Origin of the sequence: Sphingomonas sp. CCH15-F11 (genome assembly GCF_001557005.1) — a bacterium.
Classification (GTDB): domain Bacteria; phylum Pseudomonadota; class Alphaproteobacteria; order Sphingomonadales; family Sphingomonadaceae; genus Sphingomonas.
The window spans coordinates 1-52609 of record NZ_LSKG01000033.1 but is presented as its reverse complement, the minus strand read 5'-3'; the positions used below and the strand labels follow the sequence as shown (position 1 = coordinate 52609).

The 52609-nt window shown below is 67.6% G+C and carries 70 protein-coding genes; 26 read left to right on the top strand and 44 right to left on the bottom strand.

Going from position 1 to position 52609, the window contains the following annotated elements; genetic code table 11:
• Positions 1-20: 20 nt before the first annotated feature.
• Positions 21-1211 (bottom strand): kynureninase, encoded by a 1191-nt coding sequence (kynU, locus tag AX709_RS03495; protein WP_066546838.1) that lies wholly within the window; start codon positions 1209-1211, stop codon positions 21-23.
• The gene (locus AX709_RS03490) at positions 1208-2122 is read right to left on the bottom strand and encodes an alpha/beta hydrolase family protein (RefSeq protein WP_231727405.1); all 915 of its coding nucleotides are present in this window, start codon (positions 2120-2122) and stop codon (positions 1208-1210) included. Before AX709_RS03490 ends, kynU begins: the two co-directional genes overlap by 4 nt.
• Before the next feature lie 48 nt (positions 2123-2170).
• On the opposite strand from AX709_RS03490, the gene parC reads away from it, so the two are divergent.
• Positions 2171-4417: a DNA topoisomerase IV subunit A gene (gene parC, locus AX709_RS03485; RefSeq protein ID WP_066546836.1), complete on the top strand. Its 2247-nt coding sequence runs from the start codon at positions 2171-2173 to the stop codon at positions 4415-4417.
• A 138-nt stretch (positions 4418-4555) separates the two neighbouring features.
• Positions 4556-6223 carry a putative bifunctional diguanylate cyclase/phosphodiesterase gene (locus AX709_RS03480; protein ID WP_197432013.1) on the top strand — a complete coding sequence of 556 codons (1668 nt, stop codon included), beginning with the start codon at positions 4556-4558 and terminating at the stop codon, positions 6221-6223.
• Here AX709_RS03480 and AX709_RS03475 read toward each other — a convergent pair.
• The 4 genes from AX709_RS03475 to AX709_RS03460 are packed head-to-tail and all read right to left on the bottom strand — an operon-like array spanning position 6196 to position 9156.
• The gene (locus AX709_RS03475) at positions 6196-7392 is read right to left on the bottom strand and encodes a CCA tRNA nucleotidyltransferase (RefSeq protein ID WP_066546834.1); all 1197 of its coding nucleotides are present in this window, start codon (positions 7390-7392) and stop codon (positions 6196-6198) included. The genes AX709_RS03480 and AX709_RS03475 overlap by 28 nt on opposite strands.
• Positions 7393-7418: 26 nt before the next feature.
• Entirely contained in the window at positions 7419-8018 is a 600-nt protein-coding gene (locus AX709_RS03470; protein WP_066546831.1) for a CoA pyrophosphatase, read from the bottom strand.
• Entirely contained in the window at positions 8015-8578 is a 564-nt protein-coding gene (locus tag AX709_RS03465; RefSeq protein ID WP_066546829.1) for a DUF1285 domain-containing protein, read from the bottom strand. Before AX709_RS03465 ends, AX709_RS03470 begins: the two co-directional genes overlap by 4 nt.
• Positions 8579-8619: 41 nt before the next feature.
• Positions 8620-9156, bottom strand: coding sequence for a GNAT family N-acetyltransferase (locus AX709_RS03460; RefSeq protein WP_066546828.1), 537 nt, complete (start codon positions 9154-9156; stop codon positions 8620-8622).
• A gap of 100 nt (positions 9157-9256) precedes the next feature.
• On the opposite strand from AX709_RS03460, the gene AX709_RS03455 reads away from it, so the two are divergent.
• From AX709_RS03455 to AX709_RS03445, 3 genes are all read left to right on the top strand, one after another.
• Positions 9257-9889, top strand: a complete 633-nt coding sequence (locus tag AX709_RS03455) for a glutathione S-transferase family protein (protein WP_066479662.1) — start codon at positions 9257-9259, stop codon at positions 9887-9889.
• A gap of 68 nt (positions 9890-9957) precedes the next feature.
• Positions 9958-10329: a dihydroneopterin aldolase gene (locus AX709_RS03450; RefSeq protein ID WP_066479659.1), complete on the top strand. Its 372-nt coding sequence runs from the start codon at positions 9958-9960 to the stop codon at positions 10327-10329.
• Complete coding sequence (locus tag AX709_RS03445) at positions 10326-11108, top strand: SDR family oxidoreductase (protein WP_066546826.1); 783 nt, start codon at positions 10326-10328, stop codon at positions 11106-11108. Before AX709_RS03450 ends, AX709_RS03445 begins: the two co-directional genes overlap by 4 nt.
• Positions 11109-11125: 17 nt before the next feature.
• Here AX709_RS03445 and AX709_RS03440 read toward each other — a convergent pair whose 3' ends face one another.
• Positions 11126-11974, bottom strand: a complete 849-nt coding sequence (locus AX709_RS03440) for a hypothetical protein (RefSeq protein WP_231727404.1) — start codon at positions 11972-11974, stop codon at positions 11126-11128.
• 266 nt (positions 11975-12240) lie between these two features.
• On the opposite strand from AX709_RS03440, the gene AX709_RS03435 reads away from it, so the two are divergent.
• From AX709_RS03435 to AX709_RS03415, 5 genes are all read left to right on the top strand, one after another.
• The gene (locus AX709_RS03435; protein WP_443026192.1) at positions 12241-12876 is read left to right on the top strand and encodes an energy transducer TonB; all 636 of its coding nucleotides are present in this window, start codon (positions 12241-12243) and stop codon (positions 12874-12876) included.
• A gap of 81 nt (positions 12877-12957) precedes the next feature.
• Positions 12958-13740, top strand: coding sequence for a MotA/TolQ/ExbB proton channel family protein (locus AX709_RS03430; RefSeq protein WP_066546822.1), 783 nt, complete (start codon positions 12958-12960; stop codon positions 13738-13740).
• Positions 13741-13862: 122 nt separating this feature from the next.
• On the top strand, positions 13863-14330 hold the full coding sequence (locus tag AX709_RS03425; protein WP_066546819.1) for an ExbD/TolR family protein: 468 nt from the start codon (positions 13863-13865) through the stop codon (positions 14328-14330).
• A gap of 27 nt (positions 14331-14357) precedes the next feature.
• A complete protein-coding gene (locus tag AX709_RS03420; protein ID WP_066479652.1) occupies positions 14358-14786 on the top strand; it encodes an ExbD/TolR family protein in 429 nt (142 codons plus the stop codon).
• Positions 14787-15155: 369 nt separating this feature from the next.
• The gene (locus AX709_RS03415; protein WP_066479650.1) at positions 15156-15533 is read left to right on the top strand and encodes a tetratricopeptide repeat protein; all 378 of its coding nucleotides are present in this window, start codon (positions 15156-15158) and stop codon (positions 15531-15533) included.
• A gap of 87 nt (positions 15534-15620) precedes the next feature.
• On the opposite strand, the gene dcd is transcribed toward AX709_RS03415, so the two are convergent.
• From dcd to AX709_RS18125, 30 genes are all read right to left on the bottom strand, one after another.
• The gene (dcd, locus tag AX709_RS03410) at positions 15621-16172 is read right to left on the bottom strand and encodes a dCTP deaminase (protein ID WP_066546817.1); all 552 of its coding nucleotides are present in this window, start codon (positions 16170-16172) and stop codon (positions 15621-15623) included.
• An 83-nt stretch (positions 16173-16255) separates the two neighbouring features.
• The gene (locus tag AX709_RS03405) at positions 16256-17077 is read right to left on the bottom strand and encodes a phosphatase PAP2 family protein (RefSeq protein ID WP_066546816.1); all 822 of its coding nucleotides are present in this window, start codon (positions 17075-17077) and stop codon (positions 16256-16258) included.
• A gap of 368 nt (positions 17078-17445) precedes the next feature.
• Entirely contained in the window at positions 17446-18306 is an 861-nt protein-coding gene (locus AX709_RS03400) for a DNA adenine methylase (RefSeq protein WP_082731607.1), read from the bottom strand.
• A 263-nt stretch (positions 18307-18569) separates the two neighbouring features.
• On the bottom strand, positions 18570-19805 hold the full coding sequence (locus tag AX709_RS03395) for a phage head morphogenesis protein (protein ID WP_066546814.1): 1236 nt from the start codon (positions 19803-19805) through the stop codon (positions 18570-18572).
• Positions 19798-20049, bottom strand: coding sequence for a hypothetical protein (locus AX709_RS03390; protein WP_066546810.1), 252 nt, complete (start codon positions 20047-20049; stop codon positions 19798-19800). Before AX709_RS03390 ends, AX709_RS03395 begins: the two co-directional genes overlap by 8 nt.
• Complete coding sequence (locus tag AX709_RS03385) at positions 20042-20311, bottom strand: hypothetical protein (RefSeq protein WP_066546807.1); 270 nt, start codon at positions 20309-20311, stop codon at positions 20042-20044. The genes AX709_RS03390 and AX709_RS03385 overlap by 8 nt, the downstream gene beginning before the upstream one ends.
• Positions 20308-20601 carry a hypothetical protein gene (locus tag AX709_RS03380; RefSeq protein ID WP_066546804.1) on the bottom strand — a complete coding sequence of 98 codons (294 nt, stop codon included), beginning with the start codon at positions 20599-20601 and terminating at the stop codon, positions 20308-20310. The genes AX709_RS03385 and AX709_RS03380 overlap by 4 nt, the downstream gene beginning before the upstream one ends.
• A complete protein-coding gene (locus AX709_RS18495) occupies positions 20598-20762 on the bottom strand; it encodes a hypothetical protein (RefSeq protein WP_156454137.1) in 165 nt (54 codons plus the stop codon). The genes AX709_RS03380 and AX709_RS18495 overlap by 4 nt, the downstream gene beginning before the upstream one ends.
• Positions 20762-21202, bottom strand: coding sequence for a hypothetical protein (locus AX709_RS03375; RefSeq protein ID WP_066546803.1), 441 nt, complete (start codon positions 21200-21202; stop codon positions 20762-20764). The genes AX709_RS18495 and AX709_RS03375 overlap by 1 nt, the downstream gene beginning before the upstream one ends.
• Before the next feature lie 11 nt (positions 21203-21213).
• Positions 21214-23376, bottom strand: a complete 2163-nt coding sequence (locus AX709_RS18490; RefSeq protein WP_066546801.1) for a phage portal protein family protein — start codon at positions 23374-23376, stop codon at positions 21214-21216.
• Positions 23376-24929 (bottom strand): terminase large subunit domain-containing protein, encoded by a 1554-nt coding sequence (locus tag AX709_RS03365; RefSeq protein ID WP_066546799.1) that lies wholly within the window; start codon positions 24927-24929, stop codon positions 23376-23378. The genes AX709_RS18490 and AX709_RS03365 overlap by 1 nt, the downstream gene beginning before the upstream one ends.
• Complete coding sequence (locus AX709_RS03360; RefSeq protein WP_066546792.1) at positions 24929-25288, bottom strand: hypothetical protein; 360 nt, start codon at positions 25286-25288, stop codon at positions 24929-24931. The genes AX709_RS03365 and AX709_RS03360 overlap by 1 nt, the downstream gene beginning before the upstream one ends.
• Positions 25285-25815 (bottom strand): phage protein Gp27 family protein, encoded by a 531-nt coding sequence (locus AX709_RS03355; RefSeq protein WP_066546790.1) that lies wholly within the window; start codon positions 25813-25815, stop codon positions 25285-25287. Before AX709_RS03355 ends, AX709_RS03360 begins: the two co-directional genes overlap by 4 nt.
• A 1-nt stretch (position 25816) precedes the next feature.
• Positions 25817-26125, bottom strand: a complete 309-nt coding sequence (locus tag AX709_RS03350; RefSeq protein WP_066546786.1) for a VpaChn25_0724 family phage protein — start codon at positions 26123-26125, stop codon at positions 25817-25819.
• Positions 26122-26520: a hypothetical protein gene (locus tag AX709_RS03345; protein WP_066546784.1), complete on the bottom strand. Its 399-nt coding sequence runs from the start codon at positions 26518-26520 to the stop codon at positions 26122-26124. The genes AX709_RS03350 and AX709_RS03345 overlap by 4 nt, the downstream gene beginning before the upstream one ends.
• Positions 26521-26617: 97 nt before the next feature.
• Positions 26618-27130, bottom strand: coding sequence for a hypothetical protein (locus AX709_RS03340; protein WP_066546781.1), 513 nt, complete (start codon positions 27128-27130; stop codon positions 26618-26620).
• On the bottom strand, positions 27127-27795 hold the full coding sequence (locus AX709_RS03335; protein WP_082731605.1) for a regulatory protein GemA: 669 nt from the start codon (positions 27793-27795) through the stop codon (positions 27127-27129). The genes AX709_RS03340 and AX709_RS03335 overlap by 4 nt, the downstream gene beginning before the upstream one ends.
• Positions 27788-28156 carry a MarR family transcriptional regulator gene (locus AX709_RS03330; protein ID WP_066546775.1) on the bottom strand — a complete coding sequence of 123 codons (369 nt, stop codon included), beginning with the start codon at positions 28154-28156 and terminating at the stop codon, positions 27788-27790. The genes AX709_RS03335 and AX709_RS03330 overlap by 8 nt, the downstream gene beginning before the upstream one ends.
• Positions 28153-28335 (bottom strand): hypothetical protein, encoded by a 183-nt coding sequence (locus tag AX709_RS18485; protein ID WP_156454135.1) that lies wholly within the window; start codon positions 28333-28335, stop codon positions 28153-28155. Before AX709_RS18485 ends, AX709_RS03330 begins: the two co-directional genes overlap by 4 nt.
• Positions 28332-28592, bottom strand: coding sequence for a hypothetical protein (locus tag AX709_RS03325; RefSeq protein WP_066546772.1), 261 nt, complete (start codon positions 28590-28592; stop codon positions 28332-28334). Before AX709_RS03325 ends, AX709_RS18485 begins: the two co-directional genes overlap by 4 nt.
• Positions 28593-28641: 49 nt before the next feature.
• Positions 28642-28905, bottom strand: coding sequence for a helix-turn-helix domain-containing protein (locus AX709_RS03320; RefSeq protein WP_066546767.1), 264 nt, complete (start codon positions 28903-28905; stop codon positions 28642-28644).
• Entirely contained in the window at positions 28902-29153 is a 252-nt protein-coding gene (locus AX709_RS03315) for a hypothetical protein (RefSeq protein ID WP_066546761.1), read from the bottom strand. Before AX709_RS03315 ends, AX709_RS03320 begins: the two co-directional genes overlap by 4 nt.
• Positions 29150-29728: a host-nuclease inhibitor Gam family protein gene (locus tag AX709_RS03310; protein WP_066546755.1), complete on the bottom strand. Its 579-nt coding sequence runs from the start codon at positions 29726-29728 to the stop codon at positions 29150-29152. The genes AX709_RS03315 and AX709_RS03310 overlap by 4 nt, the downstream gene beginning before the upstream one ends.
• A 14-nt stretch (positions 29729-29742) precedes the next feature.
• Positions 29743-29949: a hypothetical protein gene (locus AX709_RS03305; protein ID WP_066546753.1), complete on the bottom strand. Its 207-nt coding sequence runs from the start codon at positions 29947-29949 to the stop codon at positions 29743-29745.
• Complete coding sequence (locus tag AX709_RS03300; protein ID WP_066546750.1) at positions 29946-30284, bottom strand: helix-turn-helix domain-containing protein; 339 nt, start codon at positions 30282-30284, stop codon at positions 29946-29948. Before AX709_RS03300 ends, AX709_RS03305 begins: the two co-directional genes overlap by 4 nt.
• A gap of 62 nt (positions 30285-30346) precedes the next feature.
• Positions 30347-30958, bottom strand: coding sequence for a hypothetical protein (locus AX709_RS03295; RefSeq protein ID WP_156454134.1), 612 nt, complete (start codon positions 30956-30958; stop codon positions 30347-30349).
• A 14-nt stretch (positions 30959-30972) separates the two neighbouring features.
• The gene (locus AX709_RS03290; RefSeq protein WP_197432012.1) at positions 30973-31668 is read right to left on the bottom strand and encodes an AAA family ATPase; all 696 of its coding nucleotides are present in this window, start codon (positions 31666-31668) and stop codon (positions 30973-30975) included.
• A gap of 71 nt (positions 31669-31739) precedes the next feature.
• Positions 31740-33647 carry a DDE-type integrase/transposase/recombinase gene (locus tag AX709_RS03285; RefSeq protein ID WP_066546744.1) on the bottom strand — a complete coding sequence of 636 codons (1908 nt, stop codon included), beginning with the start codon at positions 33645-33647 and terminating at the stop codon, positions 31740-31742.
• 124 nt (positions 33648-33771) lie between these two features.
• The gene (locus AX709_RS18480; protein ID WP_156454133.1) at positions 33772-33942 is read right to left on the bottom strand and encodes a hypothetical protein; all 171 of its coding nucleotides are present in this window, start codon (positions 33940-33942) and stop codon (positions 33772-33774) included.
• Complete coding sequence (locus AX709_RS18125; RefSeq protein WP_082731602.1) at positions 33939-34205, bottom strand: helix-turn-helix domain-containing protein; 267 nt, start codon at positions 34203-34205, stop codon at positions 33939-33941. The genes AX709_RS18480 and AX709_RS18125 overlap by 4 nt, the downstream gene beginning before the upstream one ends.
• 102 nt (positions 34206-34307) lie before the next feature.
• Between AX709_RS18125 and AX709_RS03275 the strand changes: the two genes are divergently transcribed.
• Together AX709_RS03275 and AX709_RS03270 are read left to right on the top strand one after the other, a co-directional pair.
• Positions 34308-35000, top strand: a complete 693-nt coding sequence (locus AX709_RS03275) for an XRE family transcriptional regulator (protein ID WP_066546738.1) — start codon at positions 34308-34310, stop codon at positions 34998-35000.
• A 20-nt stretch (positions 35001-35020) separates the two neighbouring features.
• Positions 35021-35410, top strand: a complete 390-nt coding sequence (locus AX709_RS03270; protein ID WP_156454132.1) for a hypothetical protein — start codon at positions 35021-35023, stop codon at positions 35408-35410.
• Between the two features lie 260 nt (positions 35411-35670).
• On the opposite strand, the gene AX709_RS03260 is transcribed toward AX709_RS03270, so the two are convergent.
• Genes AX709_RS03260 through AX709_RS03245 form a run of 4 tightly spaced genes read right to left on the bottom strand, consistent with a single transcriptional unit; the run spans position 35671 to position 37233 of the window.
• On the bottom strand, positions 35671-35925 hold the full coding sequence (locus AX709_RS03260) for a hypothetical protein (RefSeq protein ID WP_066546732.1): 255 nt from the start codon (positions 35923-35925) through the stop codon (positions 35671-35673).
• A complete protein-coding gene (locus tag AX709_RS03255) occupies positions 35922-36596 on the bottom strand; it encodes a DUF7168 domain-containing protein (RefSeq protein ID WP_066546730.1) in 675 nt (224 codons plus the stop codon). Before AX709_RS03255 ends, AX709_RS03260 begins: the two co-directional genes overlap by 4 nt.
• Positions 36597-36608: 12 nt before the next feature.
• Entirely contained in the window at positions 36609-36797 is a 189-nt protein-coding gene (locus tag AX709_RS03250) for a hypothetical protein (protein WP_066546728.1), read from the bottom strand.
• Position 36798: 1 nt separating this feature from the next.
• Complete coding sequence (locus AX709_RS03245; protein WP_156454131.1) at positions 36799-37233, bottom strand: hypothetical protein; 435 nt, start codon at positions 37231-37233, stop codon at positions 36799-36801.
• Positions 37234-37558: 325 nt separating this feature from the next.
• Here AX709_RS03245 and AX709_RS03240 point away from each other — a divergent pair, with 325 nt between their 5' ends.
• A complete protein-coding gene (locus AX709_RS03240) occupies positions 37559-38002 on the top strand; it encodes a hypothetical protein (RefSeq protein ID WP_066546724.1) in 444 nt (147 codons plus the stop codon).
• Between the two features lie 9 nt (positions 38003-38011).
• Here AX709_RS03240 and AX709_RS03235 read toward each other — a convergent pair whose 3' ends face one another.
• The 3 genes from AX709_RS03235 to AX709_RS03225 are packed head-to-tail and all read right to left on the bottom strand — an operon-like array spanning position 38012 to position 40335.
• A complete protein-coding gene (locus AX709_RS03235) occupies positions 38012-38542 on the bottom strand; it encodes a hypothetical protein (protein ID WP_156454130.1) in 531 nt (176 codons plus the stop codon).
• Positions 38539-40014 carry a hypothetical protein gene (locus AX709_RS03230; RefSeq protein WP_156454129.1) on the bottom strand — a complete coding sequence of 492 codons (1476 nt, stop codon included), beginning with the start codon at positions 40012-40014 and terminating at the stop codon, positions 38539-38541. Before AX709_RS03230 ends, AX709_RS03235 begins: the two co-directional genes overlap by 4 nt.
• Positions 40015-40071: 57 nt before the next feature.
• Positions 40072-40335 carry a spike base protein, RCAP_Rcc01079 family gene (locus tag AX709_RS03225; protein ID WP_066546712.1) on the bottom strand — a complete coding sequence of 88 codons (264 nt, stop codon included), beginning with the start codon at positions 40333-40335 and terminating at the stop codon, positions 40072-40074.
• 150 nt (positions 40336-40485) lie between these two features.
• Between AX709_RS03225 and AX709_RS03220 the strand changes: the two genes are divergently transcribed.
• The 13 genes from AX709_RS03220 to AX709_RS03160 all read left to right on the top strand — a co-directional run.
• Positions 40486-41445 (top strand): hypothetical protein, encoded by a 960-nt coding sequence (locus AX709_RS03220; protein ID WP_066546710.1) that lies wholly within the window; start codon positions 40486-40488, stop codon positions 41443-41445.
• Between the two features lie 80 nt (positions 41446-41525).
• Positions 41526-41837 (top strand): capsid cement protein, encoded by a 312-nt coding sequence (locus AX709_RS03215; protein ID WP_231727403.1) that lies wholly within the window; start codon positions 41526-41528, stop codon positions 41835-41837.
• Between the two features lie 103 nt (positions 41838-41940).
• Positions 41941-42882 carry a major capsid protein gene (locus AX709_RS03210; protein WP_082731601.1) on the top strand — a complete coding sequence of 314 codons (942 nt, stop codon included), beginning with the start codon at positions 41941-41943 and terminating at the stop codon, positions 42880-42882.
• Between the two features lie 126 nt (positions 42883-43008).
• Complete coding sequence (locus tag AX709_RS18830) at positions 43009-43461, top strand: hypothetical protein (protein ID WP_197432011.1); 453 nt, start codon at positions 43009-43011, stop codon at positions 43459-43461.
• Positions 43462-43478: 17 nt separating this feature from the next.
• Positions 43479-44180: a DUF1320 domain-containing protein gene (locus tag AX709_RS03200; RefSeq protein ID WP_231727402.1), complete on the top strand. Its 702-nt coding sequence runs from the start codon at positions 43479-43481 to the stop codon at positions 44178-44180.
• Positions 44180-44701, top strand: a complete 522-nt coding sequence (locus AX709_RS03195) for a phage virion morphogenesis protein (protein ID WP_066546697.1) — start codon at positions 44180-44182, stop codon at positions 44699-44701. The genes AX709_RS03200 and AX709_RS03195 overlap by 1 nt, the downstream gene beginning before the upstream one ends.
• On the top strand, positions 44698-45108 hold the full coding sequence (locus tag AX709_RS03190) for a phage tail terminator protein (RefSeq protein WP_066546691.1): 411 nt from the start codon (positions 44698-44700) through the stop codon (positions 45106-45108). Before AX709_RS03195 ends, AX709_RS03190 begins: the two co-directional genes overlap by 4 nt.
• A 4-nt stretch (positions 45109-45112) precedes the next feature.
• Positions 45113-45370 carry a hypothetical protein gene (locus AX709_RS03185; protein WP_156454128.1) on the top strand — a complete coding sequence of 86 codons (258 nt, stop codon included), beginning with the start codon at positions 45113-45115 and terminating at the stop codon, positions 45368-45370.
• Complete coding sequence (locus tag AX709_RS03180; RefSeq protein ID WP_066546689.1) at positions 45363-46301, top strand: phage tail tube protein; 939 nt, start codon at positions 45363-45365, stop codon at positions 46299-46301. Before AX709_RS03185 ends, AX709_RS03180 begins: the two co-directional genes overlap by 8 nt.
• Before the next feature lie 59 nt (positions 46302-46360).
• Positions 46361-46783 (top strand): hypothetical protein, encoded by a 423-nt coding sequence (locus AX709_RS03175; protein WP_066546686.1) that lies wholly within the window; start codon positions 46361-46363, stop codon positions 46781-46783.
• A 59-nt stretch (positions 46784-46842) separates the two neighbouring features.
• Positions 46843-47130: a DUF1799 domain-containing protein gene (locus AX709_RS03170; RefSeq protein ID WP_231727401.1), complete on the top strand. Its 288-nt coding sequence runs from the start codon at positions 46843-46845 to the stop codon at positions 47128-47130.
• Complete coding sequence (locus AX709_RS03165; RefSeq protein ID WP_066546682.1) at positions 47127-50507, top strand: hypothetical protein; 3381 nt, start codon at positions 47127-47129, stop codon at positions 50505-50507. The genes AX709_RS03170 and AX709_RS03165 overlap by 4 nt, the downstream gene beginning before the upstream one ends.
• Positions 50504-52609, top strand: a 2106-nt coding sequence (locus tag AX709_RS03160) for a hypothetical protein (RefSeq protein WP_156454127.1), incomplete at its 3' end; no start/stop codon positions are given. The genes AX709_RS03165 and AX709_RS03160, both read left to right, overlap by 4 nt.

Here is a 52609-nt window from a genome sequence, read left to right as displayed (position 1 = left end):
AAGCCGCGGGCGTCGCGCAATCAGCGCGCATGCGCCGTTTCCGCCAGTTCGGCGACGGTTTCGACGATCAGTTCGCCCGCGCGCTGGACCTCGGCATGGCTGAGGAACAGCGGGGTCAAGCCAAAGCGCGCGATGTCGGGGGTCCTGAAGTCGCCGATGACGCCCCGCGCGATCAGCCGGTCGATCAGTGCACGCGCGTGCGGATGGCGAAAGGCGATGTGGCTGCCGCGCCGGGCCGGATCGCGCGGCGTCACGCATTCCAGGCCGGCGCGGTCACCCGCCGCTGCCAGCATGTCGAACAATCGCGCGCTCTTTGCCGCGACGTCGGTCATGTCGATGTTCGCGAACAGGTCGACGCCGCTTTCCAGCGCCTGCATCGCCAGCATCGCGGGGGTGCCGACCCGCCAGCGTTCCATGCCCGCGCCGGGGCGATAGGCGTCCTCGAACCCGAAGGGCGCGGCATGGCCCATCCAGCCGCTCAGCGGACTGGTCAGCTTCGCCTGATGCCGCCCTGCGACGAACAGGAACGCGGGTGCGCCGGGTCCGCCATTCAGGAACTTGTAGCCGCACCCGACGGCCAGGTCGGCGGCACCCAGATCGACCTGAACCGCGCCGGTCGAATGCGACAGGTCCCAGCACATCAGCGCGCCCGCCGCCTGCACCCGCGCGGTCCATGCCGCCATGTCGAAGCGTTCGGCGGTCTTGTAATGGACATGGGTGAGCAGCACGATCGCGGTCGTATCGTCGATCGCATCGTCCAACGCCTCGCGCGCCACTGCATGCACGCGCCCGCCGGGGACGCACGCCGCCGCCCCCTCGGCGATGTGCAGGTCGGTCGGGAAGTTGCCGGCTTCGGTGACGATCGTCCGGCGGGTGGGGTGAGGGCGCAGCGCCGCGACGAGCAGCTTGAACAAATTGACCGAGACCGAATCGGCGACGATCACTTCGTCGGGGGCCGCGCCGATCAGCGGTGCGATCTTCGCGCCGATCCGCGCCGGGCTGTCCATCCAGCCTTCGTCCCAGCTGCGGATCAGCCGCTCGCCCCATTGCCGCTCGATCATATCGCGGCCGGCGGCCATCGTTGCGCGCGGCAGCGGCCCGAGCGAGTTGCCGTCGAGATAGATGATGCCCTCGGGCAGCATGAAACGATCGCGCAGGGCGCGCAGCGTATCGTCGGCATCCAGCGCGCGGGCTTCGGCCGGCGTCGTCATCGGCCAAACGCCTTTGCGACCAACGCCCGGGTCCGCGTCCACGAGTCGGTGCCGGGGGCGATCAGCTCGACATGCCCGGTCCGGTCGATGCGATGCAGCGTCGCGCGGTCGCCCGCTGCCTGCGCCCTGGCGACGAAGTCGGTCTTCAGCTCGATCGGGATGATCCGGTCCTGCAGGCCCGCGACATGGTCCTGCGGCACCCCGATCGGCAGCAGCCGCGCGACCGATGTGTCGGCGAAGCGATCGGCCGGATTGGCACCCGCGACCAGCTTGCCGACCACTTCGGTGCCGCAGCCATTGGCGGGGGTCGCGGCGGTGCGCTCGAGGTCGGGCAGGCCACCCAGGCTGATGACATGCGCGATCGGCAAGGGGGCGGCGCTCCACAGCGGGCTGCCCGCCGGCAGCCTCGACCGCGCCGCCAGCCACAGCGCCAGGTGGCCACCCGCCGAATGGCCGATCGCGACGACGCGCCGGGTGTCGAGGCTATATTGCGCGGCATGGTCCCGCAGCGCATCCGCTGCCGCGGCCACATCGGCAAAGGTGCCGGGATAGCCGCCCCCCGCGCGGTCCTGTCCGCGATAGTCGATGTTCCACACCGCATAGCCCGCGCCGCGCAGGTCGGCGGCGGCCCAGTCCATCAGCGTGCGATCGGCGATGTCGGTGGTCCAGCAGCCGCCATGCACCATCAGCACCGTCGGGTGCGGCCCGGCCCCGGCCGGCAGCCACAGGTCGACGCGTTGATACGGGTCGCTGCCATAGGCGATTTCGATCTTTCCCGTCGGCCGCGGCCGTGCCGTCAGGTCGGCCCAGCGCATCAACGCTGCGGCGGGTGCCGCCATTTCGGCGGGCCGCTCGACAGTAGTGCAGGCGGCCGTGGCCAGCAGCGTGGCGGCAAGGATCAGGCGGGTCATGCGGGCTTCCTAGCGCGCGGCGCGCGCCGCTGCTATCCACCCTGCCATATGGCCACCGACTTGACCGATCCCTTCGACCAGATCGTCGATCATCCCTTCGACAGCGCGCTTTCCGAACGCTATCTCGTCTATGCTCTGTCGACGATCACGGCGCGGTCGTTGCCCGATGTGCGCGACGGCTTGAAGCCGGTGCATCGCCGGCTGCTTTGGGCGATGCGGCTGCTGCGGCTCGACCCCGCGTCGGGCTACAAGAAGTGCGCGCGCGTCGTCGGCGACGTCATCGGCAAATATCACCCGCATGGCGACCAGTCGGTCTATGACGCGATGGTCCGCCTCGCCCAGGATTTCGCGCTGCGCTATCCGCTGGTCGACGGCCAGGGCAATTTCGGCAACATCGACGGCGATAACGCCGCCGCCTATCGTTATACCGAGGCGCGGCTGACGCCGGTCGCCATCGACCTGATGGACGGGCTGGACGAGGACGCGGCCGATTTCCGCCCGACCTATAACGGCGAGGAACAGGAGCCGGAGCTGTTTCCGGGCCTGTTTCCCAACCTGCTCGCCAACGGTGCCAGCGGCATTGCCGTCGGCATGGCGACGAGCATCCCGCCGCATAACGCCGCCGAGCTGATCGATGCCGCCATCCACCTGATCGACCAGCCCGCGGCCGACGATGCGGCGATGCTCCAGTTCATTCAGGGGCCCGATCTGCCCACGGGGGGGATCGTCGTCGACCCGCCCGCCGCGATCGCGGAGGCTTATGCCACCGGGCGCGGTAGCTTTCGGGTGCGCGCGCGCTGGTCAGTTGAGGACCAGGGGCGCGGTACGTGGCAGGCGGTGGTCTCCGAAATTTCCTATGGGGTGCAGAAGGGCAAGCTGATCGAGCAGATCGCGGCGCTGATCAACGACAAGAAGCTGCCCATCCTGGCCGATGTCCGCGACGAATCGGATGCGGAGGTGCGCATCGTGCTCGAGCCGCGCAGCCGCACGGTCGACGCCGCGGTGCTGATGGACGGCCTGTTCCGGCTGACCGACCTCGAAACGCGCGTGCCGCTCAACCTCAACGTCCTCGACGCGACGCGAACGCCACGGGTGATGAGCCTGCGCGAGGCGCTGTCCGCCTGGGTCGATCACCAGTTCATCGTGCTCAGGCGGCGGACCGAGCACCGGCTGGCCAGGGTCGCCGATCGCATGGAGCTGCTCGACGGCTACATCATCGCCTTCCTCAACCTCGATCGCGTGATCGAGATCATCCGGACCGAGGACGAGCCCAAGCCGGTAATGATTGCGGAGTTCGCGCTGACCGACCGCCAGGCGGAGGCGATCCTGAACATGCGCCTGCGTTCGCTGCGCCGACTGGAGGAAATGGAGCTGCGGCGCGAGCGGGACGGGCTGGAAAAGGAACAGGGCGAGCTGACCCTGCTGCTCGGCAGCGAGGCACGCCAGCGGACGCGGATGAAGCGCGATCTGGCGAAGATCCGCGACCGCTATGGCCCCGAGACCGCGATCGGGCGGCGCCGCACGACCGTTGCCGAAGCCGCGCCCGCCGCCGACATCCCGCTGGAGGCGATGATCGAGCGTGAGCCGATCACCGTGATCCTGTCGCAGCGCGGGTGGATCCGCGCGCTAAAGGGGCATGGCGATCTGGCGGCTGCCGACACGCTCAAGTTCAAGGAAGGCGACGGGCCGCTGTTCGCCTTTCATGCCCAGACGACCGACAAGCTGCTGCTCGCCGCCGACAATGGCCGCTTCTACACGCTCGCCGCCGACAAGCTGCCGGGCGGGCGCGGTTTCGGCGAGCCGGTGCGGCTGATGATTGACCTTGCCGACGATGTCGGGGTCACCACGCTGCTGCCCGCGTCGGCGGCGGCGCGGCTGCTGGTCGCGGCCAGCGACGGGCGCGGCTTCATCGTGCGCACCGGCGACGTCATTGCCGAGACGCGCAAGGGCAAGCAGGTCGTGACGCCGCGGCCGGGCGCGCGGCTGGCGGTAGTGCGAACGGTGCGCCCCGAAGACGATTATGTCGCGGTTGCCGGCGACAATCGCCGGCTGCTCGTCTTTCCGATGAGCGAGCTGCCTGAAATGGCGCGCGGGCAGGGGGTTCAGTTGCAGCGATATCGCGAAGGCGGCCTGGCCGACGTCCGTGCCTTCCGCTTCGCCGACGGGTTGAGCTGGACGATGGGCGGCGAACAGGGGCGTACCCGTACCGAGCCCGACATGAACCCGTGGCGTGCCGCACGCGGTGCGGCGGGACGCATGCCGCCGACCGGTTTTCCGCGCGACAACCGTTTCTGATCAAGGGGATGACCCCGCGATCTTTTCGCGCGCTGCGCAATTTTTGAACAGAGGTTGTTAATCAAGTCCGGTTAGACCGAACCGGTGTTCAAGTTCGGGTCTTCTTCGGTCACGATCGCCGGCGGTAAGGCTGCTGCCTTGCCGCGCACCGTGCAGTTGAGCGACGAGGAGGCCGAGGAAACCCAGGCAACGCTCGATTTGCTGCCGATCCCGGCGGCCGTGGTGCGCCGGTGCGACGACGATCTGGTGCTGATCGCGATCAACCGGCTGTTCCGTCTCGCGGGACTCGGCACGATCGGCGACCGCTCGCTCCTGCTCGATGCGCTCGACGAACGGGTTCGCGGCTATCTCGCCTCCGACCGGGTCGAGGAACGCTTTCAGTGGCAGACTTCGGAAGACATCGACTGCCGCCATTATGCGGTGATGCTCTCGCGCCGGCCGCGCGACCGGGTGGCGAACCAGTGCGTCGTCACACTGGTCGACCATACCGCCGAACAGCGCACCGAAAACAGCCTGAGCCGCGAGATGCTGACGGATGCACTCACCGGGCTGCCCAACCGGGCGGGCTTTGCCGATCAGCTCGAGGCGGCCTGCGCCGAAAGCGGTACCGAGGCGTTTGCCGTGCTGGTCGTGGACCTCGATCGCTTCAGCCGCGTCAATGCCTGTATGGGCAGCCTTGCCGGGGACGAGTTGCTCATCTCGGTTGCGCGGCGGATCAAGGGCGCGTTGCGTGGCAACGACATCCTGTCGCGCATCGGCGGTGACGAGTTCGCGGTGCTCATGTCGCTCGAGGAGGGCGCCGAGGATGCGTGCCAGGTCGCACGCCGGATCGAATCCGCGCTCGCCACGCCGTTCCGGCTTTCCGACTTTGAAATCCGGATGCAGGTGTCGATCGGCATCGCGCTGGGTGCCGATGTCGACGCCGATAACGAGGACCTGATCCGCAACGCCCAGTTCGCGGTCAAGCGTGCCAAGTCGAGCGGCAAGATCGAGATCTATCAGGTGCGCGCCTTCGATCTGATGCGCAGCCAGTTCAGCATCGAAACCGAGCTTCGCCGCGCCATCGAACATGGCCAGATGCACCTGTGCTTCCAGCCGATCTGCGATCTCGGCACGGGGCGGATCGTCGCGTTCGAATCGCTGGCGCGTTGGACCACCGATACCGGGCTGGAGCTGTCGCCAGGCGAATTCATTCCCGTCGCCGAGGAATCGGGGCTGATCCTGCCGCTGGGACGCTGGGCGCTGGCCGAAACCGCGCGCACGCTGTCGTCCTGGGACGCGCAGGCCGGCGGCAATTGCGGCGTCACCCTGTCGGTCAACATTTCCGCGATCCAGCTTCAGCGCGACAATGTCGCGGCGCTGGTGCGCGACACCGTGGCGAATTACGGCATCGCTCCCAACCGGCTGACGCTGGAGCTGACCGAGAGCGCGATCGTCGCCGACCCGGATCGCAGCGCCAACACGTTGCGCGCGCTGAAGGACATCGGCGTTACCATCGCGATGGATGATTTCGGCACCGGCTATTCCAACCTCGGTTATCTCCAGAAGATGCCGATCGACATCCTCAAGATCGACCGCAGCTTCGTGACCGGGATGCTGGCCGATCGCGACAAGGTGGCGATCGTGCGCGCGATCCTGTCGCTGGCCCAGGCACTGGGGATGCGCACGACGGCGGAGGGCGTCGAAACCGTCGAACTCGAACAGACGCTGGCGGCGCTAGGCTGCACCTTTGGCCAGGGCTTCCTCTATTCGCGGCCAGCCAAGTCCGACCTCGCCTTTCAGCTCATCGGCCTGCGCAACAACTGATCGACGCCGCGCTCGGCCAGCGCGCGCACGCGCGCGTCGTCGGGAAAGCCCTCCGCGATCCACGTCGTTTCGATCTCGCGCAGGATGCGCGCGACGTCGGGGCCGGGCGGCAGTCCCATTGCGATCAGGTCGCCGCCGCCGAGCGGGAGGCGGGGCGGTGTCCAGCCGTCGAGCGCAGCCAGGCCCGCCGCAATCTCGCCCGCGTCGCCGTGCAGCAGCAGCCGGTCGCGCGCGCCTTCGACACCTGTCCGATATGCAAGCGCGCGCGCGCCGGTGCCGGGTGGAAGCGGCTGAACGGCGTTCTCCAGTCGCTTGCGCCGCGCGTTTGAAAGCTTGAGCCGCGCGGCGACCGCACCCGCAACGCCGGGGTCCGCGGGCAGCAGCGCCGCCAGCCGGCGCACCGCGTCCGGTTCGACCGCGTGCGCGTGTTCGCGCGCGGCGAGTGCCGTCAGCCGCTCGGCCCCCGCGGCATCGATTTCGGGCAGCACCGGGCGCAGGATTGCGTGCGCGACCATCAGCGCGACGATGCGCGGCGCGTGGCGGGTGACGAGCAGCTTGAGGACCTCGTCCGCGATACGCTCGCGCGACAATGCCATCAGGTCGTTGGCGCGCGCCGCGCACGCCGCCAGCCCGTCGGCGTCGGGCCGGTCGCCGAAGCGGGCCATGAAGCGGAAGAAGCGCAGGATGCGCAGATGGTCCTCCGCGATCCGGCGCAGCGGGTCGCCGATGAAGCGCACCCGGCCCTGCGCAAGGTCCGCGACGCCGCCGAAATAGTCGTGGATCCGGCCGTTCATCGGGTCGGCATAGAGCGCGTTGATCGTGAAATCGCGTCGCGCCGCGTCCTCGTGCCAGTCGTTGGTGAACGCGACTTCGGCGTGGCGGCCATCGGTCGCGACGTCGCGGCGCAGCGTCGTGATCTCGACCGGGCCGCCCGCCAGCACTGCGGTGACGGTGCCGTGCGCCAGCCCGGTAGGAACGACGCGAACGCCGGCGGCACGCAGCCGCGCCATTACCTCTTGCGGGGGATGCAGCGTCGCCAGATCGATGTCGCTCGCCTCGATCCCGACCAGCGCATCGCGGACCGCGCCGCCGACGAAGCGCACTTCGTCTTGCGCCGCGCCGAGCAGCTGGACGAGCGCGCCCAGCCCCTCGCGCGCGCGCCAGCGCATCGGCGGCAGCGTGACGTCAGACGTGCTCAATGCGGCCAGTCCAGCCGCCGGCCGAGATTGATCAGCATCGCGGCGGTCGCGCCCCAGATGCGGCGACCGTTCCATTCGATCTCGTAATAATGACGCATCCGTCCCTGCCATTCGCGCGTGCGCCGCACCTGATTGCCGGGATCGAGCACGAAGGCGAGCGGCGCCTCGAAAATGTCGTGGACCTCCTGCGGCGCCGCCTGCAACGCGATATCGGGCGGGATGACCCCGATCACCGGGGTCACGTCAAAGCCGGTGACGGTGCGATAGCGATCGCCGACGCCCACGACCGTCACATGTGCCGGGTCGAGCGCAATCTCCTCCTGCGCCTCGCGCAGCGCCGCGGCGACCGCATCCGCATCCGACGCATCGATCCGGCCGCCCGGAAAGGCGACCTGTCCGGCATGGGTGCGCAGGCCTTGCGTCCGTTCGGTCAGGATCAGGCCGGGCGCGACGCGGTCGGTGATCGCGACGAGCACCGCCGCGGGCAGGCCGTCATCGGGCGCTGGATCGGCAGGGTCGAAGGTGTCGCCGGGGATCGGCGCGGCGGCGTCCGACATTTCATCCAGCGCGCGGCGCAGGCGCTCGGCCAACGTCATGCCGTGGCAAACGGAAAGAAGGCGCCGTCGCTCCACAGCCCGGGCGGTTCCGATCCGTTGGTGATCGCCGTTTCGGCCAGTTCGTAGAATACCGGTCGGGCGATCAGCGCGTCGAGTGCGTCGCGCACCCTCAGATAGGGGCGTGGTCCTTCGGCCGACTCCGCGATGCGGATCGGATGGGCGGCCCCGGCGGTGACCAGATCGCCGGTATTGAGCTGAAAGGCGAGCCGCGCGGCGCTGCCCGTGCCCGCCGCCTTCACCGCGACGGCGACGAACGGCGCGTCCTCGACCGCGATGTCGAGCTTTTCGACCGGCGTGACGAGGACAAAGCTGCCGTCCGCTTCGCGCCGCAACAGGGTGGAGAACAGGCGGACCATCGCCGGCCGCCCGATCGGCGACCCCTGATGATACCAGGTGCCGTCGCGCGCGATCCGCATCTCGCTGTCGCCGCAATGGGGCGGGTCCCATTGCGCGACGGGGGGCAGGCGGCGCGCTTCGACCAGGCGCGCGATATCGGGAAGCGAAAGGCTCGACAGGTCGGGCGGCGGCGGCATCGGCATGGCTGCGTGGATACGCACGAACGGCGCGGCGCGCAAAGCCCTCACACGCCCGGCGGATCGACCAGCGCCGTCAGCCGCGCTTCGACGATGCCGGCGCAGTCGGGTACATCCGCGCCGCGCGCCAGCAGCCGGTGCCGCTCGACCGGGCCGGGCAGCCGCCACGCGCCGGTCCGATCGGCGGTGAAGCCGAAGAACCGGCCATAATATTCGGGGTCGCCGACCAGCATCAGCCGCTGGAACTCCGGGCGTCGCCTGTGCTCGACGCGATCGAGCAGCCGCTCCATCAACCTGCGCCCGATGCCGCCGCGCTGGAGGTCGGGCGCGACCGCGACCGGGCCGACCATCACCATCGGGACGGTCTCCCCCGAATCGCACCTGATCTGCACCGGCCAGCACTGGATGCTGGCGATCAAGCTGCCCTCTGCGTCGACGACCGCCTCGCTCAACGCGGCAATCGCGGCGGTCCCGGCGCGCACGCGATAGGCGGTGCGTTGTATCCGGTCCGTGCCGAACGCCGCGTCGAGCAGCGCATCGACGTCGTCGGGGGCGACCGAGGTCAGCGGGACAAAGCGAATCATCAGCGGTTCCGTCTGCCCGGTGGACGCAGCGGGCGGCGCGCCTTAGCGTCGAATCGGTGCGCGGCAAAGCATCGCGCATGCGGGGAGGAACGCCATCGCCATGAAGCTTTATGATTCGCCCTGGGCACCCAGCCCGCGCCGGGTCCGCATTTACCTGGCCGAAAAGGGGATCGAGGTGCCGCGCGTCAACATCGACCTGCGCGCGGCGGAACATCTCGGCGCCGATTATCTGGCGGTCAATCCGCGCGGCGCGGTCCCCGCGCTCGAACTCGACGATGGCGAGGTCATTTGCGAATCCTCCGCAATCTGCCGCTATTTCGAGGCCCTGCATCCCGATCCCCCGCTGTTCGGCACGACGGCGGTGGAGATCGCCCGGATCGAGAGCTGGACGCGCCGGATCGAGCAGGACGGCTATGCCGCGGTCGTCCATGTCCTGCGCAACACCGCGCCCGCGTTCAAGGATCGCGCGCTGGTCGGCGCCGCCCCGGCCGCGCCGCAAATCCCCGAACTCGCCGCGCGCGGCACGTTGATGTGGCGGGCCTTCGTCGCCACGCTCGACCAGCGGCTGGAGGCCAGCGAATGGGTGGCGGGCGACCGCTTCAGCTTTGCCGACATCACCGCACTGATCACCGTCGACTTCGCCGCGCGGTGCAAGCTCGACACGCCGGAGGATGCCACCCACCTGCGCCGCTGGCACGCAGTCATCAGCGCCCGACCGTCTGCGGCCGCCTGATTTCCGGCTTTGCGTGGCGGGAGGCGAGGATTAAGGGGCGGGACGAAATTGTTTCGGGAACCGCCTCCTTGTCCGATCGCCTCCAGCTTCATGTCCTCGATTTCGACGTCAATGTGCTGACCGGCATCTATTCGGAGGAAACGCACCTTCCCCAGCCGCTGCGCATCTCGATCACCGTCGACCTCGACTGCGCCGAACATTACGCGCCCGACACACCCTTGTCGGCGTCCAAGAACTATCTCGACCTCAAGCACGCGGCATCGACCGCCTTGCCGCCGGGCGTCCACTTCACATTGATCGAAGGGGTGGCGGATCACATCGCCGAAACCCTGTTCGTCCAGGATGATCGCGTGCGCCGGGTCGAGGTAAAGATCATCAAGCTCGCCATCGCCGAAGCCGGCGAATCGATCGGCATCACCCTCGTGCGGCATCGCCGGTGACCGGGCGGCGCCCGATCGCGCTGGTGACCGGCGGGTGCCGCCGCGTCGGCGCAGCGATCGCCGCGCGACTGGGGGAGGGGGGCTATGACCTCGCGCTGCACGGTGGCCACCGCCTCGATCCCGATCCCGAACTGATTGCGCGGCTCGATCGTGCCGGCGCGGCGTACCGATTGCTCCGTGCCGACCTGAGCATCGCGGCACAGGTCGACGGGTTGATCGACGATGCGGCGGCGGCGTTTGGGCGTCCGGTACGTCTGCTCGTCAACAACGCGTCGCGTTTCGACGCGAACGAGGCTGGGCTGCCCGACATGGCGGCGCTGATCGACTATTTCGCGGTGAATGCGGCTGCGCCCTTCCGCCTGGCGGTTCGGCTGGCGGCCCAGGCAGACGACAATGCCGACGCGGCGGGCGGGCGCGCCGTCGTCAACCTGCTCGACCAGCGCATCGACCATCCCAATCACGACCAGATCGCCTACACGCTGTCGAAACAGGCGCTGGCGGCGGCGACGCGCACGCTCGCGGTGGCGCTTGCACCGGGGGTGCGCGTGAACGGCGTCGCGCCGGGACTGACGCTGCCGACCGCAGATTATGACGCGGTCCAGATGGAAAGACTGGCGTCGATGATGCCGCTGCGCCGTCTACCCAACCCTGCCGATATCGCGGAGGCGGTCCATTATCTGGCGACCGCGCCCGCAGTGACCGGACAGACGCTGTTCGTCGACGGCGGCGCGGCGATGACCGGCTTCGACCGAGATTTCGTCAACCTCGCCCGCGACTGAGCGTCGGGGCGGCGACGTCAGCGGCGCAGCGGGTCGCCACAGGCGCCGACCTGGCGACGCACGAAGTCGTAGTCTTCGCGCGCGGCGTCCGCGGTGCCGGGTTCGGTGTTGGCGAGGCTCGATTCGGGCAATTGCGCGGGCAACTCGCACGCCAGCCGGTAGCCGAGCAGACTGTCGCGCGGCGGGGGCGGCGCGGCTTCGCCCACGATGTCGCCGAGCGCCACCGACCAGCTGCGCGCCTGGCCCGGGCGGCGCAGGACGAGCAGCGATACGGGGGTGCCGTCGGCGGTGTTCAGGAACACCTGCGTCTCACCTTCGCCCGGCAGCGTCCCGGGGACATGAAAGGCGTTGCCCGGCGAAGAGATCGTGGGCGGCGCATCGGGGCTGAGTGCCGCGGTCACCACGGCGCGGACCCGCGCGTCGGCGGGCGCGGTCCAGTCGAGCGTCGCCGACGGGTCGATCAGCTGGACCTGGTCGGCGCGTCCCGAAACGGAACGGGCGAACAGGATCAGGCGACGCTTGCCGAGCTTGGGCGCGCGACCGCGCGCGTCGAGCGGCACGTCGATCAGGAAACCGATCCGCGGCGGCAGGGCGCTGCTCCCGCGAATCAGCGCGCCGACGTCGGCGTTCACATAGAATCGCATATGCCCGGCCGGAACCCCCGCGGCCTCCGGCCCCGTGATTCGGGCGGTTGACCGCACCGTCGCGTCGATCACCAGCGGGGCGCGAAACACCAGGCCGGCGACGCGATGATAGTCGGGTGCTTCGACAACGGCCGCGGGCGGCCCGGACCGGGTCTGCCCATCGGCCGGCAAACCGGGCAGAATCAAGGCAAATAAGGCGGTTATGGAGGTAAATCGGGACATGACCGTTCCATTACGCGGAAAATCGGGCGTCATATAGCAACAAAAACCAGCCCTGCGGCTTATACATTTGTTGCGCCTGACAAAGCGTTTGCGTCATCCCGGACGGCGGGATACAGCTTTGGCAGACATCATGTCGTGCGCGGCATCGGTGTGTGCGGTGTTGTCGGTGTCTTCAACGAAGGCCCGTCGCCGCGTCCATGTCGGGATTTAGGGAGTTTGGTTGCGGAATGGCCTATGCTGACCGGAACACTGGAAGCAGCCGTTTGGTGGCGATCGTTACGGTCACCATCATCATGGCTGTGCTGGGCTACGCGTTTATAACCGGCCTGGCCTATCGATACGTTAAGAAGGCCCAGGCTGATCTGGAGGCGTTCGATATCATCGAACCGCCGCCGCCGCCGGAGGAAGTACCGCCACCGCCGCCACCGCCGGACCAGCCGGTGACCCAGCCGCCGCCGGTCGTGACGCCGCCGCCGATCGTGCGTTCGAACACGCCGCCGGAGGTCGTGATCCAGTCCGTGACGACGCCGCCCGCCAATTATGCGCCGATTCCCACGGTCGCGCCGCCGGTTCCTGCGGCCCCCGTCGCGCCCCCCGCGCCGGTGGTCAGCAAGGCTGCGGGTCCAAAGGGGAATCCCGCCGAGTGGGTGACGACCGACGATTATCCGTCGCGTTCGCTCAGCGCCGGCGAGGAAGGGACGACCGCAGTCAGCTGGGACATCAACGAACAGGGCCGGATCGAGAATTGCCGCGTCACCGCGTCGAGCGGATCGCAGGCGCTGGATCGTGCGGCGTGCGCCGCGCTGACCCGCCGTGGGCGCTACACGCCCGCGAAGGACCAGAACGGCAATCCGATCCGGTCGTCGTCGTCGCGCCGGATCGTCTGGAAGATTCCTCAATAGTCGGGGCCGCGGCGCCGTCGTGGCGCACGCGATCCATCATGCTGAAACTTAAAAACCGTTGATCAAGGGAAACCACTGAACATGCTCACCACCATCCTTGCCGCTGGAGCTCCGGCCGGTGAAAATCCGTACGGCCTGGCCGCCGCGCTGCGCGAAGGCGGGCTGATCGCCCAGGGCACCTTTACCATCCTGACGCTGTTCCTGTTCGTTTCGCTCTACATCATGATGACCAAGCTGTTCGAACAGCAGAAGATCATCAACCAGGCGAAGCGCGTCCGCGCCACCTTCTGGTCGTCGAACAGCCTGCGTGAAGGCGCGACGAAGCTCGAGCAGAACACCGCCTATCGCCAGATCGTCGACGACGGCATTGCGGCGCAGGACCAGCACAAGCTGCTGACCGATCCGGTCGAAGCGCATGACTGGCTGCACGGCTCGCTGGCGCGTTCGGAAGCCGCAATCAATTCGCAGCTTAGCGCGGGTCTTGCCTTCCTGGCGACCGTCGGCGCGACCGCGCCGTTCATCGGCCTGTTCGGCACCGTGGTCGGCATCTATCGCGCGCTGATCAAGATCGGTTCGTCGGGCCAGGCGTCGATCGACGCGGTCGCCGGCCCGGTGGGTGAGGCGCTGATCATGACCGCGCTCGGTCTGGTTGTCGCGGTGCCGGCGGTGCTAGCCTATAACTGGCTGCAGCGTCGCAACAAGGCGATCGCGGAAGAACTGAGCGCCTTCTCGAACGACGTGCTCGGCTATCTGGCGTCGAACGGCGCGGTGCGTCCGGTTGCCGTGGGCAAGAAGGGCCCGACCCCGCCGGCCCCGAAGACGACCGCCGGCCAGGCCGGTGGCGTCAAGACGACGGCGGCGTGACGTGAAGCGGCGCGCTCATGCGGGCGCGCCGTTCTTGCTGTTGCGCGGAAAAATGGGACATGCCCTTGTTATCCCCTGCGGATCGCCGGGTATGTCTCGCGACATTGTGTAGGAACTGAAGAATGGCAATCAGCACAGGCGGTGGTGGCGACGATGCCCCCCTGTCGGACATCAATACCACGCCGCTCGTCGACGTGATGCTGGTGCTCCTCATCATCTTCCTGATCGCGGTGCCAGTGGTGCTCGAGACGGTGAAGCTGGAACTGCCCAAGGTGGAGTTCGAACCGACCACCACCAAGCCAGAGAACGTGCTGCTGTCGGTGAAGGGTGGTGCGGACGGCTGCGAGGTCTATTGGCTGACGAGCCGACTGACGAGCGAGGAGCTGCTGACGCGGGCGGTCAAGAAACTGGAGGACGAGGTTGCGCGTCAGGGCGGACCGAACGCAGCCGGTCTCGAGCTTCCCGAAGTGCATATCCGCGGCGACGTGAACACTCCGTACCGGTGCATCGGCGGCGCCATCTATACGATGCAGCAGGCCGGTTTTCCCAAGGTTGGGTTCATTTCCGAGCCGCAAAAGGGCGGCAGCTGATTTCGGCGCGTGAAGGAGTAGTTTGACATGGCAATGAGCGCAGGCCGCGACGACGGCGAGCCGATGATGGAAATGAACACCACGCCGCTGATCGACGTGATGCTGGTGTTGCTGATCATGTTCATCATCACCATCCCCGTCCAAACGCACGCGGTGAAGATCGATCTGCCGCAGCCGGACCCGAACCAGCAGAAGGACATCATCGACAGCCAGAAGAACAAGGTGCTGATCGATGCCAACGGCAACATTCTGTGGAATGGCGCGCCGGTCGATGAAGTGACGCTCGCCCAGTATCTCGACCAGACCACGGCGATGAGCCCCGAGCCCGAGCTGCACCTGCAGCCCGACGCGGCCGCGCGGTATGAAAAGGTCGACCAGGTGCTGGCGATCATCAAGCGCGCGAATGTGACCAAGCTGGGTTTTGTCGGCAACGAGCAGTATCGCTCCGATTTCTGACCCTGGAAACCATATCACGACAAAAGGGCGGTCCCGCGGGGCCGCCCTTTTTTGTTTCGTCCGCCGTCGTCGACCGTCACCGCACGGGTGAGCGCGACTTTGTAAGCGTTGCGACCGTTGCGCTTTGGCGTGTGGCGCCTGTCACCGGGGTTCGACCCTCGCGTTCGCTGCATGTTTGCAACCGCGTCGCGGCAACAAATGTCGCCATTCTGTCATATTCTTTGCCGCGTATCGCTGTGCCTCGCGCGGGGCGGTCGCGGAAAAACAGTCGTTTCGGAACAAATTCGCCTAAAATACCGGCTTGTCCTGTCGTCATACAAGTGTCACAACAAAGACACCAAAACGTAACATTAGGACAGGAGCCCAATCATGAAGCACGTTGTTACCCTCCACCTTGTCGCGGCGCTGGCTGCGGTCTCCACCGCACCAGCGTATGCGCAGGAACGCGCCGATCCCTATGCCCAGTCGCTGATCGCGCGCGGCGACTATGACACGGCGGAGAAGCGGCTGATGGCCGAAGCGCGGATTTATCCTGACAAGCCCGAAGTCCTGATCAACCTTGCCGCAGTCATGGCGCGGACCAATCGTCCGGAAAAGGCGGCGCAGCTCTATGCGCGCGTGCTGGCAGGCGAAGATGTCGAAATGCGGCTCGCCGGCGACCGCGTGGTCATGGCGCACCAGATCGCCGCCACCGGCATGTCGCGACTGAAGCCTGCAGTGAGTGCCACCGCGCTCGGCGCACGCTGACCGTCAGACAGCCCGGCGTGGTGTCTCACGCCAAGCCGGGCGTACGACCGGGTGTGGCAAGGGCATCCGGCACTACCCTTCGCAAACCTAAAGCCGGGGCAGGGTGACACCACGCTGCCCCATATATTTGCCGGCACGGTCGGCATAGCTCGTCTCGCAGCTCTGATCCCCCTTGAGGAACAGGAACTGGCACGCGCCTTCGTTGGCATAAATCCGCGCGGGCAGTGGGGTGGTGTTCGAAAACTCCAGCGTCACATGCCCCTCCCATTCGGGTTCGAGCGGGGTCACGTTGACGATGATGCCACAGCGCGCATAGGTCGACTTGCCTAGGCAGATCACCAGCACGTCGCGCGGCACCCGGAAATATTCGACGGTGCGCGCCAGCGCGAAGCTGTTGGGCGGGATCACGCAGACATCGGTCTGGCGATCGACGAAGCTGTTGGCGTCAAAGTTCTTCGGATCGACGATGGCGCTGTCGACATTGGTGAAGATCTTGAACTCGTCGGCGACCCGTGCGTCATAGCCATAAGAGGACAGGCCATAGCTGATGCAGCCCTCGCGCCGCTGGGCTTCGACGAACGGCTCGATCATGCCGTGCGCCTGCGCCTGTTCGCGAATCCACCGGTCGGACATGATCATCTTAACGTCGCCCCTTGCTCGTGCGCACGGCTTTCGCGGGAATCGCCGGGTTGGGCAAGAGCGGGCGTGCGTGGCAGATCGGACTAGGCCCGCGTCGGGGTGGTCGCGATCGGTCCCGCCTGGTTTTCGGGCGACGCGCTTCCCGTTCGCGTTGACACCCACCAATGGATCGCCGCCCACAACAGCGTCCCTGCGATCAGGTCGATGCCGTAATGCCCGCCGATCGGGATGGTGGAGACGATGACCAGCGCGTTCCACGCCAGCATGAGCATGAAGATCGGCCGCGTCTGGCGCCACGCGAACGCAGTCATCCACGCGAGCGCGGTGTGGAACGAGGGAAAGGTCACGACGCCCTGGAGCTTGAGCATGTCGAGCGTGATCGGTCCGCCGCCGCGAAAATGATCGAAGGCGGGCAGATGATAGACACCGGCCCCTGCCGGCAGGCGCGCGGCGACATCGGGGGCGAGCCCGAGATGAGGAAAGGCACCGATCGCGGGGAACAGCGCCGCGCACCCTGCACAAAGTACGATCGCCGCCGCGAAGCTGAAGATCAGTCCCCACAGCGCCTCGCGGGACCCGCGCAGCGCAAGCACGACGGCGCTCAGGAAGATCAGCGGAAAGGAGCTGAGATAAGCGGCACCGAGCAGCGCGATGCGCACCGGCGACGCCGCCAGGTCCGCCGTCACCGCGGTGCTCGCAAAGCCGGTCGCGCGATCGATGGTCGCCAGCCACGGGTCGATCAGGGGCCGGTGGAGCGCGAGGCCAAGCTGGCTGATCGCACCGGCCGCCGCGCCGGATGCGATCAGCAGGGCCAGCGCGCCCAGCGCTTCACCCAGCCGCTGCGTATCGCCGCGCGCGCGATAGTGGCGATGTGCGCCCCACAAGATGGCGAGCAGGCCGGCCATCGACTGTGCCGCGACATTAAATACGGTTGCAGGAGAGGCGGGATATCGCGGGCCTTTTCGGGATACAGTGGGACGGGAACGCCCGAAAAACGGGGCTTTTCGAGGTTTCGGGCCATCGCGGGGAATTATTGTCGTCGGTGCGGCCTTGGGGGCGTAAAATCGGCGGCGCGGCGAGCGTGCGCGGCTTGAAAACCGCAGAAACGCGTGGGTGCCGCTTCGCCATTTCCCACTTCTGACGACAATAATTTCCCACTTCGCCAAAAGCTCGACAGAATAGGCGTCCGAGCGGGAACAGGACCGCCAAAACGCCGGATTATTTCCCAGTCCGGTCTGGGAAAAGAAGTGGGAAGAAGTGGCACGCTCGCAGCTCATGATCGGGCGCTGGAAATGATCAGTTCGGTGACCGGCTTGGGGTGGTCGTTGCCGCCAATCGTATAGCTGGTCTGGACCTCCTCGATGGTGAAGCCAGCGAAGATGCGGCGGACTTCCGGGTGGGCGTTCAAGCTAAGCAGGAAACGGCCCTTCAGGCCGGCCAGCACGCTCGCCATCTGCTCAAATTCGGCGCGGTCGAACATGGCCTGGCCATAGTCGTTCTCGCACCCATAATAGGGCGGATCGAGGTAGAAGAGCGTGCCCGGGCGGTCATAGCGCGCAAGGAAATCCTGCCAGCGCATCCGCTCGATCACGACGCCCGCCAAACGCTCCCAGATCGCCTCCAGCATCGGCTGCAGGCGCGTCACGTCAAAGCGCGCCGAGTTGACCGGGCTGACCCCGAAATTGCGGCCGGCGACCTTGCCGCCGAACGACAGGCGCTGGACGTAGAGGAAGCGCGCGGCGCGCTCCAGATCGGTCAGTGACGACGGCTCCTGGCGGAGCAGCTTCTCGAAGTTGGCGCGCGAGGTGACCTGGAAACGGAGCATCTCCAGGAACAGCACATAATGGCGCTGCAGGATGCGGAAGAGGGTCGACACGTCCTCCGACCAGTCGTTGATCACCTCGACCTGCGATCGAACCTCGCGGCGCAGGAACACGCCGCCCATACCGACAAAGACCTCCGCATAAGTGAGGTGCGGCACGGCCGCGATGCGGGCGATGATGCGCTTCGCGAGGCGACGCTTGCCGCCGATATAGGGCGCGACCGGCAGCACCGGATCGACCCGTGAAAGGGGGGCTTCAGCATCGTTGAAAAGCGGCTGCAGTGCCGCTGAAATCGGACTCGACTCCGTCATGATGTTCCCACAATGTCGCCGTCCTCCGGGCCGGAGGGCGGGATGGCCAGACCTGGCCAGGATGGTCATGACGGGTCGATGCCGTCGGCTCGGGGCGTTGGCGCGCCCCGTCCCCCGCCTATCGGCGCGGAATTGCTTGTTAAGGTGCAGCGCGCTATATCGACCGCGCGGCGCACGCGACGCGGTAAAGCTTCCCACCGTAGTGCTAGGCTTCTGGCCGACGATCACTTTGTGGGGGACCGGAAGTCCCCACCGTGCGCCGCTCATGTCCCCCGCCGATCGAGCAGGATCGTCAGATTTCGCGTCTCGCCCGCGATGTTGCGGGGGCGGCTGGCGTGGAAGCTGACCACGGCCGGCAGCGGCTCGCCCGCATCCTGGCGCACCACGACTTTCCACAAACGCCCGCCTTCGTCGGCAAAGTAGATCAGGCGGCTATCGCCCTGCTGGGCGATGACGATCGCACGATCGACGATGTCGGGCAGCAAGCGATAGTTGGCGACGGTGAGTTCCGGGTGGCCGCGCGAGATCTCCGGCGCTTCGCCAAGCTGCTTGCGGTAGACCCCGGTCGGCAGCACGACCAGGCGCGCCTTGGCGGCGATCAGCGCCTGTTGTTCTGCGGTCAGCAGCGCGACCGGGAAGCTCGCCTCCGGCAGCGCCAGAAACTGTTCAAAGGCGGCATCGTCGACGATCTCGCGCAGCGTCTGGCGCGCGGCGGCGTCCAGGCCGGCGTCGGCCGCCGCCACGATCGAGGCGGCGGCGCGGTCGGCCATTACGCGCAGGTGCGCGGTGCCGGGGTTGTAGCTGAAGCCGGGGTCGATGCCGGCGGGCACCCGAACTTCCCGGCCGGTCGCCGCGACAAAAGTCGTCGGGTTGCCGGGCGGGAGCTGATCGTCCGGCGTGATCGACCAGCCCATGCGTTCAAGCCGCCGCTGCGTCACCTGCTCGAAGCCGCATTTGCAGCCCCAGCCATTGGGCGGAAAATGGGTCTGCCACCACGGGTGATCGACCGGCAAAATAATCCCATACCAGGGGATGTGGAGCTGGCGCTTGCGCTCCGAGGTGGACGGCACATAGCGCAGGTAGGGAAAGGCTGCCTTCTGGCGCTGGATGCGCGCCCAGTGGCCCGCCGCCAGGCTCATGCGGATGTTGGTGTTGTAGATGACGCGCAGCCGACGCTCATTGACGACGATCCGCTCATCCGTGCCGGTCAGCTCGCGGTCCTGGACCGCGCCCCACCATCCCGCGCGCTGCAGCTCGGGCAGGATTGCGGCCTTCCACCGATCGAAGCTGCCGCCGTCGCGGATCTGCTCGTCGAGCGATGCTTGGACGGCGCGGAGCAGGTCGAGGCGCGCGATCTTGGCGACCGTGAAGGCTGACGCATGGTTCTCATGCATCATTTCCGACCAGCGGACGGTCGGCTTCAGCTCGCCGCGCGCCTCGAATGCACGAACGGCGTCGGTCGGCTCCAGGAAAATGGAATAGCCGAGTGGATCAGGCATCGGTCGGCGGTGCCGGCAGGGGCATCCAGCGGGTCAGCAACAGCGAATAGGTCGCCGACCAATCGGTGTCAGTGGGGTGCGTCTCCAGGATCGGCGGTTGATGCCGCCCGTCTGATCGCCACCACTGATATGGCCAGTCGCAATTCGGCTCGCCCGACAGAAGCGCATACCAGCCATTGGACAGCAGCCCGAGAAACTGGGTGCCATCGCGCGGCGCGGTCGAGGCGGGCTGCCACTCAGCCATAGCCAAGTTCCTTCATCGCCTTCGCGATCAGGTTGCCGACCGGCTCCGCCTGGCGACGGTGGCCGAACACCCGGCCCTCGCGGATCGGCCGTGCCCTGCTGACCATGTGCAAGAAGCCAGCTTCAGCCGCGCCCTTGGCATAGGCGCGGACGCGATAGTCGCCGCGCGCGCGGGTGCCGCCGATATTGTCGATGACGATCGTGCCGAGGTTTTCCACCTCGCCTGTCACGGCCGAATAGAGCTGGATCGGCACGACGATCATGACGCCACCGCCGCTCTGTCGAACTCGCCCCGCTGGAGCTGGCCGAACACTTCATTGAGCACGTCGGCCAGCTGCGGCCAGTGGTTGGGCGGGATCGCGCCGATCTGCGCGGTCCCGTCCCGCATACGCGTGCCGATGAAAAGACAGGGGCCGAACCCATCCAGGTGCTGAGCGCCGATGACGACCCCTTGGGCATCGCCCAAAGTGTCGATCGCGCCTTCGGGGATGCAGACGAGCGCCGGGACCACCTGCATCGAGGGCGTGGCGTAGATCTCGCGATCGCCGCTCATGACCGCTGCCGGATCATGTCGATGAAGAACATGGCGATGAACACGGGCCAGCCCAGCGCGCAAAGGAAAAAGCCGACATCGAGCGGATCGCTGTCGGCGATGCTCTCGCCGAACAGGATGCCGGCAGTGGCGACGACGCCGCCCAGGTAGAAGGCGAGCATCAGAGCGCCTCCGTGTCGTCGTTGTCCAGTATCCGCACCTGGGCTGCGACATCGTCGGCGACCGTCTCAGCATAGCCACAAAAGTGGTCCTCATCGTCATCGAGATAGCCGAACGGCGCGTCGTCATCGTCATCCGGGGCCGGCAGGGCGGGCGCGGGGAGCGTGGCGCGGATGCTTGTCGGCAGGTAGACGGCGTTCTGGGGTGCGACCTTGCGCGCGCTCTCGGCGGTGCAGGGCGTGAACTGATAGATGGAGCTGCCGCCGACCAGCACGGCGTCCAGGAGCTTGCCCTGATAGATCGGCTCGATCGACATGAGCTTCGCGCCGAACCGATCGACCTCGGTCACGCGGCCGACGAGCGTGCGATGGCCCAGCACCTCCACGATCGCATACTCGCCCTCCGGGAGGGGGGCGGGTTCAAGCTGGTCTGTATCGGTCATGCAAGCCTCCTTCAGCTCAGTTTCTCGGTCGTGCCGTCCTGGGTCGCGGCCTTGAGCCGGGCGGCGAAGCCGGCGCGTTCCAGCGCCTGGGCAAGCGGGGCTTCGTCCATGGTCCCGAGCGCGGATGCGATCAGCGCGCGGGCGGCTTCTTCGGTCTCGACAGCAAGGATGCGCTCAATGAGCGTGCCGGTGATCGAGTCGGCGGCCCGGTAACCGCTGTCAGCGATCATCCGGTCGACGATGCTGTCGGCGTCGTCGCCCTCGCCTTCGGCGAAGCTGGTGGCGGGCAGGCTCGCGGCCGGCGGTTCGGCAACGGGCTGGTCGCCAATTGCTTGATCAGGCGCGCGCTGGGCGATGCGATCCTGCCAGCCATCGTCGATCGCTTCGAACACCTCCGGCCCGAACACGAGGCGGCCGCGATAGGGTTCGACCTGGTCGAGGTCGATCGGCTCGCCCTGATAGCTGATCGTGACGTGGGGCAGGTAGCTGGGGTGATCCCAGCTCGCGCCGGCATCGCGCATCTCCTGGTGACGCCACTGGAGCGACGCGTCCTGGAACAGGAGCGCGATGGCTTCGCCCTCCGATCCACCGGCACCCATGCGCCGGACCAGGCGCGGCCCGCCGGGTTCCACGACCAGCTCGGCCGGGCCTCCCCACCCGGTCATGGCAAACCAATTCACCGGGCGCTTCGAATAGGTGACGGTCACGTGGAGATCGTCCGGTTCCAGCGTCGTGGTGAAGCCCTGCGACCGCGCCCATTCAAGCAGCTCGGTCGCATTGACCAGCTTGCGATAAACATAGAGCGGCGCGGGATCGTCGGCCGCGAAGCTGGCGGCGGCGGGATCGGGCATGACGCGGCGGCCGGGCCGGGGATTGGGTGGCGGTGCAGGCGGCGTGTCCAGCTCCTGCCCCGCCGGGTCGCCGGTGGCGGGGTCGGCCGGGTCGAACTGCTCGGGTGCGGGCGTCGTTGACGGGGGGGGGGCCGAGCCTTCCGGCGCGTCGGGATCGGCCTTGCGGACGAAGCCCTCGCCATATTTCTCGTTGAAGCTGTCGGCGGTGCGGACCCAGCCCTGGCGCGCGTGGATTTCGTCGGTCTTGGCGCTTTCGGCCAGGTCCTCCTCTTCCTCGACGATCCGGCGAACGATCGGCGCGGCGACATCCGGCCCATATTTGAAATCGGTCCACCACCGGGCCGGGCCGGCAGTGAAGCTGTCGGTCTGCAGATCCGCGTCGGACTTGATGACCTCCAGCTTCACGCCCTCGTGCACCTGGCCCTGAGCGCGCGATGCGCCGTCGTCGGTGGTCATGGTCTGGGACAGCACGACCTTGGCGATCGCGCCATCCATGTAGCGGCACAGCTCGGCATAATCGCCGACGCCCGAGCGCGCGGCATTCAGCAGCTCGACGGCCATTCCTTCCGGCACGACGAAGCCGCTGTCGGTCGCGATCGCGCTCAGCGCATTGAGCAGATTGCGGATGTCGGTCGGACTCGATCCGCGCGGATATTTGCCCATCGCGGTCGGGGTGCCGAACTTGTCCAGGAAAATGTTCCAGAAGCGGATGCCGTTACGCTTGAACAGCACCGGCCAATAGAGCCAGTGCGCCAGGCCGACGCCGTAGACCTCGTCATCGTTCGATCCGCCGACCGCGTGGACCCAGAATTTGCGCTCCGGCAGCACCTCGCCGCGCGGCGAGGCGGTGCTCAGCATCCGCAGCCGATCCTCCGCATCGTAGCGGAAGCGGCGGGCGTGGCGGACCTTGATTGCGGCGAAGTCAAAGTCGTTGGTCCACATGACCTCGGCGACCGCATAGCCATAGAAGCTGGCAAACAGCATCTTGCGGGTGATGTTGTCCCACCCGATCCGGCGCAGCATCCGGCTGAATTCTTCGGCCGCCACCTTGGACCGCGGATCATCCTCGTCGCCGGCAACAACCTCCCAATCGCGCGACACGACGGCACCGATGCGCTGCTGCAGCGTCGAATAGACCTGATCGTCGCGCAGGATCTGATCATAAGCCCCCCAGCCCACCGAACCGAGCAGGATCGGGTCGGCGGCCTCGCGCAGCTCGCGGACATAGGGCTGGGTGATATCGCGGCCGTCGAGCGTCGTCGCGATCTCGGACCGCAGATCGGCAGGCAAGCGCGAGTTGCGGGTGGAAGGTGTCTTGGCCATCAGAATGCTAGTCCGTTGTTGCGCGCGCCGACGCTGCCGAAGCCGCGCATCGACACGCTCATTTCAGGGGCGCTGGGGCGCGGCGTGCCAGTAGTGTGGACCTCCATCGGCCCGACATCCTCGTCGGCGGCGGCGCGCAGGTGCATCAGCGCAATCGCGTTGTCGCCGTGGCGCTGGCCCTTGGCACCATCGGCCTTCGACACGACCGAGCGGTCCGGGATCTTCGGCACGCCCTTGACCAGCTTGATCATGCGCAGATCCTCCAGCGTCGCTTCGTCGAGCGGGATCAGCATGGTGCGGTCCTGGATCGACGCCTTCAGCTTGGGCATGAAGGCGAGGTAGGTCTTGTCGGTCGCCTGGACGGCTTCGACGCGGGTCGCGCCCCATTTCTGCTGGGCATATTCCGCCAGGGCCGAGCCGTTGCCGCGCGCGTCCATCTTGCCGGCGCAGAAGTTCGGCACCCGCGCCAGGATCCAGTTGAGCACAAACTCCTGCTCGCGAAACGGCACATTGCGCATTTCCAGGATGAAGCGGACGATCAGATTGAGATGCTCGTCATGCTGGCCAAACGCGAGGGGCGAGACGTCGCCGACGCGCGCGAAGTCCTGCCCGAAATAGGTGCGGCGGAGCGGGTCGAAGTCGCGCACATAGGGCAGGACCTCCGCTTCGAGCAGCTCGCGGATATAGTCGGTGCGATACGCCTCTTCCTGCAGCTCGAAGCCCTTGGGGCATTCGATCCGAATGACCGGCAGGTTGGGCGACATGGCGGCGACGATCGACGCGCGGGGCAGGTAGACGCCGGTGCCCTGCGCCGGAATAACGTCCAGCTCCTCCTCGGCCGACGAGCCGTAGCGCTTACGGAGCGACGCCTCCCATTTTGCTTCGGCTTCGGGCGACCACGTTTGGCCGGTGCGCAGGCAGATGCGCTTGAACAGGCCGTCGGCCAGAGCATCCGAAAGCGTGAGGCGCATGACATGCCCCTCGCGCTTGCCGGCGCGGATTTCCTCGATCAGCTCGTTGAAGGCGTTGTCCGCGCCGTTGTGGGTCGAGATGACAATGACGTGGCTGCCCCACATGGTCAGCGCCAGCGCGGCGGTCAGCAGGGCGGAGAGCTGGTCGTGGAACGCCGCCTCGTCGATGATGACCTTGCCCTGCATCCCGCGCAGCGAGCGCGGCTTGGAGGACAGCGCCACGACCGCCTTCCCGGAAGGGAAATCGACGCGGTAAGCCTTGATCCCCTCGTCCGACCCGTCGTCGAACAGGAACTCTGAAACCTCGCTTGCAACCTCGTTAAAGGCTTTCGCGAAGTCACCGACATAGCCGATGAACTCGCGCGTCATGTCGAGATTATAGGCGATGTAATAGACGTTGTCGGGCCGCTCGGCCGGGGCGGCGGTCAGCACCGCGTCGGCGGCGAAGCCATAAGTGATGCCGGTGCGCCGCGACTTCTCAATCACCAGCAGCTCGTGCTGCGCGCTCAGCGCGATCGCTGACGCCTGATATTTGAGCAGGATCTTGAGGTCATCATGGGCGCTGGCGGTGGTGGACGTCATCAGCGGCGTCCCCCGGCCTTGAGCGGACGCCAGTCCACCTGGCCGTCGCCGATCCGGGTCAGCAGGTCGGCGAGCTGCAGCGTGCCCGCCTGGCCATCCAGCGACACGAAATCGATATGCGGCGCCGGCTGGCGCGTCCGCTCCGGTCGGCGATGGTTGGAGATGCGAACCAGCCAGTCATGGCCGCGCGGACAGGTGAGCGTGAGGTAGCGCGACGAGCTGCCGGGGCAGTGGCTGGACTTCACCCCGCCGGCGCGAAAGCCGAGCGAGACGGCCAGGTCGCGCACGCGCAGTGTAAGCGGTAGGACAGCGCGCCCTTCGGCCATGCCCTGGCCGGCGACGATGCGGAACGTCGTCACAGCTCAATCCCGAGGATCTGCTCTTTCACCCGGCGGATGGTGTCGGCCGACGCCCCTTCGCGGCGCAGCTCCTGGTCAGCGGCCTCGGCGGCCGCTTTCTTGGTCGCGTCGCGGACCTGCCGATCGCGGTCGGCATCGGTCTTGGCGGCCGACATCAGATCCTTGGCGGCCCGCGCCAGAAAGTGCAGTTCCTTGCCGTCGATCGCGTCCACCTCGCCCGAGGCGAGCGGGATCAACGCACGGACGGCGACGCTGTTGATGATCTGGATGAGCAGCTTGCCGGCCTGGTTGTCGCTGTCGCCGAAATCCTCGCCGAACGCCTTGGCGATCGCCATGACGTTGCGCTGCTGGTCGGCCATTTCGCGATAGCGGATCGAATAGCGCCCGATCGCACTGCGCGACACGTCGCCGCCCAGGCTGTCGACCAGCTCGACAATCTCGTCGATGCTGGCACCACGCCCGATCGCGCGGTCCACGCTCGCGCGGATCGCCGGGTCGAGCTTTTCGACGGAGGACCGGCGCGGCACGTCAGATCGCCGATTTGAAGGGCGAGATGCCGTCGTAGGTGACACTGCCGTCGGCAATGTCGCGGCCGCGCATGGTGATGTCGCCGACGACGAACACGCCGAGCTGCTCGATAGCCATCATGCCGTGTTCCGCGAGCCAACGCATCTGCTCGGCGACCTCGTCGCGCGAGACCGGGTGCCCCTTGCCCTTCAGGACAACGGCCAGGGCATCGTGGTTATGCGTGCCGCCGATCGCGGCCAGCTCGTCGAGGATGGCGCGGCGGATCACGACCGCTTTGCTCGACGGCGTCTTTGGGCTGGGCGGGTTCATTCGCGCAGGCCCTTGTCGATCAGGATTTTGAGATAGTCGTTGGTGGTGCGGAGCTGGCGGTCGACCGACTCGGTGCGCTCCTCAGCCGCGCTCATCTTGGTCGAGAGCTGGGCGATCGCCTGCATCAGCTCCATGCGTGTGGGCGGGGTTTCGATGTCCTTTTCGATCTGGTCGAGCCGGGCATTCTGTGCGGCCTGGTCGGTCACGAGCGTCCCGACGGTTTCCTGGACATCCTCGACTTTGGCGGTGAGCACCGCGACATTGTCGGTCAGGCCGGAGACGTCGGCCTTGGTTGGAAACTGCGACCGCAGCCAGAGCACGACCGCGCCCAGGACGATCGAAATGAAGAGGGTGAGGATCGGCCAAAGGTCGATGGCGAGTTGCAGCCAGGCCATAATCAGGCGCTCAAGCTGCGGTGGCGAAGAACGGACAAGACGCATCCCCCCGGGGTTAAGGATGCGAGACCATCGTGCGCGCGCACGCGCGCGAGGCTCAACCGCCGTCGGTGGGGGGGAGCACGTCGAAAATGGAAATCTGGCGCGGATCGATCACAGGTTGGCGGCGGAGCGCGGGTAGCGGCGGGCCATCCTCGTCCGGCTGGCGGACCAGATAGTCGACGTAATTTCGTGACGTGCCCAGAATGACGGCCGCCTGGCGCTTTGACAACTGACCCGAGCGAACGAGCGCCAGCACGCCGCCGCGCTTGGCGCGATCGACTGCGTGGCGGGCTACAGGCACGAAGAACTGGTAGGGACCGTAGACCTGGCTGACAATCTTGGCCTTGGCGGGGCCGATCAGCTCGCGGAACGGGTTCCGCTCCGGGTCGATCGGGATATAGACCGACTGACCGCCATAGGCCGCGACGATCCGCAGCGTGTCAAATGCGCCGATGTGCGCCGCCAGCTCGACCATCTGACCGGTCCAGCCCTTGCCGGGGCGGACGTCGGCCGGGATCGGCAGGTCCGCCAGTCGCGGCAGGCTGGCGGGATCGACGGCCGCGCTCATTCGGTCAGCAGCGCGCGATAGCGCCGTCCCAATAGCTTGATGCAGGCGTCGAGCTGCTGGGGCGTCCAGCTGGCCGGATTGGCGTCGAGGCCGAGCCGTGACTGGCAATAGGCCCAGTTGCCGACCGGATCGCCCCGGTCGAGCAAGCGGATCACGAGCGCGTCGATGACCGCACGGCGTTCACCCTGAGCGTCCGAACCTGGCTGCGCCGGCGGCCAGGTAACCCCGGCGCGCGTCGCCCAGCTCTTGAGCGCCTCAATCACAGAGGCCGCCTGGCGATGGTCCAGGAACCGCAGCGCGTTGACGCCGGTCTGGCGCTTGACGAAGGCGTCGAGCTGGCGATCGCCGGGTTCGTCGATCTCGCCGAGCCAGTAGAGCGTCCACCATAGCGCCTTGATCTTGGCGACATGCGGTCGGTGCGCCATCGGCGCGGCGCGATCCTTGTTGAGCAGGTCGAGCAGCTTGCCGAGCTCGGCGATCGACATGTCGGACAGGCTGGCGCGGCCGATTTCCCGCTGCTGGAACGCTTTGCGATCGTCGTCGTCCATGCCACGACGGCGACAGGCAGCACGAACCGCGCGGATCATCTTGACCTGGACCTCACGCTTGGCGCTGTCCGTGCGAGGGGCGGCCGATCGCGGCTGCTTACGGGCAGGGTCAGCCATCGGGGTGCTCCCGAGTGTCAAAGAACTCATCGACGATCACGGTTCCGCGCTTGCCTTGGATCCGCGGCTCCAGCCCCAGGATAGCGAGCACACCGCCCCGCCGCTTGATCTCGTCGAGCAGCTCGCCGTCGGTCAGCTCCGCCGCAACCGGCTTGGTCGGCAGCGCGTAATTGCGCTCCGCGTAGGTCCGACCGGCCCGGACCAGGTGCCCCTGCTCGATCAAGCTCCGAACCTGACGGTGCGTGGTCGAGGGTGTTGAGCGGCCAAGCAGCTCGGCCAGTTCACGGATCGTCGGCACAATCCTGTGCTCGGCGTGGTAGGCCCGGATGGCATCCAGGGTGCGGAGTTCGGACGGGGTCATTGCTTGCCCCCGTTCTTGAGCTCGTGCAGCTGCTGCAGGAGGTGCGCAAGGGTTTCGCCACTCGACACCGCCAGTTCGACGGTGACCTGGGTCGTCTTTCCGACCGAGCGGACCCGAAAATCCTTCACGATCGCGGGGGCAGCAATGCCGTAGTAATCGAGAGAGAGGATGGTGTTCATTGCAGCGCCTCCCCGCCCTGGCCGCCCAGCACGCTGGCGCGGTTGATGGCGAATACAGCGGTGGCGAGCAGGTGACAGAAGCGGTCGATCTGGTCGCCGCTCAAGCGCATGGCGAGGCCGCCATCCCGGCCGGCGTGGATGGTGATGTAGAGCTGGGACCCGTCGGCGGCCAGCGCGATGCCGGACACATCGGTGGACGTGTGGTCGCGGGTCCGTCCGACCTCCCCAAAGATTGCGTCGAGTGTAAGCGTCGCCATGTCAGTCCTTCCATGTTGAAAAGGGTCGGTGTTTCCGGCTGCGCGGCGGTCAGGACCGCTTGGCGCGAAGCGCGTTGATCGCGGCGAGCAGCTGGGCGGTGCTGCGGATGGTGGCTTCGCGAAACCGCTTCTCGGTGTCGCCACCGCCGTCGAGCCTCGCCACGATCGACCGCACGGTCTGGACACTGATCCCGAGCTTGGCGGCGATGCCGCGAAAACCGACGCCCTGGTCCCACAGGTCGAGCACCTGGCGCTCGGTGCGGTGCAGGGCGTCGCCGCCGATCTCGCGGCGCGGGACGACGAGATTGCTCATGGCTGCGGCTCCGGCTCCGAAACGTCCGGCATCGCCGCGATCTGCGCGAGGAACTCGACGACTTCGTCGCCATATGCTTCCTGCGCGCCGACCAGCGCACCGTCGCACGGGCTTTCGGAATGCGCCGGCCACGCGACCAGCGAGGCGATGCCATAGCGGCCGTTCGGCAGGATCGACGCGGTCCACCCGTTGGAGAGCGCCAACCGGATGATCGCCTCACCGGCGTCGTTGCGGTCGAGCCGGATCATTCGCCCGGCTCCTCGGTCTCGACCTGCTCGACGGCGGCCGGCTTGACCTGGGCGAGGTCGATGAAGAATTCCTCGGTCTGGCTGGCGCGGAAGCCCTGGACGGTCAGCAGCGGGCCGGTGAAGCCGGGTTCGTCGACCGCCTTGATCAGCGCCGGCTTGTCCAGGCTCTCCTTCACGCGGATGAACGCATCGCCGATGCCGTTCGCCAGGCCGCGCAGCCATTTGATGGCGGCGGCCTCGTTCATGCCCTTCGGCAGCTTCAGCTTGGGGCCGGACGTGCGCACGCCGATGATGCAGCCGGCGATCGGTAGCGACTTGCGCTTGCCCTCGGTCAGCTGCGGTCCGGCGACGGCCCACCAGGCGCGGAGCTGGCGGAACAGCTGCTCGGCCTGTTCCTTGACGGGGGCGATCGCCTCGTCACGCTCGGCCTGGATCGCGGCGATCGCGCCCTTGGCGGTGGCTTCGAGCTGCTCGATGTTGAGCTGGAGCTGGGCATAGTCGCCCAGCATCCGGGTCGCCTCCTCAATGGTGACGGGGGCGTCCTGTTTGGGGGCCTTGCGGCGGGTGGTGGCCATGGGCGTGGGTGTCCTTACGGTTGGGCCGGGAAATCGGGCGTGAGGGGCTGTTCGGGCCGATCGCTCACCAGCGGCAGCGCGGTTTGGCAGCTGGCGCATTCCGCGGTGACGCGGCCGACCAGCCAGTTGGTGCGGCCACAGCGCGGGCAATGGTTGGTGCGGGCGCGGTGGTAGAGGAGCACGTCACCGCGATCGGCGAGCAGGGCGATGAACTGGCTCATGCCGCGTCCCTCCGCCCGCCACCGACGATGTCGGCGTTGAAGGCGCAGCTCGGGCAGGTCGACGCAAAGCGGTGCTGCATCGCATTGACGAAGGGCGGCTTGCGTCGGCGATTGTGAACGCAGCTCGCCAGCGGGATTTCGCCGTAAAGCGGGCAGTCGACCACGTCTGCGCCGTAAGCGGCGCGGATCAGCGTCTCGGCTTCCGCATAGCTGCCGGCGTAGCGGCGGTTGATAATGCGGCTAACATAGCCGCCGGACTTGCCGAGCCGCTCGGCCACCGCGCGCTGGCTGGCCCGATCGCAGGCGGTCGCCAGGAGCCGGATATATTCCGGCATTTCCTGACTCCACGCGGCGCGTGCCGTTTCGAAATTTGAACGAACGTGATTAGCGGACATGGTTAACCCTCCGGGTCAAAAAAAGGGGCGGCGCGGCCGGCGATGCCGATGCTTTCGCCGCGGTTGGGGTCGAACAGGATGGTGCGCCGAACGCCGTCCTCCCGGGTGATCTGGACGCGAGGCGTCTGCGGTCCGCGATCGTCGCGCAGCGAATAGGTTGCCCAGTCGCGCCCGCGACCGATGCCGTGGCTGTGCGGGGCGATGGACGTGCGGAGCAGACCCGCCCGGAGCAGCGCGTTGACATAGGTCTTCGCCGACGCGCGCGAGACTTCGGCCGTGAATTCCAGCGTCGGAATGTCGAAGCTGCGCAGGATGCGGATGGCGCGCCACATTCGCTCGCGGCCTAGCCGCAGCGTCGTGGGCGAGCCGTCGTGCCGGACGCGCGGCGCGCGCGGCGTCCGGTGCTGATCGTCGAGCGTGAAGGTCAAGGGGTTGTCTCCGACGGTTTGGACGATGCCTGCCCGCCGCCATGCCCACAGTCGGCTGTGGATGGTGGCGGGCAGGACCCGGCAGGCGTCGTGCAGCTCGCCGACGCTGAGGGGTTCGGGGGCGCGGAGCAGCGCCGCCCACAGCGCATCGGCGGCCGTGACGCGGGCGGCGGGGGGCAAGGGCACGGCAGCGGCCATGATCAGGCCGCGACCTTGCGGGTCGGCACGTCGCCGGTGATGATGGCGCGTCCGCCCCACCAGGCGCGATCGACCGCGCCGACCCCCTCGTCCAGCGCCTCACGCTCCACGGTCTTAAGGTTGTTGACGATCCGGCGGGTGACGCCGTGGCAGCGATCGACAATCAGTTCGACCAGGTCATCGGCGACGGCGACATGGGCGCAATAATGGTCCCGCAGCTTGCAGGCGTCGTCGACGCTGGCCGGCTGGGCCGGGGTGAAGCGAATGATGCGGTTGTGAAACTGCTCCCAGGCCCGAAGCTTGCTTGGCAGGCTTTCCATGCCGATCATCATGATGCCGACGCGCGTCGCGTCGTGGATGTCGCGGATCAGGTCGACCGCTTGGCGCTTCACCAGATAGTCCATCTCGTCGATGATGAGCGGCACCGGGTCGGACGCGAGCTGGTCGACTACCTGTTGCAGCAGTCGTGGCGCGGTGCGTTCCAGGCGAGCGATGCCGAGTTCACGAGCCAGCGCCTCAAGGATCGATCGCTGGGTCCAGACACTGCGCGCCTCGACATAGACGGCGCGAGTGCGCACGCCGGTGAAGGCGGCGGCTACCGATTTTCCATAACCGGACGGGCCGTAGAACACGGACAGGCGCGGGCTGTCGTCGCCGGCGTGATGGCAGTCGGCCATGGTGCGCAGCGCGAGCGCCATGTTGGTCAGTTGGGCGCCCGGCGCGCGCCGCTGATCGGCCGCAGGCGGCGTGAGGGGGGGCGATGTAATGATCATTTGCGCTCCTGTTGCAGCGAGGTTGAAACGGGGGTGGCCGGCACGCCGAATTCGGCCTGCAGGATTTTCTCGACCCGGTAGGTGGTCGATTGGGCGAACAGCTTGGCGCGGCGCAGCGCGTCGGGATCGACGGGTTCGCCGGCTTCGTGCGCGCGGATCACCGCGTCGGCCTCGGCAACCTTTTGCGCGTCGGTCTTGGTCGGCGGTGCGGCCTTGGGTTCGGTGGCGGCCATGGCCGCGTCGAGCTGGCCCTGGGTGGGAAGTTGCGGCGCGGGCCGCGCGGTCATGCTTTCCATCGCCGGCGTCGGCGATTGGCGCGACGGCATGGGCAGGTGTACGAGCTTGCCGGCTCGCTCCGCTTCCTGGCGGAGCAGGCGGTCGCGTGCGACCTCGGGCGAGAAATGCTTTCGGCGTTCCTTGAACTCGGCCTTTTGCGCGGCCAGGAACCGGTCCATGTCGGCGCGGGCCGCCATGGCATATTCCTGCTCCGACAGCCCCGAGCGTTCCCAATTGACGACGGTGTCGATGTAATTGCCGGCGTCGTCGAAGACGAACAGCGCGCCCAGGTCATCCTCATCCCGGCGGAGCTGGACCGGGCGGCCCATCCACGGGACCAGCGCCTCGGACCAATAGCGGCCGCCGCGCCAGCGGATGCCGCGCTTGCCGACGACGGCCTGGCCGACATAGGCGCTGAGCGCGAGCTTCAGGACGGTTTCATGCGGAGCAGCGCGCGCCGGCACCGGCGACGATTGCCACCGCTCCATCGGCGTCATGCCGATCGTCGAGTGTCGGCGCAGATGGTATTTGCCGTCGATCCAGGCGTCGATGATGTCCTGAAGGCCCTGGGCGGTCAGCGTCGGGACGACGACGGCCCGGCCGGTGCGCTTCTTTGCGGCCGCGCGGAGCGCCTGGGCCTGGGCGACGTTGTGGCCGGCAAAGCCGTCGAGCATCGCCGCGCGGTCATGGTTAAAGGTCTTGAACAGCCGCTCGACATAGGGCTTGTCTTCCGGGTGGCCGGGCAAACAGGGGTCGAGTTCGATACCCAGCGTTTCGAGCGCGGTGCGGATCGAGGCGTTGATGAAGCCGGAGCCGTTATCGACCTTCAGCCGGGCGGGCATGACGCCCCAGGCGCGGATGGTGTCGACCAGGATGCGGCGGACCGACTGGGCGCTTTCGCTGTCCACCACCTGGTAGCGGGCGCGGCGCGACCAGCGATCGATAATGCCCAGGATCGACTTGCGCCCTTCGACGCACAGGACGTCGGCCTTGGTCGTGTCGATCTCCCATACTTCGTGGGCATAGGTGACGGTGGCATCCATGCGGCCGAGCGCGGGGCGCATCGCGCTCTTGAACCGATCGGGGTCACGCTGGGCGGTGAAGAAAACGCGGTTCTCGCGCTCGGCGCGGCGGATGAAACGCTGGATGGTGCGCAGCGTCGGCAGGGCGGCGGTGCCGGCGTCATTGGCCGCAGGCAGGTCGGGGCCAGCGTCACCGCCAAACATCGCTTCCAGCAGCTCGAGCACTTCGGTGGCGGGGCGGCGGCGCGCCTCAAGCAGCACCAGGATGGCGTCGGCGATGTGCGGATTGCGATCGAAGAAACAGGTGCCGTCGGGCCGACCCCGGCGCGTGCCCGACGGGCGAGCCTGCGACAGGAAACGCGATTGATAGTCGGCCAGCGCGTCGGCCGGCAGGTCGGCGACGCAATAGAGCCGACCGCCACCGGGGCCGCTGCGTTCGCGGAAGGGCCAGCACTCCTCGGCGGCGCGATACGTGACACCGCGCTTGGTGCCAGGCAACCCCGCCAGGCGCATGTCGGCGATCTGGGCGGCGGTCAGCCAGCGATTTTCGAACGGGCGCGGCGGCGCGGGATCGGCCGCCGGCGTCGTTGCCGCCCGTGATGTCATCCCCCCGGACGCAATCATGCAAGCAGCGCCCAGATGATCAGGATTGCGAGTCCGAGCGCGACGCAGGTCAGCGCCCCCACCGCGACCAGACAGCCTGCGAGCATGTCCAGCTCGTCGTCGCCGGTCATGACCACAGCCCCTGGCTGAAGATAGCGAGCGCCAGGCCGATCAGCGCCGGGACGACGCGGTTGCTCATCACCCGTTCGAAGCGGCGGGCGCGTTCAAACCACCGCGCGTCTCGCGGCGATACAGATTGAGAACATGACTTGGCCGGACCGGCGTGATACGCGCTCATGCTGCGGCAAGCTCCCTGGGCGAGAGGGGGCGCAAAAAGACGCGGCTGCCGTCGGACCGATATCGGGAAGGCCAGATTTTATGGGGTTTTTGACCAAGGGCTTCGGCGATGACGCGCTCGCAATGCGCGGACGCCCGCTTGCGCAGCGCAATCGTCACCACCTGTTTGCTGACACCGGCACGCAGCGCCAGCGCGGTCAGCGTGATGCCGCGTTTGCGCAGCTCCGCCTTGATGTCCTCGGGATGCCAATCGGTCACTATCATGCGCGTTCCTTCAACGGATGGCTGCGATAGTGGCTAGATAGCATCATATTTTATGTCAAGTGATATTATGAGGGGCTAGTGGAAGACCGTGCGCCTTTTCAAATGTCGGATACGATCCGCGCGTTGCTGAATGAGCGGGTGAGGCGGTTCGGCACTCAGCAAGCCGTTGCCGATGCTGCGGGTATGCCGAAAGCGACCCTCCAGAAGATACTTTCGGGAGGAAGCGAGCCAGCGTTTTCACGCATGGTCAGCCTCGCGCGCGTCCTAGGCCTGTCGCTGGATGAGATTGCGCGTGGGCAGGAGTCGAATGCGGCTCAGGTGCTGGGGCCTTTGGCGAACATGTTTGTCAGTGAGGCGGCTAAATCCGTTAGTCTGGACGCGGTGTCTATCCCGATGGATCAAGTTCAAGCCTCAGCGGGGCCGGGTGCACTGGCTCTGGAGGAGGGAAAGACGAGCGACTTCATCGGCTTCCCGAGGCATTGGCTGAAACAGTGGTTCGGCAGCTACGACCAGCTCCGCCTCGTCGGGATCAAGGGTGACAGCATGGAGCCGACGCTGAGCGACGGCGACCTGGCGATGATCGACCTGGCGCGGCGCGAGCCGTCGGACGGTGTCTATGCGCTCGTCCTCGACGGCATGTTGCTGGTGAAGCGACTGGCCCTGGCCGGGCCGGGGTTCGTGCGGGTGATCAGCGACAACAAGTTGAGCGATGGGCCGCGCGACATTGACGTCGAGGCGGAGGCGGACAATTTCCGCGTCGTCGGCCGGGTGGTTTGGGCAGGGGGGAAGCTGTGATCCTATTCGGAGTGATCCTTTTGGCGATTGGCGTTGTCTCGGCGCTGGGATCATTGGCGGTTGACGTGTCGGTAAGCGTCAACGCCTGGCAGATCGGCGTGAGTGAGGTTTCCAACCTGTCGCTCCTCCAGCAGCAAATGATGCTGTTCAACACCGGCTTGGCGTCGGCCGTCGCGGGGATCGCGCTGATCGCGGCGGGCAATGTCGAGAAGCGCGTGAACATGATGGCGCGGCGACCAGATGCGCCGGGTCGCCTGGACGCGTCCGGTGAGGCCGAAGAGACTGCGCAGATTGATCATGAAGCGCCGGAGCTGCGGCCGATCGATACCGGATCAGGCGATCGCATCGTTCTGGGTATCATGGCGGCAGCCACATTGATCATCGTGATTGTGTGGCAGGTTTCCACCTGAGCGAGCTGGCGGCGGTGATCCAACACCGATACGTCACCCCGATCCGAAAGGGCCGCTGGTGTGCCACGATCGAGCAGGCCATGGACGTGGCGGTGCGGGCCAGGGCCGGATGGCGCGACCCGTTGAACGGGCGGTTCTATGCCGACGTGTTCACCAGCTTTGAGCGCCGGGAGGTGGTGGAGCCTGGCAGGTCGGGGCGCGCGCCTGATGGACGGGCCCAACCCCGATCGCTCCCGCTAAAGGAGAGGGGCTTTTAGGGGTCAGCGTTGAAACCAGCTCAGCCCCTCGTTGCTATCATCCGTCGGCCTGAAGGTCGCGGCGGTGCCGCAGCGTGCCGGCATCGATGGCACGGGGGCGATACGGCCCAGACGGCGATCGGCGGCTTGCCAGCGTTCCTGGGCGATGCGGCGGCGCGCCTCCTCCATCGACACATTGTCGCGCACCGCGCGTTCGAACGTCGCGCGGCACCGGCGGAGACGATCGGCTTCGGCCTGGTCGTGGGACGGGCGGCTCATGACGCAAGCCGAGCCGGCTCCGCGCCAGCGCCCATCGGGCGATGCAGGTCGGCTGCACGGCCGCTTGCAACGCCGTTTAGATAATCCTTCCAGTTAGTCGCGTTGTCGACCTTGCCAGGATCACGGCCCGCGATCGTCTGCAGCTGAAACTTGGCAGCGACGTGCTTCACCAGCGCCTCATCCCGATCGGCGGGTGGTGCCATCGCCTCGATCTTGCGCGTGACCGTCTGGACCCAGCCTTCGCAGAAGATGTCGGCGCGCGCCGTTTTGCGGCCCGGTCGAACGCGCCGCAGCTTGGCCTCGATGTAGGTCGATCGTGCGCGCTTCAGCTGCCGGTGCAGGACCGTGAACGCATAGGCCGCCAGCTCGGCCGAAGGCGAGCGACCGACGAAGCGATACTGCTTTCCGTCCAGGAACGCTTTGCAAGGGATAGCGCGCGTGACGGCCCATAGCAGATTGCCCTCCCATGCCGGCGGGCGCTGGCACCGATTGCCGGAGGCGGTTGCTTCGTCGAAGGCGACGTCCGCGCGGTCGATACCATGCTCGCGCATCAATGCCTGGGCTTTAGCGAGGGCGGCGGCGGCCTCGTGCTCGTTGGAGCTGTGGGCGAGTGCCAGGCATTTGCGGATCCGCTCGATCAGGATCCTGCGGCGATCGTCGTCAGCTGACATGGAAGTCCTCCGTCAAAGCAATTTGGGCTGGGTCTGAGCCGAGCTGGCCACCACGCCGCGCGCCTGCATTTCGAGCTGGAGATAGGCGCGCGCCCAGTCGGGGCGGATGCCGAGGCGGCGGGCCTCGGCGTCCGGGTCGACGGCGCTCAGGTCGCGGCAGCCGCGCAGCTCGATCAGATAGGTGGTGAGCGGCCGCGCCATGTCACTCGGCCGCAATCGCCTGGCGGGTCAGCAGGAAGCTGAACATCCGCGGCTGGCCGTTCTCGGGCTTGATGACCTCGATGCCGGCGCGGTCGAAGCCGGGGAACTCGGTCGCCAGGCCCGCCTGGGCGGCGCTGCGCAGGCCGACGGCGATGCGATAGCCTTTGCCGGGCTTTCCCTTGGCCTGGAAGCCGCCGGTCGGATCGAGGACGATGGCGAGCTTGCCCGCGTTGTTGTCGCTGCCCATCATCAGGCGGACCGAGACAGCCTCGGCGGCGAAGCCCATCTTGGCCGCCAGCGTGCTGCCGATCTGGATGGCGATGTATCCCCGCTTGCCCGCGCCATCCTTGCCCATGCCCCAAGTGCTGACGCGCACGCCATCGACGGGGCAGGCGTTGGCGACGGGATCGACCCGTGCAATGGTGTTCCAGGACATGATCGTGATCCTTGCGCTCATGGTCTGGCCGGGCCACAATCGGCACGTCGGCCGCGCCGCCGGTTGACGCCGCCTGGATCAAGTAGATTGGCGATGTGCGGGGGGGGTAACCGATGGCGGTTATCGGCCGCGCCCGGCAATTATCGGGCGGGCGATTTTAAGGCCCGTAGAGCACGATCGATGGTGAAGTGGCCCCCAACTACCCGGAAGCGGATCGATGTGGCCTGGTGGCCGTGTTCATGGTGAACACGGCATGTTTGATTTGGCGGCCTTTCCGCGCTCCGTCAGCGCGCTATGCTAGGGCGGCTTCGAACGGGAGGGCGCAATGTTTTTTCAGGATTTGGACGGCACTCGATATCCGGTCTCGCGGATCGTGGAAGTGCGCCGGCAAGAAAAGGGATTGGTGCATGTCGAATTGTCGGAACCCAGCAAGATCGTGCAGGCCTATGGCGACTTGCTTGACCGTGTGTTGTGGGGGCCGATGACCACGATCCCGGCATCGCCCGGCACCTATGCGCTGGACGAGGACTTTGACAATGATGAGCAGGTTCGACTGATTTGGAGGGTGCCGATCATTGGGTGGTCAATCAATCAAGCCGGGGACATGACGCCGATTGTCGCGCGCCTGGGTGTCGCCCATTCGCTTTCAATCACAGCCATCCTCCACCCGGACGGGTTCGTCGCTGACGAAAGCGGCCCCAACTATCCGTCGCTTGAAGAGTATCTGGCGCAAAAGCAGGCGCGTCTCGCGATCCCCGGGCGGGAGTGATTCGGGCGCTTACCACCGCCCCTCGTCGTAGCGTCGGGCCAGCGGGGCTAACGCCCGCGCGATCCAGCGCGCGATCGCGGATCGCTGCCGCATGGCGCGGATGATCTCGGGCAGGGTCATGTGATCGAACAAGCCGCGATAGGCCGGAGCGCGCCACAGCGCGTCGGCCTCGCGGGCGCGGACCTGGTCAACGTCGCTGCCATAGAGCAGCGCCGACACCTGGACCTCAACCTCGTGGCCGAGCAGCTCGCGCCAGCGGCGCACCGGCGGGGCGAGCAGCCAGGTTGCGATCGGCAGGACGGCGGCGATCGATGCTAGGCCCGAGAGCTGATAGATGCCCACGCCGATCGCGGCGGACGCGAGGTAGACGAGCTGGGCGAGGATCTGCTCGGTGCGCTCGTGCGCAAGCACCGCGCCGGTGGCGGCGGGCTTGCGCCAATACATCGTGATCCAGGCGAGGCCATTGGATGCGTTCTTGCCTGGCGTGCCATCGGAGAGCCTGACCAGGGTCGCCAGAGGGAGGATGCGCCAGCGCCTCACAGGAACAGCGCCGCCTTTCGAGCGGCGGCGCGCGCTGCCACCCAAGCTGCCAGCTCGCTTGACGGGTGCAGGCCGTCGATGACGGCGACGCCGCGCACCGGCACGCCCGATGCCATCGCCCCGGCGATCGCCGGGAACACGGTGCAGGTGACGTTGCCGACCCCGCTCACCGCCGTGACCGTCGTCACCGCCGCGCCGGCCTGGCCCGCGTTGATGGCGATCGCCGCGCCGACCGGGATCGGCCCGCGCACCGTGATCGACGTGGCACCCGCCAGCGTCGCCGCCTGCAGCGTCGTGTTGATGGTCGAGAAATCCGCGCGCCACTTGCCTTCCGCCGCCGTGCCCAGCGTCTCGCGCCCGTCGAACAGGTGCCCGATGAACTCGAACGCATCGACCCCGGCGGGAAGGCCCGCCAGCGCGTTCTGCACCTGCTGGGTGAACCCGCTCGGCCAGTCGTGGGACGTGACGAACGCCTGCCCGGCGGCGGTGGTGAACTGGCTCGTGTCCGTCGTCGTGTAGGGCGTGAAGCCCAGCTGCAGCAGCGGCACCGGCCAGATCGCCTTGGCCAGGTTGTTGCTCACCGTGATGCGGTCGCGCCAGGTGTTGAGCGACCCCGTGCCGTCGTTCAGCCCCATCTGATTGATGATGCGCGTGAAGGGCAGGTTGGGCAGCGCCGCCATCATCTCGCCGCGCCGCGTGAAATGCGACGCCAGCGTGTTCTGGCGACACGCCGCCGAGGGCGCGGCCAGCTTGGCATAGGGCACGCGCCGCGCGCCGCCATCGGTGCTGTCGAGCCAGCGCGCGACCCAGCCTCGATTGTTGCGCGCGTCGGCGGTGTTGTTCGCTTCCCCGGTGCCGGCTGCGATGCTGTCGCCCAGGATAAGGACAACATCGCGTCCGTCACTGCCCTGGGCCACCGCCGCATTCGCGCCATAGGCATAGAGGTTGCCCGGGGCGTTGTTCGGGATGGTGCCACCGGTCAGAAAGGCGGCGCGCGAAGTGTTGCCAAGCGTCCAGGCGTCGCCGTTGGCGGCTATCGGGAAGAAGCTGCCGAGCATCGCGGCCGAGCCGACCACCGCCCGCCATGCGGTGATGACCTGGATCCGTCGGCGTGGGGTGACCAGCAGGTCGACGGGGTCGCTCCACGCACCTGCGCCAGGCGCGAGCGTGACGCCGGCCTGGCCGTTGAACGTCAGCTGACGTCGGTCATTGCCGACCAGCATCGCCGCACCTTCGATCACGATCGGCTGATTGCCGTCGACCTCTTGCGTCAGCGCGCCTGCGTTGCCCCGGATGGTCCAGTTGGAGAAGTAGAAGCGATAGCCGTTGACGGGGTAGTCGGGGGACCAGGCGCTGCGGATCGAGGCACCATATTCCTGGGCGGCGTTCGTCGTGTAGATCCCCAGATGCTGGTTGGCCTCCAAGCCCGTGGCGGCGAACAGCCACGGTGTGGTCGCAGCGATGGAAGGCACGCCCAGGCGCGCCAGGGAGCGCGCGCTGGCGCCGCCCCCATTACCGGACGCCCGCACTCAAGCCTCCGCAATCATGTTGCTGGCGGTGGTGCCGGTTGCGCGGACGAAGCGCGCCCGCACGGCGATGTAGCTGCCGTCCGCCAGGTTGCGATAGGTGACGTCTGCCGACGCATCCCTGCCGCGCAGGGTGACATCGCCCCCGGTGCCGACATAGATGCCTTTCGGGATCGGGTTGAGTTCGACCGCGTCGCTCGGCACGACCGCGTAGGGCGCGGTCGACGGCGCGACCAGGTCGTCGGGTTCGTCGGCGAACTTGTCCATGGGGCTGATCCTTGAGGCTTGGCGTTGGCGTTGGGCCGCTTGCGTTTGCGCGCTCGGCCTGCGATGCAGCCAATCGCAGCGCGCCCGCCCCTTGCCGGTAACCGGCATCGGTTACCCGGCGCGTCTTTCCGCCGATCCTACCCGGTCGGCATGGATCAGAAGAAACCCCGCATCCGGCTGTTTCGCCCCGGCACGTTCACCTCGAACGAAGGCCGGGTCGTGTCGCTGAGCGAAGCCGACCTGGCGGCGATCGCCGCCGCCTATGATCCCGACGCCGACCCTGCGCCGCTGGTCGTCGGCCATCCGCGCCTCAACGATCCCGCCTATGGCTGGGTCGGCCGGTTGGCCGTGGAGGATGGCGAGCTGATCGCAGACGAGCTCGACCGCGTCGAGCCGAGCTTTGCGGAGACCGTCCGCGAGGGCCGCTACGCCAAGGTCAGCGCGCAATTCTACATGCCCGGCGACCCCAACAGCCCCAAGCCCGACACCTGGTATCTGCGCCACATCGGCTTCCTGGGCGCGAAAGCGCCGGGCGTGAAGGGTCTCGGCACCGTCCAGTTCGATGGCCAGGCCGACGGCCTGGTCACGCTCGATCTCAACACCCCGAAAAAGGAAATCTCGATGTCCGAGAAGGATCTGGCGAGCTTCGCCGAGAAGGAAAAGACGCTCAACGAGCGCGAGGCCGCGATCGCGGCGCGCGAAAAGGCCGCTCGCGACGCCGAAATCAAGGCGCGCCACGACGCCCATGTCAGCTTCGCCGAGGGCCTGGTCAAGGAAACGAAGCTGGCCCCGGCCGGCAAGCCGCTGCTGGTCGGCGTGCTCGACGCGCTCGATGCCGAGGCCAAGGTCAGCTTCGCCGAAGCCGGCGAGATGACGCCGGCCGACGCGCTGAAGAAGTTGCTCGTCGGCGCACAGCCGCTCGTCAGCCTGGCCGAGGTCGGCAAGCCCGAGAAGGACGCGACGGAGACGGCGGTCGCCAGCTTTGCCGCGCCGGACGGCTATGACGTCGATCCCAAGCAGGCGGCGCTCTACGCCAAGGCGCGCCAGCTGCAGGCCGACAATCCCGAGCTGTCGTTCATGGACGCGGTCCGCCGCGCCCAGGCCGCGTAACCGCCGCCCGGCCCCGTTCGGCTGCCCCTTTTCCACCCCGTTTGAGGTAGAGACCCATGCAATCCACCCCCTTTTTCAAGATGACGGTCATCGCGACCGCCGCGATCACCGGCAACCGCTTCCTCGGAATGCTGACGGGCGCTCATTGCGCTGCGAATGCCAAAGCACAGGGTGTCGCCAACTTCGACGCTGCCGCCGGTGATGCAGCCGCAGTGACCGTGCTCGGCACCGAAAAGGTCGAGAGCGGCGCGGCGGTCAATGCCGGCGTTGCGGTGAAGTCTGACGCCATCGGTCGCGCGATCGCGCAGGCCGGCGCGGGTGAAATCCTCGGCTACGCCGTCACCCCCGCCACTGCCGCCGGGCAGCTGATCGAGGTGCTGCTTACGCCCTGATCGCTGCGGCGCGATCTTTCTTAGCCCGGGGAGGCGGCCTGTGCAGACCAGGCGGCGCAACGGCCTCCCGCCCCTTTCTTTTCGTCACGAAGGATGAAGTCCAATGGCCACCGGCGAGCAAATGAACCTGGCGCAAGTCCGCGTCGTCGACCCGATCCTCTCCACCCATGCGCGCGGCTATATGAACGCCGACATGGTGGGATCGGCGCTGTTCCCCACCGTTGAAATGCCGACGCGCGGTGCCAAGCGCATCGAGTTCGGCCGCGACGCGTTCCGCCGCCGCCGCACCCGCCGCGCGCCCGGCACGCCGATCGCGCAGATGACCGTCGGCTATGAAGGCAAGACGGTCCTGCTGCACCAGGAGGCCCTGCAGGCGATCACCCCGACCGAGTATCAGGAAGAAGCGCGCGCGGTGCCGAACATCGACCTGCAGCGCGAGAGCGTGGACGTGGTGCTGGCGGTGATCGCGCTGGAGAAGGAAATCCAGCAGGCCGAAGTCGCGCGCAACGCGGCGAGCTATGCCGCGGCCAACAAGGTCGCGCTGGCCGGCGACTTCAAATGGTCGGACCCGGACAGCAACCCCAAGGAGCAGGTGTTCGACGCCAAGGAAGTGATCCGCAAGCGGATCGGCCGTCGCCCGAACACTCTGCTTGTTTCCGGTGCGGTCGGATCGGCGCTGGGCAAGCACCCGAAGATCCTCGACCACTTCAAGCACACCCAATCGTCGGCGATCAGCCTGGCGATGCTGGCCAGCTATTTCGACATCGCCAACGTCGTGTCGGGCGACGCGATCTATGACACCGACGACGCGACCAGCGTCGATGTGTGGGGCGGCGACGCGATCCTGGCCTATGTGCCGCCGGCCGGCCAGCGCAACATGCGCCTGCCCAGCTATGGCTACACCTATCAGCTGCGCGCTCACCCGGCGGTCGGCGCGATCGATTGGGACAAGGACCTGTTGTCCTGGACCAACAACGTCATCGACGAATTCTCGGCCGAGCTGGTCGGCGCGGACGCCGGCTTCCTGTTCCAGGGCGCGCTGTAAGCGCGCGCTGATCCCGACGTCCGCGCCGCCTGATCCAGGCGCGGCGTCCGGGCGGGTGGCGGTGGGTGTCAAAGGCAGTGCCTTACGCCGCCGCCCGCCTGGCTCTCATCTCCCATGGAGGGTTTCATGCCCAAGGCACTCTACAAGCTGCTCACCCCGATGCCGAAGGGTCGCGAGGTCCTGCCGATCGGCGACCTTGTCACGCTCAATGTCGCCGAAGCCGCCTATCTCGAAACCGTCAAGGCGATCGAGTTTGTCGAGTTCGTGCAGAGCGAGGAGGGCGATGACGCGCCGACCTCGGCCGACGTGAATTACTTCCTGTCGAAGCTGCCCGCCGATCAGGTGGAACTGCTGCGCCAGGCGCTGGTCGGCACCACCGCGCTCACTGTTCCCCCGCCGGAGCTGGAACCGGGGCCGGTTCCGGCCCCCGTCGCCGCCGAGCCTGTGACGTCGGTCGAGCCTGGTCCGGCGACGTCTGAGGCGGCCCCCGAACCCACGCCGCCGGTTGCTCCCGAACCCGCCCCTGCCCCTGCGCCTGCCAAGCCGGTGCGCGCCAAGGCGAAGCCCAAGTCCGAATAATGGGCGATGCAACGCTCTTGAAGCGTCCGGCCGAGGCGGTCACGACGACGGTCATGTTCGCGGCCGGCGTCCAGTCAGCCGCGCTGATCGATGTCGTCGCGCGCGGCCTGGTTCAGGGCGGCGCGGCGCTGGATGCGCAGGTGCGGGTCGACCAAGCCGGCGTGCACCTGGACCTGTCGGGCGGCGCGGATGGCGAACGATATCGCGTCATCCTGCTCGGCATCACCGCGACCGGCCAGGAGCTGCAGGTCGAGGTCGAGGTCCTGGTCATCGATCCCGACTGGATCATGCCGGATGGCGGCGCGCCTTACCTCAGCATCGACGCATTTGTCCGCCGCTTCGGCCTGGACGAGGTGGTCCGGCTCACCGATGGTCGGGGCGACGGCCGCATCGATCGGGACCTTCTGGTCGCGGCATTGATCGACGCCCAGGCGATCGCCGAGGCATCGTTGGCGACCAAATATGCGCTGCCGCTGGCGGTCGTGCCGCCGATCGTCCAGGCGATCGTCGCCGACCTGGCGCGCGCGCGCCTCTATCCCGGTGGCGCGCCGGAAGGCGTGGCCGAGCAGGCCAAGGCCGCAATGCGGATGCTGGAGCGCATCCAGTCGGGCGCGATGACGCTGGCGGTCGAGGCGCGGCCGCAGGACGCGGTGAGCGAAACGCCGGTGATGATCGCGCAGGGCCGGCGCGCCTATCCCGATGGGCTGGCGGGTTACTGATGGCCGGCGGGATCGAGCTGACCATCGAGCTCGACGATGCGCTTGAGGTCAGCCTGCGCCGCGCGATCGCGGCGAGCGAGGATCTGACCGAGCCGATGGGCACGATTGCCGGGATCATGTTTGACGCGGTCCAAGACCGGTTTGAACGCGAGGTTGATCCGCTAGGCGTGCCCTGGAAGCGAAGCCAGCGCGCGATCGAGGATGGTGGGAAGACGCTGCAGGAAAGCCGCCAGCTGCGCGATGCGATCGTGCCCGAGTTCGGCCGCGACTTCGCGACGGTCGGCGTGCAGGACCAGCCGGCCTCGCGGCGCGACACGCCGGTCCGCGACTATGCGCGCATCCATCAGGAGGGGGGCACGATCCGCCCGCGCACCAAGCGGGCACTGAGCTTTGCCGGCCGCGTCGTCGCCAGTGTCACCATGCCGCGCCGCGCTTATCTGGGCCTGAGCGCAGAGGAGCGTGAGGAAATCCCCGCCGTCCTGGTCGGCCATCTCGACCGTGCGTTCCGGGGCGCGCCATGATCGCGCTGCAGCCGATCGTCGATCGCCTGAAGGCGGCGGGCTTCGCCCAGGTCGAGGGCGTGATCGAGTTCGCGGGCCTGCAGGACCCGCCACGGGTCGTGCCGGCGCTTTATGTGGTGCCGGAGGCCGAAGGCGCGAGCGCCAACCGCATGGCGGGCATCGTCGATCAGCGGGTTACCGCGGCCTTCCTGGTCGTCGTCGTCCTGGGCGGCCAGGCTCGCGCGGACGGCAAGGTCAGCGCCGAGCTGGAAATCCAGTCCGGGCGCGCGCGCGATGCGCTGATCGCCTGGAAGCACCCGCAGGCCAGCGGCCCGTTCGAATATGCGGGCGGCCGCCTGCTGTCCGTTGACGGTTACCGTCTCGCCTGGGCCGTGCGCCTTACCGCCCCGTATCATCTGAGGAAATGAGCTGATGTCCAGACGCACCCGCGCGGCCGATGCCGCATCCGCCCCGGTGGGGGCGGCCCAGACCAAGGCCCGGCCGCGCGACGCGCAGGGCCGCGAGCTCGACGAATGGGGCCTGCCGCTGATCGGCCCGGCGCGCCAGCGCGCGCTGGCCGAGCTGGCCATGCCCGATCCCAACACCCACCCGGCGGCTTGGTCGCGCAGGCAAGCCGTGACGGCCGCGCCGATCGAAACCCCCGAACAGGAGACCCCGAGCGATGGTTGACGCAACCAAGGTCGTGCTGGCCAAGAAGGAAGTCACCTATGGCACCGACAGCGTGCCGACCGCCGCTGCCAACGCCATCCTGACCCGCAATTATTCGGCCAAGCCGATCGAGCTGGACCGGGTCGAGCGCAACCTGGACACGCGCATCTATGGCGCGGAGGCGACCGTGCCGGGCGCGAAGCGCCAGACGCTGGCCTATGAGGTCGAAATCGCGGGATCGGGCGCGGCGGGCACGGCCCCGGCCTGGATGGAGCTGCTCGAAGGCTGTGGGATGACCGCAGCCGTGCTCGATCCGGGCATCAGCGCGACCCAGGGCTTCGCGCTGCCCGGCGTGGAGCCGACGTCGCTGACCCATCATCATTACATGTCGGACCAGCGCCGCCGCACAATCGGGTCGGTCGGCACCTTCACGATGGACTTCACCGCCGGGGCCTATCCGTTCATCGGCTTCAACTGGATCGGCCTGTTGCCGGTTGCGACGCCGTTCGACAAATCGGCCCCGGCGGCGGTCAACCTCGCGCGCTGGAAACAGCCGGTCGAAGTGTCGACCGAGCAGACCGAGATGACGCTGGACGGCTATGTGCCGATCTTCCGCTCGTTCAACCTGGACGCTGCGGTGACCACGGCGTTCCGCAACCTGGTCGGCCGACGCTATGTCCGGCGCGGCGGTCATGCGATCAGCGCCACGGCGGTGGTCGAGGCCCCCGACATCGCGGTGAAAGACTATCTGCAGCGGCTGTCGACCGGCGCGTTGGTCCAGTTCGAGCTGACGCACGGCACGGCCGCCGGCAACATCATCGAGCTGGTCGCGCCCAAGGTCCAGGTGACCGACATCACCGAAAGCGAGGAGGACGAGATCCTCATGTGGACGATCCAGATGGCGTTCACCGTCGACGGCGGCTCACCCGACCTCACCATTATCGCGAAGTGACAGCCTGCCGGTCGGCTCGAATGCCGACCTGCAGCGCCCCTACAACGAAGGATCAGTCGATGTTCAAGGTCATTGCAGATCGTCGCGCCTGGTGGCCGGTGATCTTTGCCGGGGTCAGCGAAGAGGGCGGCGTCGTCGCCAACGAAATCGAGCTGCGCTTTCGCCTGGTCGACGAGGACCAGATGCGCGAGCTGGTCGGCAAGTTCGCCGAGCTGGCCGAGGACGATGCCGGCCTGGCCGCTTATCTGAAGCTGGGCGAGCTGTTTCCGGGCGAACCGATCAGCCTGTCCATGATGCGCGCGGCACTGGTGATGCGCATCGCCGACGACTGGCGGAAGGTCGGGGCGGAGAATGGCGAGCCGCTGCGCTTCGCGCCCGAAAACGTGCTGGCGCTGGTGAAGGTGCCCAATGCGTTCGACGGCATCGCCCGCGCCTTCATCGCGTGCTGGAAGGCGGAGCCGGAGATCCGCGCGGGAAACTGAGCGCCGCTGCGCGCGCCTGGGCAAGCGGGCGTGGCGGACGCCGAGCAAAGGCCGACGACGTGCTGACCAGTTCCGCAATCCTGCCCGATTGGATGGCCGCCCGCGCCGAGCGTGACGTGATCGAGCTTGCGCCCGACGAGGCGCAGGCATTCGGGCTGTTCGTCGCGCTGGACACGCAATGGCGGCGTCACCCGATGACCGGCACCCGCCTGGGCCTAGACTATGCGGTCATCCCGGTCACCGCCGCGATGCTCGACATCCCTATGTCCCCGGCCATGCTGGCTGACCTGCGCGTCATGGAGGCCGCCGCGATCGGCGAGATGGCCAGGCGGGAGCGCCGCGCATGACCGACCTTGTCGTTGCCGTCCGGCTGAAGGCCGACGGGTCGGGCCTGGTCGGGCAGCTTCAGGCGTCGAAGGCCGAACTGGACGGACTGGCAGGCGCTGAGAAGCGCGCGGCGACCGAGGCCAAGGGGCTGTCGGTAGCGACCGAGGGTGTCGCGGCCAGCGCGAAGTCGGCCGAGCGAGCGAATGAGGGCCTGCGCCAGTCCCAGGCGCGGGTGACGGCGGGTGCCGGCGCACAGCGCGCCGGCCTTCAGCAGCTCGGTTTCAACCTGCAGGACGTGGCGGTCCAATACCAGGCCGGTACTGCCGCCGGCATCATCTTTGCGCAGCAGGGCGGCCAGATCATCGGGGCGTTGAGCCTGATGGGTGCGGGCGCGGGCACGGCGACGGGCCGGTTTGCGGCGTTTGCGCGGCTGATGGCGGGGCCGTGGGGCGCGGCGCTGGGCGTCGCGGTGACCCTTATCGGTGTGTTCAGCCAAAAGCTCTTCGAGACCGCCGACGCCTCAAAGGCGGCGGAGCTTGGGGCCAATGGCCTGTCCCAAGCCCAGTCGGCTTTGGGCGAAATCTTCGACCTCACCAGCGGCAAGATCAAGGCCCAGAACGAACTGCTGATCCTCAATGCCCGGCTGACCGCGATCAACCTGCGCGCCGAGGCGCTGGCGGAGCGGACCAGCGCGCGCAAAGCGTTTGACCAGGCGGGCAGTCCGTCGGTTGGCAACCGGGCGTTGGCAGCAGGTCAGGGCTTCGCCAACAGTGGCGTCACCGGCGCGCTTGCTGGCGCATTTGGCGGTGATCGCGTCGCTCAACGCAACGCGGCCAATTTGCGCAACATCGTCGGCAACGTCCGGTCGGGCCAGCTGCCGATCGAAACCGCGCTGCGCCTTTCGGAGACCCAGTCGTTCGACGGGCTGAAGCTGTCGCGCGAGGATTTCCAGAAGGCGCTGATCGAGACGGTTTCGTCGACCGCGAAGGAGCGAACCGCCGAGCTGATCGACCAGTCGCTGGCCGATGGCGTGCTGGCGACCGAGCTGCGCCGCGAAGGGCGGACGAAAAAGCCGAAGGCCGATCGCTCGGCCGAGCGCGCCGCCAAGGAAGCCGAACGGCTTGCCGGTTTCGGCGACCGCGCCGCCGACACGATCGCGCGCCTGGGCGACCAGTTCGGCGGATTGTCGAGCGAGCTGGTCCGCGCCAATGAGGCGAGCCGCGACCTCGACAACCTGATCGCCGAGCTGGAGAAGCGCAAGCCGCCCAACTACCAGCAGCTCGTCGACCAGGCGAAGGCGCTCAAACCCCTGATCCAGGACAGCCTGGTCCGGCCGTTCCGCGACGCGCTGGTCGAGCAGGAGCGCCAGATCGAGCTGGCGACGCTGGCCGCCCAGGGGCGTGACGCGGAGGCGGCCGATCGCCAGCTGATCTATCAGATCATGCGCGAGATCGGCGTGGAGAGCGAGGACCAGCTCGCCGTCGAGCTGGCCAAGCGCGGGGTCACCGCCGACGAGGTGCGCCAGCGGTTCGCCAATCTGGGCGTGATGCGCCAGACGTCGCGCGAGATCGACGTCCAGCGCGAAAAGCAGCAAGCCTATCTCGGCTTGATCGACGACGCGCGGGCCGCGACCGAGCAGCTGTTCGCGACCCTGCGCACCGACGGCACCCGCGCGATCGGCGACTATTTCAACAACCTTCTGTCGTCGTTCGACCAGTTGTTCGCACGCCAGCTGACCGAGAGCCTGTTCGGCGATTTCTTCCGCGACCTGCAGGACCAGGTCACCGGGGCAGACAAGGTCAGTGCGGCGGGCGACCGCATCGCCGACGAGATGGACGATGCCGGCAAGGCGGTCGCGAACTTCGCGACCGTCGTGACCAAGGCGGCCGACCGGATCGCCAGCGGCGGCGCGGCGGCGGATGATGGCGGCGATATCACCGTGGTGGGGCGCAGGCCGGGCGGCGTCGGCAATCCATTCCTGGCCGGCTTCACCGAGATCACGGACGGCCTGGGCAAGAGCCTGAAGAGCACCTTCACCTCAGTATTCGGCGACAAGGGCATTTTCAGCGACGCGACCCAGAAGGCGGTCGGCAAGGCGTTCGGCGGTGCCCAGGTCGGCGCGACGTTCGGCAATGCGCTGACCGATGCGTTCGGCATCAAGGGGAGCAGCACCGGCGGCGCCATCGGCGGGGCGATCGGCCAGGCGGTCGGGTCGAGCGTCGGCAAGGCGCTGGGCTCGGCCGCCGGGCCGATCGGCGCGATTGCAGGCGGCTTGCTCGGCTCCGTCGTTGGCGGGTTGCTCAAATCGACCAAGCGGGCCAGCGCCACCGTCACCTCGGTCGATGGTCCCGCCACTGTCACCGGCAACAGCGGGTCGCGCGAGCGCGCTGCCAGCGGCCTGGCGACCAACATCCAGGACGGGTTGCGCCAGGTTGCCGAGCAGCTCGGCGGCGGCCTCGGCAATTTCAGCGTATCGATCGGCGTGCGCAACGACGATTTCCGGGTCGATACGACCGGATCGGGCCGGACGAAGGGACCGACCAAGAGCGAGAGCCGCAACGAGCAGCTTGGCCTGTTCAATTTCCGCGACGACGCCCAGGCCGCCGTCAATTTCGCGATCGCGGACGCGATCAAGGATGGCGCTGTCACCGGCCTCTCGGCGGCGGTCAGCAAGGCGCTGCAATCGTCGACGGACCTCAACAAGGCGATCAGCGAGGCGCTGAAGGTCCAGGAAGTCGAGATCCTGGCCGGTGGTCCCGGTGCCGCGATCCGCCAGGAGCTGGCCGAGTTCGACCGCACCGCCAAGGAACGGCTGCGCATCGCGCGCGACTATGGCCTGGACGTGATCGCGATCGAGCGCGTCAATGCCGAGCAGCGCACCAAGCTGGTCGATGACCTGCTCAAGCAGCGGGTCAGCGGCCTGAAGGCGTTCCTGGACGACACCCGGTTCGGCAGCCTGGCCGAAGGGTCGCTGATCGACCAGCGCACGACGCTGCAGGCGGAAATCGCGAAGGCGCGCGCCGACGCGGAGGCCGGCGTCGATGGCGCGGCCGACCAGCTGGCCGACCTCAGCCGCCGGTTGCTGGAAGTGTCGCGCGACGCCTTCGGGACCGCAGGTGGGGAGTTCGCCGCTGACCGCAGCAATGCGATCAGCACGGCCGAGGCGATCATCAAGGCCGAGAACGACCGCATTCGTGCCGCCCAGGAGGCGACGGGTGCGACCAACGCCAAGCTCGATACCTCCAACGCCCTGGCGGACGAGGCGAACGACCTGCTGGCGCAGATCAATGCCGGCATCCTGCAGCTCGGCACGTTGAACGGCGGCATTGCCCTCGCCCCTGGCGTGGGATCGCAGGATTACAGCCGCCACTTCCTGACCCGCGAGGCCCTCCTGTGAGCCGGGTTTATCACCTGCGCGCCTGGCCCCGCAATCCGGCGACCGGGGCGGTGGTGCCGGTGCGCCTGGCGGGCGGCGGGCGCGTCAAGCCTTATCCTGAAGGCTATCGCGCGGGCATCATGAGCCAGCCGAAATTCTCGGCGCAGTTCGGTTACGAGCAGCGCGGCTTTTCCGGCAGCACCAGCCCCGTCTCCGCCGCGATCGGCTTTGCGCCGGCGCGGCCCGAGCTGCTCGACGAGCTTGCGCAATATTACTGGCCGGACGCGGCGATCGAGATCGATGCCGGCGACGAGGCGGGCGCGCTGGCGCGCGTGCTGACGGGCACGATCGCGCGCGACGAGATCCGCGAAGGTCGCCTGATCCTGACCGCCGCCGACCCGTCGGTCCGCCTGGACAAGCCGCTGACCGACCGGTTCTTTGCCGGCACCGGCGGCATCGAGGGGCCGGCGACGATCAGCGGCGCGCTGAAGCGCCGGGCGTTCGGCCGCGTGTTCAACGTCGAGGGCCGGGTGCTCGACCCGGCGACCAACATCTATGAGTTCGCCGATCCCGGGCGGCCGTTGCAGGGCTTTGCCGCGTTGCGTGACAAGGGCCGTGAAGGCCCGATGCAGGTGGTCGCCTGGCAGGGCAGCGCCGACGCGACCTTCGCGACCCTGCAGGGCGTCGCGGTCGATCCAGGCGGCGGTGCGGTGGCCCCGTCGATCGCTTGCGCCAAATGGTGGACCCAGCCGGCGGGGCCGCTGACCGCCGACCTGCTGGGCGAAATCGGCGCGGGCTATGCCGAAACCGCTGCCGATATCGGCGCGGCGATCCTCGCGAGCGCGGGCGGCCCGGCGCTGGCGGATATCGCTGCCGCGCGCGTGCTGCGCCCGGCCGCCGCCGGCATCTACATCGACAGCGAGGAGACCGCCGCCCAGGCGCTCGACCGGCTGTTCCTGGGCGTTTCGCTGTTGTGGGTGATCGAGCCGAGCAACGTTGTGTCGCTGCGCCCCTGGACCTTCGCGCCGGTGGCAACGCTGCGCGGCGAGTATCTGGGCCGTCAACAGACGATCGCCCCGATGAAGACGCGCCGCCTGGGCTATCGCCGCAATCAGCGCGTGCACCAGGATGGCGAGATCTCCGCCATCGTCGCAGCGGGTGAGATCGGTTACGAGGACGGCACGTCGCTGGAGCAGGCCCGCGCCGACCTGTTGGCGCGGATCGACGCGGTCGAACAGGAGGTCGAAGACGCGATCACCGAGGTCGCGCAGGCGGCCGACGCGCTGCTGGCGATCGGCGGGGACGGCAAGCTCGACCCGTTCGAAAAGAAATCGGTCCTGGTCCCCAATGCGCGACGCCTGCAGGCGATTTACCTGCTGCTGACCGCGCAGGCGCAGGGCATAAGCGATCCCGATGTCGCGGCCGCCGTCGCGGCGGCCAATTCGACGCGCGGTGACTGGGTCGCGATGCTGAACGCGATCGCGCCGGCATGGAACGACACGAGCCAAAGTTCCAACATCAACCGGGCGTTCTATAACGACGTCCTGGCGGCCTATGAGGCGGCGCTTAATGCGCTGACCCAGGCGCTGCGCCGTTTCGCCCAGACGATCGCGTCGGCGGCGCTGACGCGGGCGGAGCGGATTTCGTCCGATGGCTGGATCACGGCCGGCAAGGAAAAGGCCGAGGTCCTTCAGGACTATAACGAGCTGGTCGACCGGTTGAACGCGCTGGTCATCAAGCACGACAATCTGGGTCAGCCGGCCAGCGTGACGGCGGCGCGCCAGGCCGCCGGCGCGGCGGTGTATCTGGACCAGCCGGGCAGCTTGGGGATGCTGCTGTTCAACCTCAACCCGCCATTGAGCAATGGCAACAGCGACACGGCCGTCGATCCGATCGTCTATCGCAACCGCTGGCAGGTGGCGCTGGCCCGGGTAGCGGAGTTCGAAGTGGCGATGCTGGGCCTGGTGCCTGCGGCAATCCAGGACGCGGTCAACGACATCCTGGCGCTGTCGAACGACGGCAAATGGTCGGCGTTTGAAAAGCGCACCTCGCTTTATCGCCAGAATGCGGTGCTGGAGAGCACCTGGTCGCTGCTAGACGGCAAGGCAGCGCAGATCGTCGGC

Bases quoted from the DNA above. Each gene is read 5' to 3' on its own strand.
- kynU (WP_066546838.1), bottom strand. From the start codon at position 1,211: ATGACGACGCCGGCCGAAGCCCGCGCGCTGGATGCCGACGATACGCTG.
- AX709_RS03490 (WP_231727405.1), bottom strand. From the start codon at position 2,122: ATGACCCGCCTGATCCTTGCCGCCACGCTGCTGGCCACGGCCGCCTGC.
- parC (WP_066546836.1), top strand. From the start codon at position 2,171: ATGGCCACCGACTTGACCGATCCCTTCGACCAGATCGTCGATCATCCC.
- AX709_RS03475 (WP_066546834.1), bottom strand. From the start codon at position 7,392: ATGCGCTGGCGCGCGCGCGAGGGGCTGGGCGCGCTCGTCCAGCTGCTC.
- AX709_RS03470 (WP_066546831.1), bottom strand. From the start codon at position 8,018: ATGACGTTGGCCGAGCGCCTGCGCCGCGCGCTGGATGAAATGTCGGAC.
- AX709_RS03465 (WP_066546829.1), bottom strand. From the start codon at position 8,578: ATGCCGATGCCGCCGCCGCCCGACCTGTCGAGCCTTTCGCTTCCCGAT.
- AX709_RS03460 (WP_066546828.1), bottom strand. From the start codon at position 9,156: ATGATTCGCTTTGTCCCGCTGACCTCGGTCGCCCCCGACGACGTCGAT.
- AX709_RS03455 (WP_066479662.1), top strand. From the start codon at position 9,257: ATGAAGCTTTATGATTCGCCCTGGGCACCCAGCCCGCGCCGGGTCCGC.
- AX709_RS03440 (WP_231727404.1), bottom strand. From the start codon at position 11,974: ATGTCCCGATTTACCTCCATAACCGCCTTATTTGCCTTGATTCTGCCC.
- AX709_RS03430 (WP_066546822.1), top strand. From the start codon at position 12,958: ATGCTCACCACCATCCTTGCCGCTGGAGCTCCGGCCGGTGAAAATCCG.
- AX709_RS03425 (WP_066546819.1), top strand. From the start codon at position 13,863: ATGGCAATCAGCACAGGCGGTGGTGGCGACGATGCCCCCCTGTCGGAC.
- AX709_RS03420 (WP_066479652.1), top strand. From the start codon at position 14,358: ATGGCAATGAGCGCAGGCCGCGACGACGGCGAGCCGATGATGGAAATG.
- AX709_RS03415 (WP_066479650.1), top strand. From the start codon at position 15,156: ATGAAGCACGTTGTTACCCTCCACCTTGTCGCGGCGCTGGCTGCGGTC.
- dcd (WP_066546817.1), bottom strand. From the start codon at position 16,172: ATGATCATGTCCGACCGGTGGATTCGCGAACAGGCGCAGGCGCACGGC.
- AX709_RS03405 (WP_066546816.1), bottom strand. From the start codon at position 17,077: ATGGCCGGCCTGCTCGCCATCTTGTGGGGCGCACATCGCCACTATCGC.
- AX709_RS03400 (WP_082731607.1), bottom strand. From the start codon at position 18,306: ATGACGGAGTCGAGTCCGATTTCAGCGGCACTGCAGCCGCTTTTCAAC.
- AX709_RS03395 (WP_066546814.1), bottom strand. From the start codon at position 19,805: ATGCCTGATCCACTCGGCTATTCCATTTTCCTGGAGCCGACCGACGCC.
- AX709_RS03390 (WP_066546810.1), bottom strand. From the start codon at position 20,049: ATGGCTGAGTGGCAGCCCGCCTCGACCGCGCCGCGCGATGGCACCCAG.
- AX709_RS03385 (WP_066546807.1), bottom strand. From the start codon at position 20,311: ATGATCGTCGTGCCGATCCAGCTCTATTCGGCCGTGACAGGCGAGGTG.
- AX709_RS03380 (WP_066546804.1), bottom strand. From the start codon at position 20,601: ATGAGCGGCGATCGCGAGATCTACGCCACGCCCTCGATGCAGGTGGTC.
- AX709_RS18495 (WP_156454137.1), bottom strand. From the start codon at position 20,762: ATGCTCGCCTTCTACCTGGGCGGCGTCGTCGCCACTGCCGGCATCCTG.
- AX709_RS03375 (WP_066546803.1), bottom strand. From the start codon at position 21,202: ATGACCGATACAGACCAGCTTGAACCCGCCCCCCTCCCGGAGGGCGAG.
- AX709_RS18490 (WP_066546801.1), bottom strand. From the start codon at position 23,376: ATGGCCAAGACACCTTCCACCCGCAACTCGCGCTTGCCTGCCGATCTG.
- AX709_RS03365 (WP_066546799.1), bottom strand. From the start codon at position 24,929: ATGACGTCCACCACCGCCAGCGCCCATGATGACCTCAAGATCCTGCTC.
- AX709_RS03350 (WP_066546786.1), bottom strand. From the start codon at position 26,125: ATGAACCCGCCCAGCCCAAAGACGCCGTCGAGCAAAGCGGTCGTGATC.
- AX709_RS03345 (WP_066546784.1), bottom strand. From the start codon at position 26,520: ATGGCCTGGCTGCAACTCGCCATCGACCTTTGGCCGATCCTCACCCTC.
- AX709_RS03340 (WP_066546781.1), bottom strand. From the start codon at position 27,130: ATGAGCGCGGCCGTCGATCCCGCCAGCCTGCCGCGACTGGCGGACCTG.
- AX709_RS03335 (WP_082731605.1), bottom strand. From the start codon at position 27,795: ATGGCTGACCCTGCCCGTAAGCAGCCGCGATCGGCCGCCCCTCGCACG.
- AX709_RS03330 (WP_066546775.1), bottom strand. From the start codon at position 28,156: ATGACCCCGTCCGAACTCCGCACCCTGGATGCCATCCGGGCCTACCAC.
- AX709_RS18485 (WP_156454135.1), bottom strand. From the start codon at position 28,335: ATGAACACCATCCTCTCTCTCGATTACTACGGCATTGCTGCCCCCGCG.
- AX709_RS03325 (WP_066546772.1), bottom strand. From the start codon at position 28,592: ATGGCGACGCTTACACTCGACGCAATCTTTGGGGAGGTCGGACGGACC.
- AX709_RS03320 (WP_066546767.1), bottom strand. From the start codon at position 28,905: ATGAGCAATCTCGTCGTCCCGCGCCGCGAGATCGGCGGCGACGCCCTG.
- AX709_RS03315 (WP_066546761.1), bottom strand. From the start codon at position 29,153: ATGATCCGGCTCGACCGCAACGACGCCGGTGAGGCGATCATCCGGTTG.
- AX709_RS03310 (WP_066546755.1), bottom strand. From the start codon at position 29,728: ATGGCCACCACCCGCCGCAAGGCCCCCAAACAGGACGCCCCCGTCACC.
- AX709_RS03305 (WP_066546753.1), bottom strand. From the start codon at position 29,949: ATGAGCCAGTTCATCGCCCTGCTCGCCGATCGCGGTGACGTGCTCCTC.
- AX709_RS03300 (WP_066546750.1), bottom strand. From the start codon at position 30,284: ATGCCGGAATATATCCGGCTCCTGGCGACCGCCTGCGATCGGGCCAGC.
- AX709_RS03290 (WP_197432012.1), bottom strand. From the start codon at position 31,668: ATGGCGCTCGCGCTGCGCACCATGGCCGACTGCCATCACGCCGGCGAC.
- AX709_RS03285 (WP_066546744.1), bottom strand. From the start codon at position 33,647: ATGACATCACGGGCGGCAACGACGCCGGCGGCCGATCCCGCGCCGCCG.
- AX709_RS18480 (WP_156454133.1), bottom strand. From the start codon at position 33,942: ATGAGCGCGTATCACGCCGGTCCGGCCAAGTCATGTTCTCAATCTGTA.
- AX709_RS18125 (WP_082731602.1), bottom strand. From the start codon at position 34,205: ATGATAGTGACCGATTGGCATCCCGAGGACATCAAGGCGGAGCTGCGC.
- AX709_RS03275 (WP_066546738.1), top strand. From the start codon at position 34,308: ATGTCGGATACGATCCGCGCGTTGCTGAATGAGCGGGTGAGGCGGTTC.
- AX709_RS03260 (WP_066546732.1), bottom strand. From the start codon at position 35,925: ATGAGCCGCCCGTCCCACGACCAGGCCGAAGCCGATCGTCTCCGCCGG.
- AX709_RS03255 (WP_066546730.1), bottom strand. From the start codon at position 36,596: ATGTCAGCTGACGACGATCGCCGCAGGATCCTGATCGAGCGGATCCGC.
- AX709_RS03250 (WP_066546728.1), bottom strand. From the start codon at position 36,797: ATGGCGCGGCCGCTCACCACCTATCTGATCGAGCTGCGCGGCTGCCGC.
- AX709_RS03245 (WP_156454131.1), bottom strand. From the start codon at position 37,233: ATGTCCTGGAACACCATTGCACGGGTCGATCCCGTCGCCAACGCCTGC.
- AX709_RS03240 (WP_066546724.1), top strand. From the start codon at position 37,559: ATGTTTTTTCAGGATTTGGACGGCACTCGATATCCGGTCTCGCGGATC.
- AX709_RS03225 (WP_066546712.1), bottom strand. From the start codon at position 40,335: ATGGACAAGTTCGCCGACGAACCCGACGACCTGGTCGCGCCGTCGACC.
- AX709_RS03220 (WP_066546710.1), top strand. From the start codon at position 40,486: ATGGATCAGAAGAAACCCCGCATCCGGCTGTTTCGCCCCGGCACGTTC.
- AX709_RS03215 (WP_231727403.1), top strand. From the start codon at position 41,526: ATGACGGTCATCGCGACCGCCGCGATCACCGGCAACCGCTTCCTCGGA.
- AX709_RS03210 (WP_082731601.1), top strand. From the start codon at position 41,941: ATGGCCACCGGCGAGCAAATGAACCTGGCGCAAGTCCGCGTCGTCGAC.
- AX709_RS18830 (WP_197432011.1), top strand. From the start codon at position 43,009: ATGCCCAAGGCACTCTACAAGCTGCTCACCCCGATGCCGAAGGGTCGC.
- AX709_RS03195 (WP_066546697.1), top strand. From the start codon at position 44,180: ATGGCCGGCGGGATCGAGCTGACCATCGAGCTCGACGATGCGCTTGAG.
- AX709_RS03190 (WP_066546691.1), top strand. From the start codon at position 44,698: ATGATCGCGCTGCAGCCGATCGTCGATCGCCTGAAGGCGGCGGGCTTC.
- AX709_RS03185 (WP_156454128.1), top strand. From the start codon at position 45,113: ATGTCCAGACGCACCCGCGCGGCCGATGCCGCATCCGCCCCGGTGGGG.
- AX709_RS03180 (WP_066546689.1), top strand. From the start codon at position 45,363: ATGGTTGACGCAACCAAGGTCGTGCTGGCCAAGAAGGAAGTCACCTAT.
- AX709_RS03175 (WP_066546686.1), top strand. From the start codon at position 46,361: ATGTTCAAGGTCATTGCAGATCGTCGCGCCTGGTGGCCGGTGATCTTT.
- AX709_RS03165 (WP_066546682.1), top strand. From the start codon at position 47,127: ATGACCGACCTTGTCGTTGCCGTCCGGCTGAAGGCCGACGGGTCGGGC.